Annotated in this window: 64 protein-coding genes and 2 riboswitches (2 of these 66 only partly in view); of the genes, 15 read left to right on the top strand and 49 right to left on the bottom strand. The window is 48.1% G+C overall.

From position 1 onward, the window contains the following. A protein-coding gene (locus tag FB479_RS21630) for a cobalamin-binding protein (RefSeq protein ID WP_142066660.1) crosses the window boundary here: on the top strand, window positions 1–324 show its final stretch. 447 nt of this gene lie to the left of the window's left edge; only the last 324 of its 771 coding nucleotides appear in the window; its start codon lies beyond the left edge, outside the window; it ends in the stop codon at window positions 322–324. A gap of 89 nt (window positions 325–413) precedes the next feature. On the opposite strand, the gene FB479_RS21625 is transcribed toward FB479_RS21630, so the two are convergent. The 6 genes from FB479_RS21625 to FB479_RS21605 form a co-directional block, all read right to left on the bottom strand. After that, window positions 414–1,049 (bottom strand): 3D domain-containing protein, encoded by a 636-nt coding sequence (locus tag FB479_RS21625; RefSeq protein WP_106653609.1) that lies wholly within the window; start codon window positions 1,047–1,049, stop codon window positions 414–416. Window positions 1,050–1,209: 160 nt separating this feature from the next. Further along, complete coding sequence (locus FB479_RS21620) at window positions 1,210–1,470, bottom strand: YuiB family protein (protein ID WP_106653608.1); 261 nt, start codon at window positions 1,468–1,470, stop codon at window positions 1,210–1,212. A gap of 212 nt (window positions 1,471–1,682) precedes the next feature. Further along, window positions 1,683–1,826: a YuiA family protein gene (locus FB479_RS30585; protein WP_173616474.1), complete on the bottom strand. Its 144-nt coding sequence runs from the start codon at window positions 1,824–1,826 to the stop codon at window positions 1,683–1,685. 181 nt (window positions 1,827–2,007) lie between these two features. Next, a complete protein-coding gene (locus tag FB479_RS21615) occupies window positions 2,008–2,484 on the bottom strand; it encodes an NUDIX domain-containing protein (RefSeq protein ID WP_106653607.1) in 477 nt (158 codons plus the stop codon). Window positions 2,485–2,549: 65 nt separating this feature from the next. Next, window positions 2,550–2,801 (bottom strand): hypothetical protein, encoded by a 252-nt coding sequence (locus FB479_RS21610; RefSeq protein ID WP_007716742.1) that lies wholly within the window; start codon window positions 2,799–2,801, stop codon window positions 2,550–2,552. Between the two features lie 4 nt (window positions 2,802–2,805). Further along, window positions 2,806–3,996 (bottom strand): NAD(P)/FAD-dependent oxidoreductase, encoded by a 1,191-nt coding sequence (locus FB479_RS21605; RefSeq protein WP_106653606.1) that lies wholly within the window; start codon window positions 3,994–3,996, stop codon window positions 2,806–2,808. Window positions 3,997–4,345: 349 nt separating this feature from the next. Between FB479_RS21605 and FB479_RS21600 the strand changes: the two genes are divergently transcribed. Beyond that, the gene (locus FB479_RS21600) at window positions 4,346–5,356 is read left to right on the top strand and encodes an NAD(P)/FAD-dependent oxidoreductase (RefSeq protein ID WP_106653605.1); all 1,011 of its coding nucleotides are present in this window, start codon (window positions 4,346–4,348) and stop codon (window positions 5,354–5,356) included. Window positions 5,357–5,468: 112 nt separating this feature from the next. Then, window positions 5,469–5,759: a hypothetical protein gene (locus FB479_RS21595; protein ID WP_106653604.1), complete on the top strand. Its 291-nt coding sequence runs from the start codon at window positions 5,469–5,471 to the stop codon at window positions 5,757–5,759. Window positions 5,760–5,789: 30 nt separating this feature from the next. Here FB479_RS21595 and FB479_RS21590 read toward each other — a convergent pair whose 3' ends face one another. From FB479_RS21590 to FB479_RS21540, 10 genes are all read right to left on the bottom strand, one after another. Continuing rightward, a complete protein-coding gene (locus FB479_RS21590; protein ID WP_142066659.1) occupies window positions 5,790–6,410 on the bottom strand; it encodes a hypothetical protein in 621 nt (206 codons plus the stop codon). A 42-nt stretch (window positions 6,411–6,452) separates the two neighbouring features. Beyond that, window positions 6,453–6,812 (bottom strand): hypothetical protein, encoded by a 360-nt coding sequence (locus tag FB479_RS21585; protein WP_142066658.1) that lies wholly within the window; start codon window positions 6,810–6,812, stop codon window positions 6,453–6,455. Window positions 6,813–6,979: 167 nt separating this feature from the next. After that, complete coding sequence (locus tag FB479_RS21580; RefSeq protein ID WP_106653602.1) at window positions 6,980–7,363, bottom strand: cupredoxin domain-containing protein; 384 nt, start codon at window positions 7,361–7,363, stop codon at window positions 6,980–6,982. A 119-nt stretch (window positions 7,364–7,482) separates the two neighbouring features. Beyond that, window positions 7,483–8,277 carry a metallophosphoesterase gene (locus FB479_RS21575; protein WP_142066657.1) on the bottom strand — a complete coding sequence of 265 codons (795 nt, stop codon included), beginning with the start codon at window positions 8,275–8,277 and terminating at the stop codon, window positions 7,483–7,485. 458 nt (window positions 8,278–8,735) lie between these two features. After that, window positions 8,736–10,226 (bottom strand): DUF4153 domain-containing protein, encoded by a 1,491-nt coding sequence (locus FB479_RS21565; protein WP_255438495.1) that lies wholly within the window; start codon window positions 10,224–10,226, stop codon window positions 8,736–8,738. A gap of 109 nt (window positions 10,227–10,335) precedes the next feature. Then, window positions 10,336–11,124, bottom strand: coding sequence for a hypothetical protein (locus FB479_RS21560; RefSeq protein WP_232030272.1), 789 nt, complete (start codon window positions 11,122–11,124; stop codon window positions 10,336–10,338). 100 nt (window positions 11,125–11,224) lie between these two features. Then, on the bottom strand, window positions 11,225–11,809 hold the full coding sequence (locus tag FB479_RS21555) for an RNA polymerase sigma factor (RefSeq protein ID WP_106653598.1): 585 nt from the start codon (window positions 11,807–11,809) through the stop codon (window positions 11,225–11,227). Between the two features lie 130 nt (window positions 11,810–11,939). Next, complete coding sequence (locus tag FB479_RS21550) at window positions 11,940–13,166, bottom strand: DUF5050 domain-containing protein (RefSeq protein ID WP_142066655.1); 1,227 nt, start codon at window positions 13,164–13,166, stop codon at window positions 11,940–11,942. Between the two features lie 160 nt (window positions 13,167–13,326). Continuing rightward, a complete protein-coding gene (gene erpA / locus FB479_RS21545) occupies window positions 13,327–13,686 on the bottom strand; it encodes an iron-sulfur cluster insertion protein ErpA (protein WP_007716763.1) in 360 nt (119 codons plus the stop codon). A gap of 150 nt (window positions 13,687–13,836) precedes the next feature. Next, the gene (locus tag FB479_RS21540) at window positions 13,837–14,058 is read right to left on the bottom strand and encodes an aspartyl-phosphate phosphatase Spo0E family protein (protein ID WP_056491752.1); all 222 of its coding nucleotides are present in this window, start codon (window positions 14,056–14,058) and stop codon (window positions 13,837–13,839) included. Between the two features lie 337 nt (window positions 14,059–14,395). Between FB479_RS21540 and mqnE the strand changes: the two genes are divergently transcribed. Further along, the gene (gene mqnE, locus FB479_RS21535; RefSeq protein ID WP_047072973.1) at window positions 14,396–15,499 is read left to right on the top strand and encodes an aminofutalosine synthase MqnE; all 1,104 of its coding nucleotides are present in this window, start codon (window positions 14,396–14,398) and stop codon (window positions 15,497–15,499) included. Window positions 15,500–15,603: 104 nt separating this feature from the next. On the opposite strand, the gene FB479_RS21530 is transcribed toward mqnE, so the two are convergent. Further along, window positions 15,604–15,867 (bottom strand): DUF1450 domain-containing protein, encoded by a 264-nt coding sequence (locus FB479_RS21530; protein WP_047072975.1) that lies wholly within the window; start codon window positions 15,865–15,867, stop codon window positions 15,604–15,606. Window positions 15,868–16,040: 173 nt separating this feature from the next. On the opposite strand from FB479_RS21530, the gene FB479_RS21525 reads away from it, so the two are divergent. From FB479_RS21525 to FB479_RS21515, 3 genes are all read left to right on the top strand, one after another. Then, window positions 16,041–17,108, top strand: coding sequence for an NAD(P)/FAD-dependent oxidoreductase (locus tag FB479_RS21525; RefSeq protein ID WP_047072977.1), 1,068 nt, complete (start codon window positions 16,041–16,043; stop codon window positions 17,106–17,108). Window positions 17,109–17,186: 78 nt separating this feature from the next. Further along, window positions 17,187–17,657, top strand: coding sequence for an NUDIX hydrolase (locus FB479_RS21520; RefSeq protein WP_106653596.1), 471 nt, complete (start codon window positions 17,187–17,189; stop codon window positions 17,655–17,657). A gap of 82 nt (window positions 17,658–17,739) precedes the next feature. After that, the gene (locus FB479_RS21515; RefSeq protein ID WP_142066654.1) at window positions 17,740–18,600 is read left to right on the top strand and encodes an MBL fold metallo-hydrolase; all 861 of its coding nucleotides are present in this window, start codon (window positions 17,740–17,742) and stop codon (window positions 18,598–18,600) included. 113 nt (window positions 18,601–18,713) lie between these two features. On the opposite strand, the gene FB479_RS21510 is transcribed toward FB479_RS21515, so the two are convergent. The 7 genes from FB479_RS21510 to FB479_RS21480 form a co-directional block, all read right to left on the bottom strand. Beyond that, window positions 18,714–19,472, bottom strand: a complete 759-nt coding sequence (locus FB479_RS21510) for a carbon-nitrogen hydrolase family protein (protein WP_106653594.1) — start codon at window positions 19,470–19,472, stop codon at window positions 18,714–18,716. Window positions 19,473–19,488: 16 nt separating this feature from the next. Next, a complete protein-coding gene (locus FB479_RS21505; RefSeq protein WP_142066653.1) occupies window positions 19,489–20,394 on the bottom strand; it encodes an ATP-grasp domain-containing protein in 906 nt (301 codons plus the stop codon). A gap of 140 nt (window positions 20,395–20,534) precedes the next feature. Beyond that, entirely contained in the window at window positions 20,535–20,876 is a 342-nt protein-coding gene (locus FB479_RS21500; protein WP_106653592.1) for a hypothetical protein, read from the bottom strand. Between the two features lie 145 nt (window positions 20,877–21,021). Then, window positions 21,022–21,915, bottom strand: coding sequence for a hypothetical protein (locus tag FB479_RS21495; RefSeq protein ID WP_142066652.1), 894 nt, complete (start codon window positions 21,913–21,915; stop codon window positions 21,022–21,024). A gap of 226 nt (window positions 21,916–22,141) precedes the next feature. Then, window positions 22,142–22,477 (bottom strand): YuzD family protein, encoded by a 336-nt coding sequence (locus tag FB479_RS21490; protein WP_047072988.1) that lies wholly within the window; start codon window positions 22,475–22,477, stop codon window positions 22,142–22,144. Between the two features lie 29 nt (window positions 22,478–22,506). After that, the gene (locus FB479_RS21485) at window positions 22,507–23,640 is read right to left on the bottom strand and encodes a bifunctional cystathionine gamma-lyase/homocysteine desulfhydrase (RefSeq protein ID WP_106653590.1); all 1,134 of its coding nucleotides are present in this window, start codon (window positions 23,638–23,640) and stop codon (window positions 22,507–22,509) included. A 1-nt stretch (window position 23,641) separates the two neighbouring features. Next, complete coding sequence (locus tag FB479_RS21480) at window positions 23,642–24,565, bottom strand: PLP-dependent cysteine synthase family protein (protein ID WP_047072992.1); 924 nt, start codon at window positions 24,563–24,565, stop codon at window positions 23,642–23,644. Window positions 24,566–24,760: 195 nt separating this feature from the next. On the opposite strand from FB479_RS21480, the gene FB479_RS21475 reads away from it, so the two are divergent. Further along, the gene (locus FB479_RS21475; protein ID WP_007715787.1) at window positions 24,761–24,988 is read left to right on the top strand and encodes a NifU family protein; all 228 of its coding nucleotides are present in this window, start codon (window positions 24,761–24,763) and stop codon (window positions 24,986–24,988) included. A 51-nt stretch (window positions 24,989–25,039) separates the two neighbouring features. Here the strand turns inward: FB479_RS21475 and FB479_RS21470 are convergent, their stop codons facing one another. The 3 genes from FB479_RS21470 to FB479_RS21460 are packed head-to-tail and all read right to left on the bottom strand — an operon-like array spanning window position 25,040 to window position 27,958. Further along, on the bottom strand, window positions 25,040–25,960 hold the full coding sequence (locus FB479_RS21470; protein WP_106653589.1) for an alpha/beta hydrolase: 921 nt from the start codon (window positions 25,958–25,960) through the stop codon (window positions 25,040–25,042). Next, entirely contained in the window at window positions 25,957–26,916 is a 960-nt protein-coding gene (locus tag FB479_RS21465; protein ID WP_142066651.1) for a 2-hydroxyacid dehydrogenase, read from the bottom strand. Before FB479_RS21465 ends, FB479_RS21470 begins: the two co-directional genes overlap by 4 nt. Then, complete coding sequence (locus FB479_RS21460; protein ID WP_142066650.1) at window positions 26,873–27,958, bottom strand: protein kinase family protein; 1,086 nt, start codon at window positions 27,956–27,958, stop codon at window positions 26,873–26,875. Before FB479_RS21460 ends, FB479_RS21465 begins: the two co-directional genes overlap by 44 nt. Before the next feature lie 164 nt (window positions 27,959–28,122). Between FB479_RS21460 and FB479_RS21455 the strand changes: the two genes are divergently transcribed. Then, window positions 28,123–28,638, top strand: a complete 516-nt coding sequence (locus FB479_RS21455; protein ID WP_106653586.1) for a phosphatidylglycerophosphatase A family protein — start codon at window positions 28,123–28,125, stop codon at window positions 28,636–28,638. On the opposite strand, the gene FB479_RS21450 is transcribed toward FB479_RS21455, so the two are convergent. From FB479_RS21450 to FB479_RS21430, 5 genes are all read right to left on the bottom strand, one after another. Beyond that, window positions 28,633–29,412 carry a TIGR01457 family HAD-type hydrolase gene (locus FB479_RS21450; RefSeq protein ID WP_142066649.1) on the bottom strand — a complete coding sequence of 260 codons (780 nt, stop codon included), beginning with the start codon at window positions 29,410–29,412 and terminating at the stop codon, window positions 28,633–28,635. The two genes, FB479_RS21455 and FB479_RS21450, sit on opposite strands and share 6 nt — an antisense overlap. A gap of 171 nt (window positions 29,413–29,583) precedes the next feature. Further along, window positions 29,584–30,825: a DUF4073 domain-containing protein gene (locus FB479_RS21445; RefSeq protein WP_142066648.1), complete on the bottom strand. Its 1,242-nt coding sequence runs from the start codon at window positions 30,823–30,825 to the stop codon at window positions 29,584–29,586. A 318-nt stretch (window positions 30,826–31,143) separates the two neighbouring features. Further along, window positions 31,144–31,773 (bottom strand): helix-turn-helix transcriptional regulator, encoded by a 630-nt coding sequence (locus tag FB479_RS21440; RefSeq protein WP_047073393.1) that lies wholly within the window; start codon window positions 31,771–31,773, stop codon window positions 31,144–31,146. 112 nt (window positions 31,774–31,885) lie between these two features. Next, on the bottom strand, window positions 31,886–32,320 hold the full coding sequence (locus tag FB479_RS21435; protein ID WP_048034536.1) for a DUF86 domain-containing protein: 435 nt from the start codon (window positions 32,318–32,320) through the stop codon (window positions 31,886–31,888). Window positions 32,321–32,330: 10 nt separating this feature from the next. After that, window positions 32,331–32,438: an amino acid ABC transporter permease gene (locus tag FB479_RS21430; protein ID WP_106653583.1), complete on the bottom strand. Its 108-nt coding sequence runs from the start codon at window positions 32,436–32,438 to the stop codon at window positions 32,331–32,333. Between the two features lie 278 nt (window positions 32,439–32,716). On the opposite strand from FB479_RS21430, the gene glpX reads away from it, so the two are divergent. Further along, window positions 32,717–33,691 (top strand): class II fructose-bisphosphatase, encoded by a 975-nt coding sequence (gene glpX / locus FB479_RS21425; protein WP_106653582.1) that lies wholly within the window; start codon window positions 32,717–32,719, stop codon window positions 33,689–33,691. A gap of 12 nt (window positions 33,692–33,703) precedes the next feature. Then, window positions 33,704–33,973, top strand: a complete 270-nt coding sequence (locus FB479_RS21420) for a DUF3055 domain-containing protein (protein WP_142066647.1) — start codon at window positions 33,704–33,706, stop codon at window positions 33,971–33,973. 79 nt (window positions 33,974–34,052) lie between these two features. On the opposite strand, the gene FB479_RS30580 is transcribed toward FB479_RS21420, so the two are convergent. Next, complete coding sequence (locus FB479_RS30580; RefSeq protein WP_185746397.1) at window positions 34,053–34,331, bottom strand: hypothetical protein; 279 nt, start codon at window positions 34,329–34,331, stop codon at window positions 34,053–34,055. Window positions 34,332–34,580: 249 nt separating this feature from the next. Then, on the bottom strand, window positions 34,581–35,246 hold the full coding sequence (locus FB479_RS21410; protein ID WP_106653580.1) for a YutD family protein: 666 nt from the start codon (window positions 35,244–35,246) through the stop codon (window positions 34,581–34,583). A 79-nt stretch (window positions 35,247–35,325) separates the two neighbouring features. On the opposite strand from FB479_RS21410, the gene FB479_RS21405 reads away from it, so the two are divergent. Then, window positions 35,326–36,300 (top strand): YhcN/YlaJ family sporulation lipoprotein, encoded by a 975-nt coding sequence (locus FB479_RS21405; protein ID WP_255438492.1) that lies wholly within the window; start codon window positions 35,326–35,328, stop codon window positions 36,298–36,300. A 73-nt stretch (window positions 36,301–36,373) separates the two neighbouring features. On the opposite strand, the gene lipA is transcribed toward FB479_RS21405, so the two are convergent. The 4 genes from lipA to FB479_RS21385 all read right to left on the bottom strand — a co-directional run bounded on the left by lipA (window position 36,374) and on the right by FB479_RS21385 (window position 41,385). Beyond that, window positions 36,374–37,276 (bottom strand): lipoyl synthase, encoded by a 903-nt coding sequence (gene lipA / locus FB479_RS21400; RefSeq protein WP_142066645.1) that lies wholly within the window; start codon window positions 37,274–37,276, stop codon window positions 36,374–36,376. Window positions 37,277–37,377: 101 nt separating this feature from the next. After that, window positions 37,378–39,573, bottom strand: a complete 2,196-nt coding sequence (locus FB479_RS21395; protein ID WP_142066644.1) for an ATP-binding protein — start codon at window positions 39,571–39,573, stop codon at window positions 37,378–37,380. Further along, the gene (locus FB479_RS21390; protein WP_142066643.1) at window positions 39,570–40,697 is read right to left on the bottom strand and encodes a metallophosphoesterase family protein; all 1,128 of its coding nucleotides are present in this window, start codon (window positions 40,695–40,697) and stop codon (window positions 39,570–39,572) included. Before FB479_RS21390 ends, FB479_RS21395 begins: the two co-directional genes overlap by 4 nt. A 136-nt stretch (window positions 40,698–40,833) precedes the next feature. After that, window positions 40,834–41,385 (bottom strand): DJ-1/PfpI family protein, encoded by a 552-nt coding sequence (locus tag FB479_RS21385; protein WP_106653575.1) that lies wholly within the window; start codon window positions 41,383–41,385, stop codon window positions 40,834–40,836. Window positions 41,386–41,591: 206 nt separating this feature from the next. On the opposite strand from FB479_RS21385, the gene FB479_RS21380 reads away from it, so the two are divergent. The 3 genes from FB479_RS21380 (at window position 41,592) to FB479_RS21370 (ending at window position 44,867) form a co-directional block, all read left to right on the top strand. Continuing rightward, window positions 41,592–42,599: a M23 family metallopeptidase gene (locus tag FB479_RS21380; RefSeq protein ID WP_106653574.1), complete on the top strand. Its 1,008-nt coding sequence runs from the start codon at window positions 41,592–41,594 to the stop codon at window positions 42,597–42,599. Between the two features lie 105 nt (window positions 42,600–42,704). Further along, window positions 42,705–43,313 carry a TetR/AcrR family transcriptional regulator gene (locus FB479_RS21375; protein WP_142066642.1) on the top strand — a complete coding sequence of 203 codons (609 nt, stop codon included), beginning with the start codon at window positions 42,705–42,707 and terminating at the stop codon, window positions 43,311–43,313. Window positions 43,314–43,334: 21 nt separating this feature from the next. Then, entirely contained in the window at window positions 43,335–44,867 is a 1,533-nt protein-coding gene (locus FB479_RS21370; protein WP_142066641.1) for an aldehyde dehydrogenase family protein, read from the top strand. Between the two features lie 23 nt (window positions 44,868–44,890). On the opposite strand, the gene FB479_RS21365 is transcribed toward FB479_RS21370, so the two are convergent. The 11 genes from FB479_RS21365 to FB479_RS21315 form a co-directional block, all read right to left on the bottom strand. After that, on the bottom strand, window positions 44,891–46,009 hold the full coding sequence (locus FB479_RS21365) for a Ger(x)C family spore germination protein (protein ID WP_106653571.1): 1,119 nt from the start codon (window positions 46,007–46,009) through the stop codon (window positions 44,891–44,893). Further along, the gene (locus tag FB479_RS21360) at window positions 46,006–47,094 is read right to left on the bottom strand and encodes a GerAB/ArcD/ProY family transporter (RefSeq protein WP_142066640.1); all 1,089 of its coding nucleotides are present in this window, start codon (window positions 47,092–47,094) and stop codon (window positions 46,006–46,008) included. Before FB479_RS21360 ends, FB479_RS21365 begins: the two co-directional genes overlap by 4 nt. A gap of 4 nt (window positions 47,095–47,098) precedes the next feature. Beyond that, a complete protein-coding gene (locus FB479_RS21355) occupies window positions 47,099–48,601 on the bottom strand; it encodes a spore germination protein (protein ID WP_142066639.1) in 1,503 nt (500 codons plus the stop codon). A 127-nt stretch (window positions 48,602–48,728) separates the two neighbouring features. Then, window positions 48,729–49,193 (bottom strand): 6,7-dimethyl-8-ribityllumazine synthase, encoded by a 465-nt coding sequence (gene ribH / locus FB479_RS21350; RefSeq protein ID WP_106653568.1) that lies wholly within the window; start codon window positions 49,191–49,193, stop codon window positions 48,729–48,731. Between the two features lie 16 nt (window positions 49,194–49,209). Continuing rightward, on the bottom strand, window positions 49,210–50,409 hold the full coding sequence (locus FB479_RS21345) for a bifunctional 3,4-dihydroxy-2-butanone-4-phosphate synthase/GTP cyclohydrolase II (RefSeq protein WP_142066638.1): 1,200 nt from the start codon (window positions 50,407–50,409) through the stop codon (window positions 49,210–49,212). 16 nt (window positions 50,410–50,425) lie between these two features. After that, on the bottom strand, window positions 50,426–51,082 hold the full coding sequence (locus FB479_RS21340; protein WP_142066637.1) for a riboflavin synthase: 657 nt from the start codon (window positions 51,080–51,082) through the stop codon (window positions 50,426–50,428). Between the two features lie 19 nt (window positions 51,083–51,101). After that, entirely contained in the window at window positions 51,102–52,208 is a 1,107-nt protein-coding gene (gene ribD, locus FB479_RS21335) for a bifunctional diaminohydroxyphosphoribosylaminopyrimidine deaminase/5-amino-6-(5-phosphoribosylamino)uracil reductase RibD (RefSeq protein ID WP_142066636.1), read from the bottom strand. A 134-nt stretch (window positions 52,209–52,342) separates the two neighbouring features. Next, window positions 52,343–52,487, bottom strand: a riboswitch (FMN riboswitch). Between the two features lie 112 nt (window positions 52,488–52,599). Next, window positions 52,600–52,748: riboswitch (FMN riboswitch) on the bottom strand. Between the two features lie 67 nt (window positions 52,749–52,815). Next, window positions 52,816–53,484 (bottom strand): HAD family hydrolase, encoded by a 669-nt coding sequence (locus FB479_RS21330; protein ID WP_142066635.1) that lies wholly within the window; start codon window positions 53,482–53,484, stop codon window positions 52,816–52,818. Then, window positions 53,481–54,023: a YdbC family protein gene (locus FB479_RS21325; protein ID WP_142066634.1), complete on the bottom strand. Its 543-nt coding sequence runs from the start codon at window positions 54,021–54,023 to the stop codon at window positions 53,481–53,483. The genes FB479_RS21330 and FB479_RS21325 overlap by 4 nt, the downstream gene beginning before the upstream one ends. 115 nt (window positions 54,024–54,138) lie before the next feature. Then, the gene (locus FB479_RS21320; RefSeq protein WP_142066633.1) at window positions 54,139–55,047 is read right to left on the bottom strand and encodes a c-type cytochrome; all 909 of its coding nucleotides are present in this window, start codon (window positions 55,045–55,047) and stop codon (window positions 54,139–54,141) included. Window positions 55,048–55,205: 158 nt separating this feature from the next. Further along, window positions 55,206–56,392, bottom strand: the 3' portion of a protein-coding gene (locus FB479_RS21315; RefSeq protein WP_142066671.1) for a sigma-54-dependent transcriptional regulator. The gene runs 193 nt beyond the window's last position; 1,187 of the gene's 1,380 nt are visible here — the last part of the coding sequence; its start codon lies beyond the right edge, outside the window; the stop codon is at window positions 55,206–55,208.

Genomic DNA, 56,392 nt, shown 5'->3' with positions numbered 1-56,392 from the left:
ACACCTGGTCAGGAAAATTGGCTGACCGATGTAAGTGAGATTGCGGGTGCCACCAATATTTTTGCAGACTATCCTGTCGCGAACGTCAAGGCCACGCGGGAAATGGTCATGGAACGCAATCCGGATCATATTTGCATCGTCTGGTGCGGAATTGAACTGAAGCGAATCAAGCCTGACATGATTACAAGCCGACCAGAATGGGTGAACATGACTGCGATTCGAAACAATCAGGTCCACTTGTTGGAAGAAGGCCTCTATTGCCGCCCTTCTCCTCGCATTTTGGAAGGACTGGAGAAGCTGGTTGATTTGATTCATACAAAATGACACAAAAAACGTTCAAAGCCTGTGCCTTGAACGTTTTTTCTTTTTTCTTTCATGCCACCGATGTGGCATCCATTCGTTTTCGTTAGTTGCTATTCAGTTTGTTGTTTGCCGCTGACGGGTTCCGCCATCGCTGCGATTCCTTTTTCGTTCAAGCTATTCAGAAAAGCTTCCGTTACTTTGCCTTCGCCTTTTTTTACGATATACACGTCCACTGATTTTTTCCCCCATTGCGAGAATACGTCCTGCTTAGTCTCGAAATACAGGTCAATCTTATGGCCGCGAATCGCTCCACCCTTGTCAGCTACGACGCCATATCCATAACCGGGAATGTACAAAATAGTCCCCAGCGGGAAAACGCGCAGATCAGCTGCAATCGTGGAATAGTCGTCTCTACGTACTTTTACCCCTGAATATGTAATGCCATAGGACGGGTGAGATGGATTTTTGCCCGTCGACTCGTATCCGGCATAGTAGCCTGTCGCTACTACACGTACTTTTGGATATTGATCGTGAAATACATCCGCTTTATCAATCACTTGAGTAAGAGAACTGGCAGATACCGTCCGTTTTTTGACGACATGTTGCCCCTCTTTCGTTTCCTTGATTCCAAAAGTGGATGAGACACCGTGGTCTCCCACAACATTATAGCTGTATCCATCGCTTGCGAAGGCCGTCAAGACCAGGATGAACAGCGCGACGATACTTACGAACTGCTTCCCATTCATTTCTTGTTAAACCTCCTCTCGTTTCTAGTCATGTCCCGACGAGGAGGAAAGTATACACAAATTTTGGTTGATTACAGAAATATTCAGTCAGTTGCACGTTTTTCCAATAAAATGCCAAAAGAAAAACAGGCCTGAAACAAAGGCCTGCTTGTACTTGTTGTTAAAACATCCGATATCCTTTTTTGCGAAGCGTTTGAATGGTCCAGCCACTCGCTACTGTACCTGCCATGCCGCAGCCCAGAATGAGCGCATCCCAAATTCCCGGAACGATTTGTTGATAGACAAGTGCACCTACAACTACACCGACGCCGATCACAACAGGAAACCATGTCGTTTTCAAAATCATGTTTAAAATAAACCCAATGCCAAACCCTAGCACGGAGAACAGAACAATGGATACCATAAATTGCATCAAGTTCATCGACGAAAAAGACCTCCTGCCACCTTGTCCACCTTTTGCCACTTCTTTATGCAAATACAGGAAAGACGGGCTATTTTCGGTATTAAGTGTAGCAAAAAGGCGAGGGATCGGTCAATAAGAGAAGCCTATTGTATGTGTATGCATGCATGCCTGACAGAAAAAACCGCCGATGCATTCGCTTCGACGGTTTTCTATGCGAGGTTCCCTAATCATTATTGATGAGAAGAAACAGCTTCCTTCTGAGCTTCCTGTGTACCTGCTCCATCACAGTTAGGGCAATTCTCCGAGCCCCCCAGGAGCAGTTGGAAATACCCTTGGCCATGGCAGTACGGGCACTGTTCTTGTTTTTGTCTCATGTTGAGCTCCCCTTTCGGCATACATGCGCGAGAATTAATTGCATGTATTTTCAGATTATTTTGATGTATCTAACTATATCAGAAACTTCCCTTGGTTCACAATGTATTTCATCGCGAAAAATCAATAAAAAAACCGCAATGTAAGCGGAAACATTGCAGTTTATCTAGCTTATTCGCAGGATTACTTAAAGATTTTATAGGAAGTGTATTGAAAAACGGGGTCGATATCAAACGATTGACCTGTCATTCCCTGCTCCCGCCTGATATAGTCCGGCAATATGATTTTCAAATATGTCGAAGACAACGGGTCATGAAGCAACTCTTGTATCGGCATAAATCTCGCCTCCGCGATCTCACCTTCCTGTGGACGCGGTTCTCCCCCTATGTAATCCATCCAAAAAACGACCATATTGTCGCTAATGGACTCTCGGATGACTCCTGAACGGATTCCCGCTACTTGTCGTACGACTGCCTCGACACCCGTTTCTTCCAGTACCTCACGCACTGCTGCTTCATCTACAGTCTCACCCTCCTGCACGAATCCCGCAGGAAACGACCATTGCCCTTTTAATCCGCTGTACGTTTTTTTGACAACCAATGCTTCTTGCCCGCGAATGACGATCCCGCAGGCGCCTAGCCAAACCTTCCCTTCGCGCATCCAGCTCGCTCCTTCCATGTCCTAGCTAAACGAAACCCCCGGCTCTTCTTCGCCGGGGGTACCTATCAATCATCCTCGTCATCCAGCAGCCCATTATCAATCATGTATCGCAGATTTTCCCGATCCCTTTCGCGGCCCTTTTCTTTGAGCCGTTCGATGGCAGGCAGGATGAGAATATCTACTTCACGCTGTACATGCCATGCTAAATCGTGTCGCCCCTGTTCCTCCAGGTAAAGGCCCACTTCCATCATAGCGTTGTACCGATCCATCTCTTCGCGGACCATGAGCCCCCGGACTTGAATGCTCGCGTGACGCATCGTTTTACAACTTTACTTTCTTCAAGGCGAGACCGACGCCGCCGATTTTGTACAAGTAGCGCAGGTCGCTCGCTTTTTTCATCATGGCTGCTGTGCTGCCGAACAGCTTTTTCGAACCAACTTGCCCGATCCCCTCGCCTTTTCCAAGAGAGGCCAGTGTTCCTTGCAGATGCGGGATGAATTTTTGAGGCAGATCGCCACGGATTAAGGCAGCCAGATTCTCCCCCAGCGTCTCGCCTTCCTGTACCGCGATTTGCGCAGTTGGCGGGTACGGACGTCCTTCTTCGTTGAAAATCAAGGCACAATCTCCTACGACAAAAACATTCTCATGACCAGGCGCGCGCAAGTATTCATCTACCTTGACCCGACCGCGCATGACTTCGAAGCCTGCTTTTTCCACGATGCTGTTGCCGCGGACACCTGCTGCCCAGATAACCGTCTTCGATTTGATTTCTTCCCCGGTAGCCAACAGCACTCCATCCGGGGTGCACTGCTTGATCGGTGTTCCAATCTTGAACTCGATGCCTTTTCTCTCCAATACATCGATTGCATATTGGATCAGTTCAGGATCAAAGCCAGGCAATGCAGTTGGTGCTGCCTCAATGCAGTAGACTTTCACCAGCTCTGGATCGACATCAAATTCTCGGCACAGCTCTGGCAGACGATCGCCGAGCTCTCCACAAAACTCAATGCCTGTAAAGCCAGCTCCACCCACAACAAATGTGAGGTAGTCCGTACGATCCGGCTCATTTTTAAATTTGGAGAACATGTACTCAATGTGCTCACGAATATTGCGGACCGCATTGATGCTGCGAATGCTAAAGGCATGCTCCTTGAGTCCCTCAATTCCGAACGTTTCTGGCTCGCTGCCCAATCCGATGACGAGATAGTCATACGACAGCACCTCGCCACTTTCGAGCGTGACGGTCTGCTCCTCTGGCTGAATGGCTTGCACCGTTCCTTTGACAAAGTTGACTTTGTCCTTGTTCAAAATGCCATCCAGACTAACGCGGGCGTGATCCGCTGGTGCTGTACCTGCAGCCGGCTCATGCAGCCAGGTCGTGATGTAGTGATAGTTGTGCTTGTTGACCAAGGTGATTTCTGCCTCATTGTAGTTGAGCTTTTTCTGAAGCTGCAACGTTGTGAGCAAACCACCGTATCCAGCGCCAAGAATCAGGATTTTGGGTGTACCCATCAGTATCCCTTCCAATCATATATGATGTCATTATTCATGGTAACGTAAGGAAGATTGTGCGATTTTTCACGTGGTCTGGTACAAATTAAGATGCCCCATTTCATGATCCGTGTAGTATCGGAATTATTGCCCTGTGATGCCATCCGAACCACTCTGTGAAAAAATGCACAAAGTCAGACAAAGAAAAATGTGACAATTTCTTTACAGTCATCCTCATCTTATCGGCTACCGATTGGATTTGCAAGGTTTTTTTGCCTATCATCTTTCGAATTTTCTCTCCTGTTTTTCCACTTGTATGGGTTATAATGGTTGAGGAGTTCGCTTACGATTAATTCGGAGGTGCTTTGGATTGAATTTTCTGCAAAAGGACGAGCAAATCTACGACATTACGATCATTGGTGGAGGCCCTGCCGGGTTATTTACCGCTTTTTACGGCGGGATGAGGCAGGCCAGTGTAAAAATCATTGAGAGCATGCCCCAGCTAGGCGGGCAGTTATCCGCTCTTTATCCGGAGAAGTACATATATGATGTAGCCGGATTTCCAAAGGTTTTAGCACAAGATTTGATCAATAATCTGAAAGATCAGATTTCACGCTTTCAGCAAACCGTTTGCCTGGAAGAGAAAGTGGAAAATGTCGTAAAAAAAGTAGACGATGTGTTTGAAATCACAACGGACAAAGGCACTCACTACTCCAAATCCGTAATCATCACTGCTGGGGTAGGAGCGTTCGAACCTCGCAGGCTGGAACATCCAGATGCCGTCAAATATGAAAAATCCAATCTGCACTATTTTGTTACCGATCTGAACTCCTTCAAGGGACAGCGCGTAGCTGTTATTGGCGGCGGTGATTCCGCTCTGGACTGGTCCCTCATGCTAGAACCTATCGCAAAAGAAGTACACCTCATCCATCGCAGAGATAAGTTCCGCGCACATGAGCACAGCGTAGAAATGCTCATGTCCTCCAAAGTAAACGTCACGACACCTTACGAAATTGCAGCTTTGCACGGCGAGGAACGCATCGAAAAACTCACGCTATCACATTGCACGACAAAAGAAGAAATCGATCTGGAAGTCGATGCAGTCATTGTCAACTTCGGCTTCATCTCCTCTCTCGGTCCGATCAAGAACTGGGGGCTGGAGCTCGAAAAAGGCTCCATCGTGGTCGATACCCGCATGGAATCAAACATTCCAGGCATTTTCGCAGCAGGCGATATCGCAACCTACCCCGGTAAGGTCAAGCTGATCGCTGTCGGATTTGGTGAGGCCCCTACCGCTGTAAACAACGCGGTTTCCTACTTTAATCCGGATGCCAAATTGCAGCCTGGTCATTCTTCCAGCATGGACAACTTCAAATCGTAAAAATGTTTCGTCCCTGTTGTTGCCTCCTATGGCTGCCACAGGGATTTTTTATTCCTTTGCATAACCGCTTTTGTTCGCGCGCAAAGTAGGAGGAGCGAGGAGGCGATACGCTTTGATTCATCTCTGTCCAGTTTGCAATGGCTTTACTGCCCTCCAACAAGCGTGCACAACGTGCGGTCAAGCTCTGCAAGACGCAGGCCGTCTATATGACTTTTATGGCGACTACAGTCCTTACCGGGAGATAGACGATTCCAAGATGGACAATGGTTACATGGATCGTACGCGCCACCAATGCATCCATACAGGCTGGTGTCCCTCCTGCCAAACCGAAGAGAGGGTCTTCCTGGATGAATGGACCCCTGCTATGCTTGTAACCGATATGGAAAAGGACGCGTACCAGTAAGTCGGTCACGTCCTTTTTTTGTTCGAAGCGTTATTTTTTCTTCATAGCCAGCTTTTCCGCCATGCGAGAATTGTTTGCTTGCATTTGTTCCAGCATTTGTTGGAGTGACTCCTTGATCTTGGCAGTATCGCCAGATTCAATCGCAGAGTCAAAAGCTTCGTGTGTTTTTTTCATTTGCTCGATCCGAGCTTTTCGGACGTCACGATCTTCTTTTGGCCCCATGTTTTTGTCTTTCCATTCCTTGAGCTGCTTTTCCATCTGTTCGTTGGTTATTTGGCCCTTTTTAACTTGTTCATTCAGCTTGTTGATCAGTTGCTTTCGTTCTTCCCGCTTCGCCTGCCACTTCGGGTCGTCACTCAGCGCTTCGAACTCACTCATTAAACGATCGCGTTCTTTAAACGCTGCTTGCCATTTCTCTATGCTATCCGGTGCATATTTTTCCGCTAGCAAGAGCATGTACATTTTTTGATGAACGCCTCTGTTTGAGCTATGCCGCACCTTCACGAGCTTCTCTCCATGCTCATCATGGCTGTGAGTCGGCTTGATCACCTGGGCAACTGTTGCAGATACATCTTGGGCCAACGCGACACCTGGCATGGCGAGCCCCATTACCAGCGCTGTTGTCATCATTCCTTGCTTCCACATCTTCATACTATTCACTCCTTCTGGTAGAAATCGTTTATGATTGATCCGTTAAAAAGGACGCAGCTCTTCTTTATCCAGCCCCAATAGCTTTACGAGACCCATTTGCTTCAGATCGCTTTTCGTCTTTTCGGTGCCATACTGATAAATAAGCTGGTAGATGGCTCGCAGGTTGTCATCGTATTCGTCGTTGTCCCGATCCGGCATGTCAGACCATAGCGTATGTCCATGCATCCACATCATGAAATCCCCATGGACACAGTTATTGAACAAATCTCGCATCATGCCTACTTGGACATCGGTCGCTTCGATCTCAAAATCGTACGTGGCCGAACCTTTTTCATCGCGGATTTCTGCCACTGTCGTTCCTGCTTGCAAGGTCACGTAGTAGTGTTTCTTATCCAGTGTCACTCATCTCCTTTTTGGATCGCATCACCGACTTGAAAACTTTTCCTCCTTACCATGTGCAAAAATCGCGAAAACATGTATATAACAAGCAAAAAAGCCCTCCATCATGGGAGGACTTATGCTTGGTGACTTCTCACCTGTATGTCACGATCGATCTTCTTTGAATCGAATTATTTCACGACTAATTTTGCTACCATTTTGGCATGATCTGGTCCACAAATCACGTTGCAAAAGATGGTGTACTCGCCAGCTGTATCGATTTTCATCGTTTTGCTGCCATCTTTTTGGAGGTCTACATCCAGTCCTTGGATGCCAATTCCATGATAGCCTTCTGTCGACTTGAAGTTGATCGTGAATTCTTCGCCAGCTTTTACTTCATAGGTTTCTTGATTGAATTTCCAGTTGCTAGCTTCTATATTCACTTGTGTGCCAGTAGTCGCTGCAGGAGCCGCTGCATCCGTGCTAGCAGCTTGATCCTTGTCTCCGCCGCATGCTGTAATCAACATTGCAGACAATGCAACTGAAGAAACCAATAGACCCCACTTCTTGTTCACAATGACCCCTTCTTTCTTCTTTTTCTACACTTCCATCTTACTCGATGAAATCAATCCAAAATCTGGCATGCTGTGAACGAACAGTGACGAATTAGAGAACGATTATTGAACATGAGCGTTCATGATTGATTGATCGCATATACCGTGATCTCTGGAAAGCAATTCAACCGGATTGGCAGTCTGGAAGTACCTAGTCCGCGACTGATGCCAAATATGCCAACCGAGTGATCCTCTTTTTGCCCTACATGAAAATGCTTGTAGGCACCAACCGTCCGATTGAACAAGCGAACTTGTCCACCGTGGGTATGTCCGGTCAAGAGAAGGTCAGCTTTCAAACCCTCGTTGTGAATCAACGAGATAACGCTGGGAGAGTGAGCTAAAAAGATGGTCAAGCCCGCCTGCTGGATCTCTTGTTCCGGACGCCGTTCATTGCCGTATATCGAATTATCGAAGCCGTATATCCAAATGCGACTGGCGTCCTTTTTTATCACGGTACTCTCGTTTTCCAACACTGTCATCACCTGTTGCCAGGCCTTTTTTTGGGAACGGTAGACCGCATCGGAATAGACCTTTTTGTGAAATCTTCCTGCTTCTCTCTCGTAATTACCTGGAACGAAGAATATCCCATCCTCGCTCTTTATTTTCGCAAGCTCATTCAACACACGCATCAACTGCCCGCTGTGCTGTGTCAAATCTCCCGTCACCATCACCAAATCCGGATCGTGAACATTCACCAGTTTGTGCAGCTCTCCATTCCAATACCGTTTTCGTCCATGAGGATCGGAAAGATGAACCAATGTAAGTGGGGGTACAGAAGGGATCGTCAGCTTCACTGTCGTTGTTTTGACATAAGTCGTATGGTAGGCGAGAAAGATTATTCCCACCAGGATACTTAAAATAATTGATGTCATCATTTTCGGAACAATCCTCCCTTTTCCCCTTCTTATGGTTTAGAGGAGTGGATCAGTGATGATTTTAAGGAACGCTCAAGGTATTCTTACATTTTTCTCGTTTGTCATTCTTTTCACCTTTTTCATCCAGCCTTTTCCTGCGTCGGCCTGTAGTTGTGCCAGACCTCCTGACCCTTTAACAGCAAAGGATCTGTCTGCTGCTGTATTTACAGGCAAGGTGCTAGGAGCTAAATGAGCTAGAAACCAACATCTGTACACGAACAGCCCTAAAAGCAGACACAGGGGAAGACTTGCAAGCATTGGGGTCTGGTACAGTGCCTGTCCGTTCAGCAAATCCCGATTGGAATGATTATTTTTCCACAGGGATTGTCATCATCATAGCAGGAGGAATCTTGTTCTATCTCTTTTTGCTCCAACCAAAACGGAGACGATAGATTACCTCGTCTCCGCCCTTACTATTTTCATGGAAAATAAGCTTTTGCCCGATACTCCGAGAGATTAAAAGACTGCCAGCTATCGTCCTCATACAAAATCTCTTTCCGCTCCTGCAGCATCTCCATAAACCTCTCTTCTACCTTTTTGTTACGTACAAGCTCCATAACCACTGGTATCGCGTCATAAGACAGCTCGCTCAAATACTCGATATCGATGTTTCCGGTCGAATGGTAACGCTGTATATTGTTTTTGGCAATGATGACGTCCATATTGATGTAGTTCAGAAAGACGTAACTCACTAGTGTCACAATCGCATAATACTTGATCAAAGAGAAACCATCTCGCCAAATTTTCAAAAGAGCAATGATAAACAACACAAACAGGAATATCATGAAAGCGTGAGCTAACAGCCTCGTATGCGTATACCCGTAAGCATCCTCATACAGCGAGAGGCGGAAATAGGCGGACACGAGCATGAAACCCGTACAAATCGTCAGCATACTCAGCAAAACTTGAATAATCCGGTAGAGCATTGGTTTTGCCCGTGATGCAAAGTGCATCGTGCATAGGAGAATCAAGAAATTAATAACAGTGACCGTCACCAGCTCATTGAAGCCATTTCTAGCATATTCGGCGTACGTCAATTCATCTGGTAAAATCCGCTTCGCCCCGCTGAACAAATACGATATTTGAATATATGTAAATGCTGTGTACACGATGTTGATGATCGCCAAAATCGTTACAAGGATTACCCCGTCCCAGACGATCTTCTTGTCATCTTCGGGCACAGGCAATTCCGCTACTTCTTCTCGTTTCCCGAAAAGAGAATACATGTAAGCAAACACAAGGATTGTAATGAGCCCGATTAGCATCATTCGGAAGATTGCTTCAAGTGAATCGACATCAATCACCCTTCGCGGTATTTGACCCAGAAAATGGCCAAACACACTATCCGCATTCGAGAGCAAGGAGAGTACAATCACCAGAAGAGGCACCGAGATGCCGATTCCGATAAAAACCTTCTTCATCACCCCATACTTCTCCTGGTCCAACCTGTCCTTAATCCGTTCCTTTGTCAGCCTAAATGGCAGGCGCGTATACTTTGGGGTGTAAAGGAGCAATGTCTCCATCATCTCCATGAAAAAGCCTGCTTCGTACCATTTCGCTTGATGACGCTTGGTGATCAGGATCGTTTGGATCACGAATAATAATGGAATTAGTAACAGGTTGAACAGATGAAAATGCGGATTGGAAAATAGAAAAAAGGTAAAGGCCAATAGCAAAATCGGAAGTGTCCATGTCCAGTCGAGTACTTGCTTTCGAGAAAAGCGTAAATGAATGCGTTGCCTAGCCTGCCAAATAAAAAGACCGTACAAGCCGATTACGAACAATAGATAAGAGATGCCCAATCCTTTCCCGTAAAACATCAAGTCAAACAGTAAGCCGATCCCAAATGCCCCCAGCAATAGCCACTGTAAGCCTTTTTGTTCTTGCGCAACATCAGCCAATCTCTTCACTCCTTACTCATGCTTTTGCCCTAAAAAGTTAAGAGCAGACTCCAATAAGGAGCTGCTCTTGTAATTACGTACATATATGGATAAATGTTACATTTTCGATTAGGTGTATCTACTTTAAATTTTCGGTAATCATCAGTAAATCTTTTTTCGTCAGAGCAGGATTCATGGCAACCACTTCGATGAGTCTATTCTTGTCCTCTTGATAAACCTGTACCTTTTTTTCTTCTTTTCCGTCCAATAACTTCTTGGCCACATACATTCCCTCGTATTTTTGCACTTTTACTTTTTCTACGATTCCATCCTGTCCTGCATCTTCCTCGATCCATTTCATACCTTCAAAGTTCGTGATGGCAATGTAGACGTCCCCTTCCGTCTCTGCCCCTTCACTCCCTTTGTACAACGTATATACTCTATCAAAATTTGGCTTAGGAGATACTTTTCTCACAACGATTTGCTTCTTCTCCTTCTCTGCCTCCTTGTACATTTCTTCGAATAACTCTGGTTGGCTATAATCAAATGTATAGTTTACATGCCCTTTTACAAATTTGTAGCCACCCGTGAGCTCATTTGGTACCTCATAAAAGCTCCCCACTTCTTTCTGAAGCGGTGGTGTGGATTCATGAATAACAGGATTATAGGTAAAGGAGACAAGTTTATCCGGATTGTCCGGTCCAGGCATATAGATTGCTGCGCCTTCTCCTGGCTTTAGCGAATTTCTTGCATCTTCAAAGGTTTTTATTTCCGCACTACTTTGCGGTTGTGGCATTTCAGTCTGCTGTACTTTTACAACTGCTTCCCCTTTCTCATTCTTCAATTCGTATACCTTCATGGCTGCATAAGCGGATGTTCCTCCAAACACAAGAATAGCCGCGACAAGTAATCCCAACCTTTTTTTCATCTGTTTTCCCTCCGACATATTTTTTCGTTCCCTGATTTTTTGAAGGACCTGATTCTTGACATCGAAATCATCGGCGGCTGCTAGTAACTGCTGTTTCCAATCATCGGGTTGCTGAGATCGAGTCATGTCTATCACCGCCTTCACTCACGAGCATGTAAGATTTACATTTTTTCAATGCTCGCTCATACTGTTTTCGCAGCGTAGCTGGCTTCGTATCAAACAACAAGGCCAGCTCGTCGTAGCTGCGTTCTTCCACCACACGCAAGATCAGGAGATTCCGCTCCTTTACGGATAGCTTTGATATCGCTACATGAAGAGGGTTGTTCAAGTACTCGGTATCTTCAATCTTCTTTTCTCCCTCATGGCGACTGAAGGTCTGAATCCCCGCTCGCAAAAAAGTGACCACGCGATTCAGCTTCGCCCTGTTCAACAGGTTCAGGCAATGATGATACGCGATCTTATACATCCATGCCGAAAAAGAAACGGTGTGACGATAGCTATCCAACTGCTCGAATGCTTTCAAGAAAACCTCCTGGACAGCATCCTCCGCTTCCTGTCGATGCCCCAGCATGTGGTAGCAGTATACGAACAACGGCTTTTGCATCGCATCGATGATCAAACCAAATTGGTCGATATCCCCCGCTCTGACCTCCTTTAGCACTTGCTCCATTTCGTTATGATCCAAGCCCTCTCACCTCCGATTCGCACGTATAACAAATAAAGGCGTCATTTTGTGACACGATTTGAAAATTTTTCTTTCATTAAGGAAAATCCGCACAAAAAAATCCATACCTTCGTATGGATTTCAAGTGTTATTACCATTTCACCTTATATAGCTCCTTGTTCTTTTTCATGTAGAGGACATATTGTTTCGCTACGTTAATCTCTACAATGGCATCTTTCTCGAAATCGACGATTTTTTCTTTTTCGTCCGAATCGATCTCTGCACGGTACAACGCATTGTCATGAGTACTATAGTAGATGCTTCCATCCACTACTTCTACGATATATCCGTTGAGAGCTTTCATCTCCTTTAAGATCTTTCCATCCTTGGTCATGAGGACATGTTTAAAATTGCTATCCCGAAAAGAGATCGCATCAGTATAGACACCAATCGGGCTCTGGTTTATATATATTTTTGTGTCATCATCGGTCAGTTTTGTTTCGTCCGTTCCGTCCAGCCTCATTTTATATAGTCCCTGATCCACACTGTCGTGAAAATAATACCAATCATCTGATACGGTTGCGAAATCTACGTTTTCTCGTACTATCTCTTTCTTGTCAGATTTTCGTTTTGACTTGTACAATACGAATTTGTTATCACTTGTATACGCCGTAAAGTGTATATAGCCATCTACAACGGATAGGGACGTAATTTTTTTCCCTGCAAACTCGAGTGCTTCTGGCGTATTCCGTCCATGTTTGATCGTGTAAAGCGTGCTTTTGAATATCCCTCCAAGCTCTCTTGGATCCGTGACACGCAAGTAATAAATCCCATCCTCATCCTGATGAATTTCACCCGTTAAATGATTGGCCTTGCTTATTTTCAGCGCTTCCTGTTTTCCCAATCTATCCTTGTAGATTGTTCCTCTCGAATGGTTGCCATTCTCAGGAACATAGTAGTAAATCCACTTCGAGTTGATACGGATACTGCCATCAACCAATGCCTCTATCTCTTGTCCATCTTCATCTTCCATGAACAGACTTAACTTAATAGTATATTTCCCTGGCTCCTCAGGGATAAATGTTCCCGTAACCTCATATTTTTTGCTTTTTTCTTTTATTATCACTTCGTCCATCTCAAGCTCTTCGTCGGGGCCTTCGATACTGAATCTCGCTTCTTCTTTTATCTCCCCTCTCTTGGCAATCGTTGCTGTTATCGTGACCTTCTGACCAACTTCTACTTGCCCACGGGGAGAGAACGCAAGACTACCTCCCACTACCGCTTTTGACTCGGGAGCCCCATGAATCGTCGGAGGGACTGCACCATATAAAAAAATAAGCGAAAAAAAGATCGTCAAAATCCGTCTTATCGTCTGCATGCTGAAGACATCCTACCTTCCTTTTGTATGTACATTCCATTTATTTCTAACTATATGAAGAGAACCATATTTTGTAAAACACTTTGTCCTTTTCAATAAAAAAACCTCTTGCATTCGTGTCAGTTATCTGCACGAATACAAGAGGTCTCTGTATGCAATTTTAGTCGTCACATTTCTCCGCTTTGCCTTCAGCGAGTGCCGTCTTAAACGAAGATCCACAGCCGCAGGAAGCGACTGCATTGGGATTCTCGATGGAGAAGCCTCCGCCCATCATCGATTCCTTGAAATCGATCTCTGTACCTTTAATGTATGGATAGCTGTCCTTATCGACAACAATTTTCACACCGTTTTGCTCGAAGGTCTCGTCGCCTTCCTTCATCTCTTCGTCCCAGCCCATCCCGTAGGTAAAGCCGCTGCAACCACCTGTTCTGACACCTACCCGCAAAAACACATCGGGCTTGCCTTCTGCTGCCAGCATTTCTTTTACTTTCAGACTGGCGCGCTCTGTCAATGTAATCATGCTTCTTTCCCTCCTTCACAGGCTCATCATTCCTGCACTTGTTATAACCATTGTATTCAGTTTACAAAGAAACGCTTCTTCTCACAAGGTTCCCCTGCACTTTACGCGCTCATTCTCTCTTTCCAAATAAAAAAGAAGGGTTTCCCCTTCCTATGCAAAGTGTGCATTGTTTTCCATTAAATAAAATCTATACGCTTTCTTCCGGTTCTCTGCCTTAGACAGACTATGATCGATCTGGTTCAGTTCGTTGTGTAGTTGATCAATTTGTATACTGTATTCTAGGACATCTGGATGATCTAACCCAAACTCTAACCCCATATTTACCATACGCTGTCGAAGGAGTTCGATTTTCTCGAGCAAAACGTCCCGCATTTGAAGCTCCTCCTAGTGAATAGATCAGGCTTTCTTACTATATTTTACAAGAACAGCTAGAATTTCGCAAACAAAAATTCCTTTATTTCCGAAAATATACCAAAAATACGACGGTAATTGTTATGTTTTTACATTCATGACTTCCTACAAGAGAGTTGGTGAACTTATGATATTGTTCGTACTTACCAAGAGGTTTATAATATAGGTGCTCTTGTTGCCCGAGATTTACTCTATTCCTAAGAGCCTTTCCACTCCCATGGAACGAATATCGATTGGGTATGACTGGATTAAAGCTCTTTCATCTAAGAACCATTGACTTTGAAAGGACGTGTTTGGAATGGCGCTTGAAACGATTGCCATACAAGACAAATCTCTCGCCGGAATCGCAGAAAAAGTTATGCATGGCGAAAGACTTACCTTGGAAGACGGTGTCACCCTTTTTAATTCCAACGATCTTTTGACGATTGGACAATTGGCTAACGTTGTTAACTATCGCAAGAATCAGGATAACGTTTACTTTTTGCAAAATCTGTACATCAACCCAACCAACGTGTGTGAAGCTCATTGCAAATTCTGTGGCTTCCGCCGCGATGAAGGGGATGAGGGTGCCTACACGATGAGCATGGAAGAGTTGCTTCATTATGTAGAAACTCGCTTCCATCCGGGTATCCGCGAATTCCATATCGTTGGCGGACATAACCAGCACAAGCCATTCGAATACTACCTCGACACCCTTCGTACCTTGAGAAAGGCGTACCCGGATGTGACGATTAAATCGTACACAGGTGCAGAGATTGAGTTCTTCTCCCGCATTTCCGGTCTATCCATCCGCGAGGTTTTGCAAGAGCTGATGAAAGCTGGTCTCCAAAGCCTTACTGGCGGTGGCGCCGAGATTTTGACTGAGCGCTATCGTATGAAAATGAGCCCGGAAAAAGCAAGCACAGATATGTACCTGCAAGTACACCGCACCGCTCATGAGCTGGGCTTGAAAACACATACCACCATGCTGTACGGCTCCATCGAGACATTGGAAGAGCGAGTGATCCATATGCTCCGCCTGCGCGAGCTGCAAGATGACACAAACGGCTTCATGGTGTTCATTCCATTGGCTGTTCAACCGATCAAAGCAACAGCTGGCATCAAGCGCCGCAACTCTGCGATTGATGATTTGAAAACAATGGCGATCAGCCGTCTGATGCTCGATAACTTCCAGCATATCAAAGCATACTTCATCAACATCGGTACCCAGCTCACACAGCTTTCTCTGCAAATGGGAATTTCCGATGCTCACGGAACCTTGATCGAGGAGCGCATCAGTCACTCAGCCGGTGCACTTACCCAACAAGCTCTGACTGTAGATGAGTTGGTTTGGTTGATCAAAGGCGCAGGAAAACGCGCACTGGAACGCGATACCTTCTACAACGTGATCAAAGAACATTAATCCATAAAAAAAGCTGATGCTCCCTATCACGTGGGCATCAGCTTTACTATTTTGGTACGTGCGCGGTTGATCATGCTCCCCAATGAACATCCTAAGAGAACAACTTACAGAGGAAAATCTGCATCCAGCAGCTCTTCTTCCTCCCGTAATTTATTCTTGATTTTCACCAGTAATTCATCGGCTGTTGGCGCTTGTACCAAAGTACCGTTTACGAGCGCGAATGGCTCCATGTAGCATTCACCGCAATACCCCAGACAGCCGTACTCGAGTACGTCCACATCCAGATCGGGATCATTTTCCAATGCATCCACGACGGATTGCGTATAGGAGGAAACATTGCTCGCGCAAAATTCTACTAGTGGTTTCATCTATTGTCACCTACCGATTATTTCGACATCATCACGTACTATATTGTACCGCGACTTTGATAAAAATCCAGCGAAGAAAACGGGAAAAAGATTCTGCTTGCATTTTTAGTGAAAGAGACTAAAAATAGAGTGGGTGCTGTAAAAAACGGACAGAAGAAAGGACTAGACCTTCTATGAAACGACTTGTGATCCTTGGAGGAGGATACGGGGGTCTTCGTATTATTGAGCGAGTCCTGTCCCCTGATTTACCAGATGACGTGTTTATAACCCTCGTAGACCGTATGCCGTTTCATGGCTTGAAAACAGAGTATTACGCTCTGGCGGCAGGTACTACACCGGAATCTCACCTGCGTGTTACTTTTCCAAACGATCCACGCCTGACCGTCAAATACGGTGAAATTGCTGGCGTGGAATTGGACGAGCAGGTCGTCAATTTTGCTAACGGGGACACCCTCTCCTACGATTGGCTTGTAATCGGATTGGGTTGTGAGGATCGTTACCATGATATCCCTGGTGCTGATCAATTTACATGTTCGATTCAAACCATGGGAGCTACTCGCAACACATACATGGCAATCAATAATGTGAACCCATACGGCACGGTTAGCGTTGTGGGCGGTGGTCTTTCCGGGGTGGAAATGGCTGCTGAGCTGCGCGAGAGCCGTCCCGACCTGAATGTACGCATCATCGACCGCGGTCAAAGCATTTTGAGCCCATTCCCGAAAAAACTTCAGGAATATGCATCTCAATGGTTCATTGAGCACGATGTACAGCTTGTTTCCATGGCAAATGTCACTGGCATCGAGCAAGGGATCGTGTACAACCACAACCAGCCTGTTGAAAGTGATGTTATCGTATGGACAGCAGGTATTCAAGCGAACAAAATCGTGCGCTCTCTGCCGATCGAAACAGACAACATCGGACGCGCCAAACTAAATCAGTATCATCAAATCCCATCCCATACGAACGTGTATGTCGTAGGTGACTGTGCAAGCACGATCATCGCGCCGAGCGCACAAACCGCTGAGATCCAAGGCGATCAAATTGCCCTGATGTTGAAAAAAGACATCAAAGGCGAGGAGTATCCAGCTTCATTGCCTGCTCTCAAGCACAAAGGCTTCCTCGGTTCCCTCGGCAAAAAGGAAGGCTTTGCCAGCATGGGGAAAATGTCTCTGGTCGGTCAGATGGCTCGTGTCATCAAGAGCGGTCAGCTATGGATGTACAAAAAGCATATGGGATAGTGCACAAGCCTGTTGACCGGATGGTCTAACAGGTTTTCTTTTTGTATAATCCAAGAATAGAAAGGGTGATTTTTCCAAATGAATGATTATATTCAAACGATGCGCCGCCTGATCGGGCAAGAACGGCTGATAACCGTAGGCTGCGGCGCGATCATCGAGGACGAGCTTGGACGTATTTTGCTACAGCGGCGTAAAGACCAGAACAACTGGTGTCTGCCTGGAGGTCTCATGGAAATCGGGGAAACCTTTATAGAAACTCTCTTTCGTGAAGTAGAAGAAGAAACCAATCTGATCATTGAAGCGCCAGAGCTGTTTGGAATATACTCCGGCCCATCGGGTTGCAGAGAATACCCGAACGGCGACAAGGTGTTCAGCGTGCAAATCATCTTTCGAGTAACCTCGTATCATGGGGATCTAAAGCAGGAAGGTCCTGAGAGCTCTGAACATGCGTTTTTTACAAGGGACAGCCTTCCACAAACTCTCAATCCCGGACAAGCGGCATTTATATTAGATTGGGCGGAAGGACTTGCGGGACCTATCGTCAAATAATTCGAAAAACATCAGGATGATAATCTCCAAGCTGAATCGGCATAATATCGTAGACCGAAAAAACCAGCTTGGAGGTTTTTTAGTGGAGCCAAACACTTATGAGGATATGAAAGATACGCTAGCTGACAATTACATGCCGATGACGTCCTTTCGAAGTGGAGTCGAAGAGACAGTCAGACCAGATGTAGAGTGCTACACCGTTCAAATTGTGAACATCGCGCTGGTCGGGGATTCAAAATCATGGGTTCTGGTTGATGCAGGGATGCCACAATCGGCGGAACAAATCATCGAGATTGCCCGGGAGCGCTTTGGTGAGGAAGCCAAGCCGAGAGCCATCATGCTCACTCACGGTCATTTCGATCATGTCGGGGCAGTCGTCGAGCTCGTAAAAGCGTGGAAGGTTCCCGTCTATGCCCATGCGCTTGAAATCCCTTATTTGACCGGACAACAATACTATCCAGAGCCAGATGCAACTGTTGAGGGCGGGCTGCTTGCGAAGCTGTCGCCGTTGTTTCCAAATGAACCAATCGATTTGGGCAGCCATGTTCATCCATTGCCCGAAGACGGGAGTGTTCCCGGAATGCCTGGATGGCGCTGGATACATACACCTGGACATTCGCCCGGGCACATTTCCTTCTTTCGTGATGAAGACAGGACTCTCCTCGCAGGGGACGCTTTTGTTACGGTGAAGCAGGACTCGTTGTACCAAGTCGTGACCCAGCAAAAACAATTGACCGGTCCTCCTGTTTATTTGACAACCGATTGGCAGGCAGCTCGGCAATCCGTCGAAAAGCTGGCAGCTCTCGCCCCTGCGTATGCAATCACTGGTCACGGTCCACCTATGTATGGTCAGGAGTTGGCCGATGGTTTAGTCCAATTGGCTGCGGAGTTTGATCGGGTAGCTGTCCCCAAGTATGGACGTTATGTGGAGATGGAGATGTAGACTGATAAAAAGCTGACGTCGGGATCGTATGACGTCAGTTTTTTTGGTTGGTGATGGTTATTTATCGAATTCTATGATTCACTGTCTTTTCTCAAGGTAAGACGATACCTCCCCTATTCAACCAACTCAGGCTGGAAGCGCTGGGCTAATATTCGCGTAGCTTTCACAGGATCAATCTCGTACACAAGCAGTTCCTCGCCCCCTGAAGCTGCCACACATAGCCGTTCTCCCGTAGGTGAGATCAGCGTCGTCGTCACTCGTTGATTCGGAATCGCGTAGTTCACGCTGGCGAAGTAGATGTTGTTTTCCAAGCTTCGGCAAACCATTGCCCCATTGTAAAAATCGGGATTGCTGACTTCCCCTGTAAACATCGGATGGAAAACAATGCTCGCTCCACGGCGTGCCGCCCACCGTACCGTCTCTGGATATCGCCATCCCTCATGGCAAATGACAATGCCAAACGACACACCCTCTATCGTAAACAATTGGCGCCCTTCGCCCGGGACATAGTCAAACTGATCCTCATCAGGATCGATCTGATTTTTGATTTGCAGCCCAAGATCTTCTCCCTGTTTCCCCACCACAAAGGCGACTAGATGATAGCCTCGCTCATCCTTCCATTCCATCGGTAAAATGACGGCGAGCTGGCGTTCCTTCGCCAGAGCACGGATCTCTTCCAAAGCTCTCCGTTGTACCTCATGATCGTATGCTTCTACTTCATAGCCTACACCGCGCAGCCCCGGAATCACCGATTCAGGAAAGCAAATTAGATCGCAATTGTTTTGCGCAGCGTTGATTATCTGCTGCTTGATGATTTCAAGCCCCTCCGACGCTGATTGGGGAAACCTCGTCTGAGCCAAGCCTATTTTCATGGGGAAATCCCTCTTTCTATGGAAGATTTCTTTTTAACCTCGTGAAAAATTCAAATCTATCAGCCTGTTCAGGCAGAGCAGACACCTGTGCATCCCCTAGCTCGAGGATGGTCCACGAGCTATTTTCCAGCTTGGCGATGTCCATAGTAAAAAAGCGGCTCTTGATTTTTTTCGCTACTTCTAAAAATGGCTGGAGGTCTGGCGGCGTATCGTCATATTGTCCTTCCTCCCAGTAATTCGCCATGTACATGGGGTCGCCATCCAAAAAGAAAACGCGATATTCCTGAGATAATGGCATTTTGCTCTGCGAGTGATGGGTCAAAAATTGAAGCTTCACAAATTCTCGAAAGACGATTCCCTCATTCAACTCATCCTGTTGCAACTCCAAAAATCGACTGGTCACTTGCTGTACCTTTTCTTTATCGGAAGCATCGGGAATATAGCAAGCCTCATTCCAATCGTGCTTTCGAGATTTCACATAATCTTTGATCATGATCGGAGCCTGTCCAAATCTATTTACGATCCGATGCACGTTTTCAAATGACGCGTCTATCTCTTCTTTGTGCAGCCAGACCGAGAGCGGGGTGAAATCTTTGATGACTTCATAAGATTTAGGCAGGTAATGGCAATGCACGTACTTTTCGGGTGTATTGATTAATTCTATATTTTTGGCTAGCAGGGCGTCATACAATTTTTGGTACAGGAACGGTTTTAGCATCCATCCCCTGTAGATAGCCATAACTTTTTCAGGAGAGGGTTGGATTTGTTTCACAGCCGCTAATGGATTGTCCTGGTATATCAGTTGTTCCAAGCTGATCAGATGAATGTCCAAGCCGAGTTGTTTTGCGCACATATACTCATATTCGTAGGTTTCATCGACTTTGTTTTCTTGAAATGGCTGGCTGCAAAATAAGACTTTCATCTGCACGATCCTCCTCCAAATGCTAGAGAAAAACAAGGAAAAAACAGGAATTTTTAATATCATTCCATTATACAAAATAATTCTTCCCATGCAAAAAAAACCGTCAAGACTAATCCTGACGGCACTCTCTTTTTGCTGGCTTATCGCTTTTGAACACGTAAAACAGGTACTTTTTTTGGTTCAAAGGTGTCTGCGAGTATCTTCTCTTGGATGACATTCAGCTTGAGCAAGCTCGAAATTTTCCCGGTATCCGCCTTCGACATGAGGCGCCAAAGCGAAGGATCTGGCAAAGCGTTGTAAAGACGCTCATCGTTGTATTCTCGCCGCTCCTGATAGGAGATCAGCAGCTTGTAATCGCCTTCCTCTGCGCTGCCTGCTTCGCTGTAAGCTTCAATCAGTTTACTCCGCAGCTCGTTCAACTCTTCCTCTACCTGTTTTTGAATTTCCTTCAACTCGTAGTAGCGAGCAATCGGTTGGTCCATCCGCTCTTCCTCCTTTGGTTACCCCTGTACCCAAAATCCATATGAGCAAAAGTCGGTTGGTAGAACCATTCGCTGGCAACGAAAAACAGCCTCCTTTTTCATTTCCGTCATGAAAAGAAGGCTGTTTTATCAAGCTCTACAATTTTTACTTTTCAATCATCGTGTTGATCGCTTCACCCGGGTGTTTTTTCAAGAAAGTAGAATACTCTACTTCCCATGGATTCCATTTGCCTTCCCCTTGGTAGCCCCATACGGAGTTGATGCGGGAAACGGTATCAGTGTTGTTCATACCTACAAGTCGTTGCTCCCCTACCAGCTCAAATGTACCGTTCGCATCCGTATCGACTGGAGTCAAAGAACCGAATGGATAGGAGAATACAGAAACAGCATCTTCGGTTGGCTGTACTTTCCCTGCTTTGTCATACAGCTTGGCCGCTACGTATACATCCTGGTTGGCACTAACGTCAAGCGTCAGCGGCTTATCCAGGTGGGAGCCTTTGCCCTCTACTTTAAAGCCATCCACGAATTTCCCCTCGTAACGGATTCCTTCGTTTTCCTTTTCACCAAAAATCACGGCTGGCTTGTTGTTTTCAAAGGTAGCGATTACGTGGCTGTAAACACCACCGCTTCCGCCAGTCGCTGTTTTCACAAACGCATCGGCAACATGATCACCTGTGAAATCTACGAGAGTCAGCTCCCCTTCATAACCGCCCAGCTCTTTGATAGCTGTTTGGCTATACGCGCCGGATTTTCCGTCTTTCACTACGATGTTCATATTGGAAGAATAGATGTCATCCGCTTTTTCTTTTTCGCCAATCAGGTATACGACGTCATCCTTCTTATCGCCATTCACATCAGCCGTTTTTTGATCGATCACATAGGTGTTTTTCGCGAGCTTCAATTCAGCTGCCGCAGAGAACAGCTTTCCTTTTTCAGAGTCTGCGTGTGCTACCTGTGTATTCATTGCAGAAAATCCAGCTACGCCTACAACTCCTGCAAGCAGCAAATATGTAACAGGCTTCATCCATTTTTTATTCATCGTTATGGCCTCCACTAGATGGTAAGTTATTGGTTACATTTACTACTATAGGACGAAGCCTGATCTATTTCGTTACAAAAGGTTTACGAATGATATACAAATAGTAAACAGCACGTTCCTTCACGTTATCCAGCACACTTTGAAGTGCTGATACATGAACGATGTGATTTCAACTGGATTTTAAAATATCAAAAAACGACCAGACGTAAGCATCTGGTCGCTCCTTTTATTCGGCATCTGCTGTCGAAGCAATCGGCTGCACGCCCATGCTCTCCAGCTTTTCATAGATATCCTTTAATTTCGGATTTCCCTCACCGACAATTTCCCCGGAAATTACGACAAGCGGATACCATAAATCTTCCTCGATAATGCGATTCGCCCAGCTTTTGTCATCGTCTGTCTGCGGCTGTTGAAAGTCGCTATAAACGATGCGGATGCTGTCACTCCCATACTTGCGAGAGAGTGCGGCCTCCAGCCACTCGGCTGTTTCCTTTGCAGATGGCAAATTGACGCAGCTTGCGCACAATTGCTCTGTCCCAAAAACCTTGATATCGACAGTCACTATATCCGCCCTCCCCCGGGTCAGCTAGCTTAGGACAATGCTTGGTCCAGATCCTCGATCAAGTCCTGCACATCTTCAATACCAACAGAGATACGCACCAAGCCATCCGTAATGCCCAGCTCAGCACGTCGTTCTGCCGGGATAGAAGCATGTGTCATGCGTGCAGGTACGCTGATCAAGCTCTCCACTGCACCCAGCGATTCTGCCAGCGTGTAGTATTTTACCTTTGCCAACACTTCGTCAGCACGCTCTGCGCTGCCTACGTCGAAGGAAATCATACCGCCAAAGCCACGCGCTTGCTTTTGAATCAGCTCATGACCGGAATGGCTGGACAGACCAGGATAGATCACGCGCTTGATGTCGCTGCGCTCAGACAGCCATTTTGCTATCGTACGTGCATTGTGCTCATGCTCTTCCATTCGAATTCCCAGCGTCTTCATACCGCGGAGCAAGAGCCAAGAATCTTGTGGTCCAAGCACACCGCCAATTGCATTTTGCACAAAATGGAGGTCTTCGCCCACTTGTGCATCTTTTGCTACAACCAGACCTGCTACTACGTCGCTGTGTCCGCCCAAATATTTCGTTGCGCTGTGGAACACGATGTCAGCACCGAGATCCAGCGGATTTTGCCAGTATGGTGTCATGAACGTGTTGTCTACCACGAGCAGTACGCCTTTTGCTTTCGCGATGCCTGCCAACGCGCTGATGTCGCTTACTTTCAGCAGCGGGTTTGTCGGTGTTTCCATAATGATGGCTTTGGTTTCCGGGCGAATTGCCGCCTCAACTGCTGCCAGATCACTCGTATCTACATAGGTTGCTTCCAGACCCATACGGGAGAATACGCGCGTAACGACACGGTAAGTACCACCGTATACATCGTCACCTACCACGAGATGGTCGCCTTTGTTGAACAGCGAAAGGATCGTGGAGAGTGCAGCCATACCAGAACCAAATGCAAAGCCGCGTGCGCCGCCTTCGATTTCTGCGATGTATGTTTCCAATGCGTGACGGGTCGGGTTCCCGGTACGGGAGTATTCGAAACCCTTGTGAACGCCAATTGCTTCCTGTTTATAAGTGCTTACCTGGTAAATTGGAACGGATACGGCTCCAGTATGTGGATCTCCATCGATTCCGCCGTGGATCAGACGAGTTTTGATACGCATCTTAAATTCCCCCCTGGTAAATTTTCTTGCTTAGATAACGTTCGCTGCCGTCAGCAAACAGTGTAACGATGTTTGTCCCTGGAGCTGCTTCTCTTGCTTCGCGCAGTGCCGCTGCCATGGCTGCACCTGAGGAGCTGCCTACGAGCAAGCCTTCCTTGGCAGCCAGCTGCTTGACCAGATCGAATGCTTCCACATCGAGAATCGTGTGAATGGCGTTGAAGTAGCTCGTATCCATGAACGGAGGCAAAAACTCCATGCCGATCCCTTCCGTTTTGTGCGGGCCGGATTCTCCCCCATTCAAGATGGAACCTTCTGGCTCGACAATGACCGTTTTTACGTTTGGATTTTGTTCCTTCAAGTAGCGAGCAGCACCCATGAAAGTACCGCCAGAGCCCGCGCCTGCCACAAATACGTGTACTTGGCCGTCCATTTGACTCCAAATTTCCGGACCTGTTGTTTTGTAGTGTGCGTCTGGATTCGCCGGGTTAGCAAATTGCTGTGGAACAAAAGCACCTGGAATCGATTCTGCGAGTTCTTTTGCCTTGGCAATTGCACCCTTAATCCCCAGCTCTGTCGGTGTATTGACGACTTCTGCTCCGAGGGCACGCATCAGCTCTTGCTTTTCCTCGGAAAACTTCGCTGGTACGCAGAAAATGACTTTATAACCGGTTCCTACAGCGGCCAGCGCTACACCAATGCCTGTATTTCCTGCTGTCGGTTCAATAATGGTACCACCTGGGGCCAATTGGCCGTTCTCTTCTGCGGCACGAATCAACTCCATGCCGAGTCTGTCTTTTACGCTTCCGCCTGGGTTAAAATATTCCAGTTTGGCGAACAAGCGGACACCCTCTGGGAGCTCAAATTGTGTAATTTCGACGATCGGCGTATTACCAATCAGTTCCTTCACATTGCGAAATACGTTCACGAAGATCTGACTCCTTATATTGAAGTACTTGCTTCTTTCTTTTTTATTATAACATGCAAAGATTACAAAAAGTCCATGCTACTAAACTTCGGTGTGTCAGCGGAACTTCAAAGTGTCAACAGGGCATGTAAGCCATGGATTTCTCACCATAGTATGATTATAATAAAGGAGAGGTTGGAAAGGAGTGAATGTAACATGGATATCATGGATCAAGTACAAGAAGTTCTCGATAAACTGCGTCCTTACCTGCAACGTGACGGCGGAGACGTACAACTCGTTGATGTAGAAGATGGCATCGTGAAGCTGCGCCTGATGGGTGCTTGCGGTAGCTGCCCTTCCTCTACCATCACCCTGAAAGCAGGAATCGAGCGTGCACTGGTGGAAGAAATCCCAGGCATCAAAGAAGTTCAACAAGTATTCTAATCCAGTCACATCGACATGAAAGCAGCTACAGCAACCGCGTAGCTGCTTTTTTCATTTCCCCTTTCCCCTTCCTTTTTCCAAAAAGGCAATGACACGCTTCCCGTATTCGTCAGGAACTAACGCATAGCTGCGGACGTGACCCGCTCGCGGTACGATCCAAATCTCGGAATCTTCGTCTTGGGTCAGCTCAAAGAGTCGTTCGCTGTTTACCATGGGGATCGTTGTATCGCCTGTCCCGTGAATAAAAAGAATCGGTTTGTTCGCTTGCTTGACTGCCTGATACGGATTGACGTCTCGCGGGTTGGCTCCAAGCAAAACAGGACACAAGGTAAGGATGAGCCAGTTGAATGGAAAACGGGGCAGGCCCGTCCACTGCGGCAAGTTCTCAGCCAAGTATTCACGCAAGGAATAGAACGGTGAATCTGCCACAATCGCAGTGATGCGCTCATCCACTCCGCCAACCATCAAAGAGGTTGCCGCCCCCATGGAAAAGCCGACAAGACCAAGTCTATGCTCTGGCTTCTTCGCTGCTGCAAAATCGATGGCCCCAAGCAGGTCTTGCTGTTCACGAAGACCAATTGTAGTCAGTGCTTCGCTGGACTCCCCTGCATTCCGAAAGTCGAACAGCAATACATCAAAGCCAGCCTCGACAAGTCTTGCAGCCAGAGACAACGCTGGCAAATGTGGCTCTAATCTATTTTGACTATACCCGTGAGCAAAGATCAGCGTATTTCCATTCGAAACTCGCCCATTTTTTTCTGCCGACAAGTACCATCCAGCCAACGAGATCGTCGTTTCCCTGCTCGAAAAAACAACGGGCTCGACCTGTTCAATTCCAAAATCTCGGGGTTCCATGTGAATCGGCTTTCGTACAGGATGCGTCAAGCGCCAGGTTACGTGAAACGAAACGGCTACTGCTGCAATCAAGAGAAGCACGAAGAGGCCTGTAATGAAAACAAAGAACGTGTTCATACGGCAGTCAGTGGTCCCCTTCCACTTAGCACCTCTACGATGTTAGCAGCAGCCAGCCTCGCCATCTCCGCCCTCGTTTGCACAGTTGCACTACCGATATGCGGCAATGCTACTACATTCGGCAGTTGCAAGAGCGGGTTATCCATCGGGACAGGCTCGACCGCAAAAACATCCAGGCCTGCCGCCCAAATCTTTTTGTCTACCAACGCTTGATACAGTGCGGTCTCATCTACTGTCCCACCACGAGAAACATTGATAAACACTGCGGTTTCTTTCATGAGCGAAAATTGTTTTTCCCCCATCAACATGCGTGTGTCCGCTGTCAGCGGTGTAAGCAGAACGACGTAATCGGACTCTTGCAGTAGCTCCGCCAAATCGGCATACCGCGCTCCTGTCTCTTGCTCAGCCTGCGGTTTGCGATTCCGGTTGTGATACAAAATTCGCATGCCAAATCCTTTGGCGCGTCTCGCCACAGCTTCTCCAATTCGCCCCATGCCAATAATCCCTAGAGTCGAACCATATACATTTTGTCCAGCCATGAGGGTCGGACTCCACGATGTCCACTCCCCCTGCAATAAAAATCGATTGGCTTCCGTCAATCGGCGGCCTGTTGCCATCAATAAAGCGAAAGCCAAATCGGCTGTAGACTCCGTCAGCACATCGGGCGTGTTGGTTACGATGACCTCGTGTCGTCTGCACGCTTCCAAATCAATATTGTCGTAACCGACCGCCATGTTCGCCACGATTCGGAGTCGTTTTGTACTCGCCAAAAATTCTTCGTCCACTCGTTCTGTCAGCATGGTCAAGACGGCATCTACATGTTCAATCTTTTCCAGCAACAATTCGCGCGGGATCGGCGCATTTTTTGTCCATTGCTCGACCACGGCTACTTTTTCAAGCATCGCGATCACTTCAGGATTGAGTTTCCTCGTAACGAAAACTTGTTGCTTGATCATCTTTTTTCCTCCACAACCAATCAATTTGTGGAATGGATACGTCATAACGCTGTGCAATGAATAGTGGGAACTTTCGAAGTCCGTCTTCCATTTTGGTTAGCTCGTCTTCCAGCTGCGTTTGCCATGCCTGGATGTTGACTTCCTGTCGCTCTTCTATCGGCAACTCCATGTAAGTCTCGACGAGCTTCAAAAACCTGCCTGGATAGAGCATGAGCGCATAAATCACGGCATATTCAGCTGGCAGCAGAGCAGAGACGCTGTTGTAGCCGTCGAGAAAGCTGGACACAGCCTCTTCATTCCAGCCGTTTCGCTTTGTCTCGGCTTTAATCCACTGCCCCACATCGCGAGTACGCATATCAAGAACCCAGTTCCATTCACCTGCCATTAGACGTACATCCTTCTCTTTCCATAGCATATACCCTTGATCAAAATTTTGGTAGGCTACTTTCCCGAGACTCGCTGTTTCCTTCACGACTTTATCGTATCCGGCATCCAACAAATATTGAACGGACAATTCACCGAGCTGAGTAATGTACGTGAAGCAGGTCAACAAATATTCATCCATTGGCGCCAGCTCTACATTTTCCTCATCCATTTCATCCCGGTATTCATTAAAATTCCGCAGCTTTTTGCGCCACATGCTCGGCCAGTTGCCAAGAGAGCTGTAGGGGATAAACATCTTGTCAGATGAAAAATCACTCGTGGCCTGATGGAACTTTGCGAGTGACTGACCACTGGCATAATATGGATTCTCGGGCACTGCCTCTCGCACGCCTCTGTATAAATAGTAAAGCTGCTCATCATCGACGATGTGAGCCTGCCCGCTTGTTGTGTTCACCAGCTTTAACAAGCGAATGTTTTGCTGTTGACTCAAATGTTTTTTTACTTTCTCAATAAACTTGCTTTTGTATTTATATCCGGCTGGCGCCTCGAACATGTAGTAAAGGCCTCGATCCGTTTCCAGTACCTTGCTTGCCCCCGTCGTCCGATATCCCTGGAGTTCAAAACCATACTTCTCCTGAAGAAGCTCTTTTTCTTCCATACAGTTGTTCACCCTCCTTGCATACTGCTCTTCTGGCATTGTATGTCGTTAGATCGGGATAGGTGCCTATCTGTATGCAGATACTAGATGCATTCATGCCGACTTTCTGGGTGCTGAAAAGTCGACTTTTTGAACACGCACGTGAAAAAGGAGGAACCACAAGCATGAGTGAGCATCCACTAAATAGCGAGAGTTGTCTGGACTTCGTTATTGAGCTTTTGGAAAAACGAGGGGTCAGTCTGAACGACATTGCTGAAATTGTCATGTTCCTGCAGTCGAAATACATCCCGGACATCTCCTTGGACCTGTGTCTCGACAGTGTGGCGTCCGTCTTGAAAAAACGCGAGGTCCAAAATGCGTTGCTGACCGGGATTCAGCTCGACATCCTCGCAGAACAAAAGCAGCTGCTGCCCCCGCTTCAGGCGATTATTGAAACAGACGAGCCGCTATACGGCATAGACGAGGTACTCGCCCTCGCCATCGTCAACCTGTACGGGAGCATCGGATTCACCAACTTCGGTTATGTAGACAAGCTGAAGCACGGCAAACTCGCCGAACTCAACGACAAGCGTTTTGGTGTCCATACTTTTTTGGACGATCTCGTCGGAGCGGTCGCAGCCGCCGCCTCCAGCCGCATTGCCCACCGCCAGAAGCAGCAGGAAGAATGCGCAGAATCATAGTGAGATTCGTCGCTGCCATTCAGGCAAGTCTACTGCAATATGGGTAGGCGCAGCATGATGCTTGTCTGCTTCTTCGCGCGTGGAATAGCCGGTCAAAACGAGCAAGCTGTCCAAGCCGCTGTTGGCACCTGCCTCAATGTCCGTATACAAATTGTCCCCGACGATCAGCGTGTCAGCCGCAGCAGTACCAAGCTGATTCAGAGCGTAACGGACGATAATGGACTCCGGTTTGCCAATCACGATAGGTTTGGTCGCGGAGGCAACAGAGACGGCTGCCACCAGTGAACCATTGCCGGGGAACAGACCAGCATCTGTCGGCAGGGCAGCATCTGCATTTGTAGCGATAAAAGTTGCTCCTGCACGGATAGCACGTGCGGCGATCGCCAGTTTTTCATACGTAAACGCACGATCGATCCCGACAATGACATAAGCCGGATCTTCTTCTGTCATCACATAGCCTGCATCCGTCAGCTGATCATGCAAGCCTGCCTCTCCAATCACGTAGACGCGTGTACCCGCTGGTGCCTGCTCTCGTAAATAAGTAGCGGTCGCCATGCTCGTGGTATACACGTCCCGAGCTTGGGCTTCTATGCCCATTGCTACCAGCCGTTCTGCGACGTTCTGTGCAGAGGCTGAAGAATTGTTGGTCAGGAACAAATACGGAATCTGATGAGTTTTTAAGTGGGTGATGAATGCTGCTGCTCCCGGAATCGCTTCTTTTCCCCGATAAATCGTCCCATCCAGATCAAGCAAGTAGCCTTTATATTGTTTCACGTTGTTCCATCTCCCATCTGTTGTAGTAAGCCGGTTGTACAAGCTCTCCCCTCTTAGTGTAAACCTTCGTCCTACCTATCGCAAAAAAACAGGAAACGGCCTTCAGCCGCTTCCTGCTTTTTGTCTAGTCTCTTCCACTTAAAGCCACGATTTCAATGGTTTAAGACCTTGTTATTTCTTGAATTTGACCATCATTGGCGTGCCGTCTTCCAGGGTCATTTCCCCTTTATGACGGACATACACGACCTGGTTTCCTGGAAATGTCGGAGGATTTTCGGGGTCAAAATCCCGCCAGTTTTTTTGCTTGCCAACTGCGTACTCCATGTATTGCGTCGCGTTGACAAGCACATTATCATCATCATCTGCCTGTACATCCGGCGCCAACTGCTCGATTTTTCCATTACGGATGCCGAGCTTCTTAATTACTTTGTCGTGTTGATAGTCATACGCTTGGATGACGACATCATCACCGTACACTTGCAAGCGCAGCCCTTGCTTGAAAGCCCCTCCATCCGGCGTGACTTTTTCGCCGCCGTCTGGACCAGCTGACATCCATCCCGTTTCAATGCCGCCCGTGTTTACGACGGTAAAACCGCGTTTGTCTCCGCCTTTGACTTTCTTATTGCCTGCCCAGTCCGGAAGGTTCAGATCCCAATGGGTGTGGCTCGTGAAGAAAACGACTTGCGGGTAGTCTTTCAAGATGTCAAGAAGCTCGTCCACATTCAGGTAATCGTTCAAGTATGGATTTTGTCTGGAGCCGGAGACACTGTCCGGAAGCACATGGTGGGAGAATACGAAAATGGGCCTATTCTTATCCTGCTTGCTGTAATGCTTCAGATTTTCTTTCAGCCAATCCAGTTGCTCGTCGCTCATGTATACTTCATCCCACAATTTTGGATCGTGGTATTTCATGTATTTTTCTGTGCCGAGGAAGAGAAAGGGATATCCATTGATTTCTTTCTGGTGATAGACCTTGTCTTCTCCGCTGAATTGGTAGAAGTTATCGAACAACTCTTCTTCCGTTGTGCCGTTTGGCCAGGTACTTTGTGCAAGCGTTTGGGGATTCTTCCACTTCGGCACATAAAACTCATGATTACCGATGCTGTACCACACGTTGTCAGGGTGAGGATTTTTATCGAGCACATCTTGCACGGCTTGATATTCAAAATCGTAGCCGCGAGGAGTAATATCACCGTTAATGATCAGCGCTTCGGACTTTGGATTTTCCTCATTAATGTCTCGCAAAACGTGACCAAAATCTCGGAGGTCACCTTGGATGTCACTGATCACGTCAAATGTCATCGTCATCTTTTTCTCAGAAAATTTGTCATTTGCATGAGCGGAATCAACGACTGGCAGGATTCCACCCAACAAGATGGCAGAAGCGGCTATACTTGATACCATTTTTTTCATTACGGATCTCTCCTCATCTGTTTTTCGTCACGACGGCTATCCGGTTAACCAGTATTATCCTGATATCATTCCGCCTTTCTGTTGTTTTTCTGTGTGTTTTGTTGTTTTTTACACTATAAATAGTAAATGTCCAACATAAAGAAAACGTTAAAACAACATTAAGATTGCTAGAATGGAGCAAAAAGGTACTTAATGCCTGCTTGATTATAGAAAAAAAGGCACAGGGCCTTAACCGCATCCTGTGCCTGCTCATCAGGGAAATCTTGTAAACAAAAGAAAAAATCCACCCGATTCGAGTGGACTTTCGTTATGGACCGTTTATTTCGCTTCCTTGATGTGAAACACGCATTTGTCTCCGCCTTTTGCCATGCACGTGGTTTGCTCGACATTGGCTTTCAAAACCCGACGGAACAAGGACAGCTCACAGCTACACGCTTGGTTGAATTCACGAGCTACTTGCGAGATTGGACAATTGAACTCCTGAATCCGATAGCCGTCTCCATTTTCGTCCTTTTCCCATTCCACCATATAGCCTTTATCGTTTTGCAGCTCGGCCAGCTTGGCTACACGATTTTCCAAGTCGCCTTGCATGTGGGAGCGATAAGTCTCCTCCAAGCGATTCTCACGGCGTCTAAATAGCATCTCTATTTTGGACAAACCGTCGATTTCCTTTATGTCTTGTAAAAAATCTAATGTCAAATGAGAATAATTGCGCGGGAACAGTTCGTCTGCTTCCTGCGACAATGAATAAACATTCGTTGGGCGTCCCATCGCTTGGCGAACAAGCGTAGACTTGATCAAATTATCTCTCTCCAGAGTGTTCAAATGACGTCGTACCGCCATTTCCGTAATCCCTAGCTCGACGGCCATGTCGCTGACAGGGAGTGAACCTTTGACTTTGAGCATGTGCAGGATTTGATCACGAGTGGACGTTCCTTCGTTTGTCATACGTATCACCGTCCTTTCTCCCTATTGTAGTGGATGAAGACGTTTTAGTAAACAAACGAAAGTCTTTTGTATAAAATATCCGCTACGATTGGTGATGGATTGAAAACACTTTTTAAAACAGTTCTTTTTTCAGGAAGGCTCTCACCTGTGGCTCAAACTGACGAATGGTACCGGCAGCTTCTTCTACCAGGCTGTACATCTCATTGACCGGCACACTTGTATAATCATTAACCAGATGCTTGCGGAAATCAGTTACACGTGTCAGGATCAAAGCCTGTTCATCCGTGATAACTTGCTCATCCCGCAAAATTTCCACGATGTCGCTGTAGCTTCCTGGATCTCGCATAATGAATCCGTCGATCAGCGCGTTTCCGACATCCACTATTCCTTCGATAGACAAGTGCAGGGCTCGCTCCATCGCTGCAACAGCTACTTCATCTGCCAAAACCGCTTTGGCTCCTCGTTCGCTGAGCTTGTCCAACAGATCAAGCATACGAGACATATGTTCCAATACTTGGTCGATTCGTTTTGTATTCACGTCGTACATATATTTCTCCTTACTTTCGCTTTTTTGCTTTGCGTTTTGAGTAGTAAACGGTAAACACAAATGTTAGCACCAGGACGAGAAGCACCAATTCCCCTTCCTGCAAATAGGAATTGCTCACCGGTTTCACCTCTTTTCATCCCTCAGTATACCAAATTTGTACGACCTGTCACGAATCACGTTCGTCTTTTGATCACGTAGTTGTACCGGGGGATTATTCGACATCGAAAGTGGCGTTCACCTTTCAAAGTCCGGTGCTCATGTAGATCCCCTACACTCCGCCCCTCCTTTTCAGGTTCTCGCCACTTTCTCGGTGCTGAAAAGACGAATCGGTGATAACTTTATGTTACAATGATTGGGGTGAATTTTTGCCGGCAAGCATAAGGGGAGGAACACACTGTGGAACGCGAATTGGCTCTGGAAATTGTGCGGGTAACGGAAATGGCTGCACTCGCCTCTTCTCATTGGATGGGACGCGGGAAAAAGAATGAAGCAGATGGAGCAGCGACCAGCGCCATGCGCGCCATGTTTGATACGATCAACATGAGGGGTACCGTCGTCATTGGCGAAGGTGAACTGGATGAAGCCCCCATGCTCTATATCGGTGAAAAGCTCGGCAACCCGGAAGCAGGCGGGCCTGAGGTAGATGTGGCGGTTGATCCGCTAGAAGGAACGACGATTGTCGCCAAAGGTCACAACAATGCCATGTCTGTTATCGCGATCGGCGACCGTGGAACACTCTTGCATGCACCAGACATGTACATGATGAAAATGGCCGTCGGCAAACGTGCTGCCGGACAAATCAACCTTTACGATCCCGTGGATAAAATGATAGAGGTTGTAGCAAAAGCAAACAACAAGCGCGTACAAGATGTGACTGTCATTATTCAGGAACGCGACCGCCACCAGGCGATTATTGACGCCATTCGTGAAAAGGGTGCGCGAGTGAAGCTTTTTGGAGATGGCGATGTAGGTGCTGCGATTGCTGCTTGTCTGCCGCATACAGGGATTGACCTGTTCTTGGGTATCGGTGGTGCGCCAGAGGGCGTGATCAGTGCCGCGGCGATCAAGTGCCTAGGTGGCGACATGCAAGCCCAGCTCAAGCCGCAAAACGACACCGAGCGCGAGCGCTGCATCAAAATGGGGCTCGATAATCCGGAGCAGCTCTTGACGCTGAACGATCTGGTCAAAGGGGACGATGCCATTTTTGCGGCAACAGGTGTCTCTGATGGAGAGCTGTTGCAAGGCGTGCGCTATCTCGGTGATGATATGGTGGAAACGCATTCAATCGTCATGCGTGCCAAAACCAAAACCATTCGCTTTGTCCGCGCTGTACACAATACCGAACACAAACCAAATCTTTTATGGAAGTAGAGGGATACCTATATGGCAAATGATTTGTTCTACTTGTACGACGAAGCTGAGGATACTCGAACGCGCTTTGTCAGCTTCACGGGCGAAACTACGCGTTTTGACCTCGCGATTACGACGACCAACCGTTTTTATGGGAAGGCGATTGTCATCAACATTCAAAATGGGCGCTCCGCTATTATCGGACATGATGATCTGGAAGAAGAAGGCTATCTGGAATTCGCGTTCAACTTGAACGAGCGTGAAGCAGAAGAATTGAAAGCATTTTTGGAAGCAGCCATTTAATTCACCAAAGGAAGAGCGATTGCGGGCTCTTCCTTTTTTTATTTGTAGGCTCCGCCCATTTCCTGTTGGACAATGCTCCTTACAGGCGAATGCCTCGTATACTGCTACTGCACAGATGCACAGACAGATAACGAGAGGAGTGCCAATCGCAACATGCAACCTTATCCATATGACCAAAACCAATACGATCAAACTCAATACGATTCAAACGAATACGATCAAAGCCAATTTGTTCCTGCACAATATGACCAGTCACCTTATTACTCAGCAGAACAGGATTTCCAATACATTCCAGAAGATCAGGCTCATCCAGTTTTTTTCCGGAGAAGACGGGGTCCTGAAGTCGTTGTCGTCCCACAGCCATATCCTTGGTGGGGATGCAATACATGCTGGCCTGGTTATTGGCCCACATGGGGAGGCTGGCCTGGTTACCCTGGATGGGGCGGATCTCCAGGTGGCTGGGGTGGAACACCCGGTGGCTGGGGTGGATCTCCTGGTGGTTGGGGCGGATCCCCTGGTGGTTGGGGCGGCGGTTATTAGATCGAAAAACGAAAAGAGCCCTAACATACAGGGCTCTTTTTTATGCTTCTGTTATTCTGATTCGTTTTTAGGAATCGCGCTTCGGCGTATTTGGTCCTGTTGGGACTTTATCGCGTTCACGATTGGGTTTCAATTGATTGGGACGGCGCTCTCGTGAGTTGGAATCCTTGCCGTTTTTATCGGGGCGATCCTTTTGAAACTTTGGCTTCTCCCCACGTTCGTTTCTCCCCGCCCCATTGCGTTCAGCACCAGCATTATTCTGGCGATCCTGCTTATTTTGACGCGGGTGATAGCGTCTGCGTTCTTTTCGTTCTACATAGGGCGAAGAGCCACCCTCTTCACGCGGAATATCCTGACGAATATCAATGATGACATCAAAGGTAGCTTCGTCTTGTCCGCTTTGGTCGTCACTGTTGCCAACGTTTGCTTTTACCTTGCGCAAAACGAAGTACGGACAACCAAAATTGCAAAACTCATGTAGGTACTCATCCAAAGCGGCGATCCGCTGCTCGAACGGTACTTTGCGATTGGCGTCAGTATAAAACCCACGAAGACGAAGCTGACCATAGCCCCAGTCCCCTACAATATAATCGTACTTGTCGAGGATATCGCTATAGCGCTCCTTGAACGCTTCAAGGTTCCAGCCGTCTCGATTTACTTCCATGACTTCATAAGTACCGGCTTGCGTGCGAATCAAACTCGCTTCCTCCTTACGCATGTATACTATGTCCATCTTATCATATTTCACGCAACATGAGCTAAATTTCCCACGATAACTGCCATGTGCCTTTGGACATTCTATCGTGTAGGGGGTGTTACCATTGAAAAAGACATGGTTGTATTCTGCAATTGCAGGTATTGTGCTCTTGGCTTCTGGTTGTAACAACAACGCTGCGCCTAATTACACACAACCAAACAGGACAATGACAAATCAAGCCGCGCCTTACACCAGAAACGTTGATGGAATGCACGTCCGTAACTACGACGGTATGGGTTTGAACAACTTTGACTGGTTCAACGGTGACAACAACAACAACAACGGAGTACGTTCCAACAATTTTGGTGGTGGTCACGTCCGTAATGGAATGGGGCTCACCAACAACAACAATGGAACCAACAACGGCATGTTCCCAAATGGTACCTATCCACGGGCAAATGTCAACAACTACAACGCTTTCACGAGCGGTATGAGACCGTATAATGCCTTTACGGATCATAATGCAGGGATGGGTACGACAGGAATGGGTACGATGGGTATTAACAACGGGCCAGCCGGTATGAACCAGTCTATTTATCAAAATCGTGCCTGGAACCGTGGCGGTGCAGGTGTCATGCAAACCGGAATGCCACGAATGGGCTATGCACAGACTGACCGTCAGCATATGCGTACCGCTGGCGTAACCAACGTCTATGTAGATCGTAACACATTGGCACAGGCTGTTGGGAATGTTACTGCGAGCTGTCCTGGCGTTCAACGATCTACCGTCTTGGTAACGGATCGAGAAATTTTTGTGGGGCTGAACACACAAGGAGCAGATGCACGTACAGCGAAAAAACAGGCCAAAATGAATGCAGAATCGGTATCACCACGCTATTACAGAGTGTATGTAACCGACAATCCAAATGATATCCAGGAAATCGCTCGTGTCGCCAGCCGCTCCAGTAATGTGAGTACAGCGCGTACAGAAGATGCGAATAGCATTGATACGCTAGTCAAGCGTATGGGTGGAACACCCCAGCCTACGAAGACTACTCACAAAGCTCATACAGGTACAACCAGTCGCTAAAGTACTTTTCTCCCCCATGAATTGAAAAACCCCCTCTTTTCCGCTCGTATAGGGCGGCTGAGGGGGTTGCTTATTATTGTGCTTTCGGCATGGATTCTTTCGCAATCGTTTCCTTCGCTGCGCTTGCCTGTTCGTGAGCGTGATACGAGCTGCGCACTAATGGCCCTGACTCTACGTGACTAAAGCCACGCTTCATGCCTTCTTCCTTCAAGCGAGCGAATTCATCTGGATGGTAAAACTTTTCTACCTTCAAATGCTTCTTGGTCGGTTGCAAATACTGACCAATCGTCATGATGTTGACGTCGACAGAACGCAGGTCATCCATCGTTTCGATAATTTCCTCCATCGTCTCGCCTACACCAATCATCAGACTGGACTTCGTTGGAATGCTCGGCTGGAATTCCTTCGCCTTTTTCAACAGTTCCAGCGTCCGATCGTACTTGGCTCTTGCCCGTACGCGATCTGACATCCGGCGAACCGCCTCAATATTGTGGTTTAGTACGTCAGGCTTTGCGTCCATGACCACTTTTAACGCATCCCAGTTCCCCATAAAATCGGGAATCAATACTTCTACGGAGGCAAACGGCAGTCGACGACGAATCGCACGAATCGTATCGGCAAAAATTTGTGCGCCTCCATCTGCCAAATCATCACGAGCAACGGAAGTAACAACGACGTGCTTCAAACGCATTTGTTCGGCTGCTTCTGCTACACGTTCTGGTTCGGCCGTATCCAGCTCTGTTGGCAGTCCAGTTTTTACTGCACAAAACCGACAGGCTCGGGTACATATATCACCCAAAATCATGAAAGTTGCTGTACCGCTTGCCCAGCATTCATGAATGTTGGGGCATTTCGCTTCTTCACAAACGGTATGTAGCGTCTTCGTGCGCATGGTTTGCTTAAGCTCTTTAAAGCTGGCTAGTTCTGATCCTGAAACAAGGTTGATCTTGAGCCACTCCGGCTTGCGTTGCGTCATAGGGCTCACTCCTCATGTGACATCATGATACAAGACAATAACAATCTCCATTATAGAGGTTGGATTTCGGAGGGGCAACCTCTTTCCTGCCCCGGAAACAATTACCCGATCCGATGCACAGCATGGCGGTTCTCTTGACGAAGCAATGGCGCAAGCATACGCAGCTCTCGCTCATGACAGGTGAAAAGAAACACTTGATGCTCTTGTGCCAGCATCGCTACATAGTCAAGCGTTCGGCGCAAACGCTCTTCATCATAATGGACAAAATGATCATCGAAAAAGAGTGGCAATGGCTCCGACTGCTTGGCATGATGAACCAATGCCAAACGCTGGGCAAGGTACAGCTGATCGATGGTCCCAGTGGAACATTGATCCTGTTCGAGCACCATTTGTTTGGTCGGCGCAAGCAAACGGACGGCAAATCCGTCACGGGGATCGAGTCTGACATCTCGATACACTCCCCCTGAAATATGCTCGATGATCTCCGAAGCCTGCTGATTCACAGCGGGTGTGCTATCCCGTCGCCATTCCCCCACTGCCTCCTGCAGCATTTCCCGAGCCAACTGAAGGGCATCCCGCTTTTTTTGCAGCTGACGAAGTACTGCCTGCGCTTCCTCAAGCTCATCCGTCGCGCGAGATAATGACAGGCTCTCATGAACCGCCATCTCACCATTTCCTCTGGCCATTTGTTCCCGCAGCTCCTGCAGTCTCTCCTCAATCTCCACCATCTCGACGCGCAATTTGCCTTGCTCGGTCTCAAGCGCATTTTTTTCCTGATCAAGCAAGGTCCGTAGTGCCTCACCCCAGCTTGCAGACAGATTAGCCTCCTGCTTTGTTTTCGCCATTTCCGATAGAAGCTGCTCAGATTGTTGCTTGCTTGTGCTTTTCAGTAGCTCTTCCCGTCTTTCTAAAAATGTATCCCAATTACTCGCACCCCATCTCTGAACGAGTGTGGCAAGTTCAGCATCGAGTGAAGCGATTTCTTCTTGTACTCTTTGACTTTCCTGTACCGCGTCATTTTCTGCAGTCTGTTTGGGTCCGCCTGTACCCCCTTTTAGCCGCAGCAAGAAAACTCCAAAACCGAACAGCAACAAAGCGGCAGTCGCAGAAATTCCTCCCAGAACGGGATGTCCACTCACGAAGCCGATTAACCCGAGAACAGACAATATCCCTGCACCGCCCCACATAAGTGCAGCTCCCCGCCTCCTTTTTGCCTGATTGCCTTGTCGGGTACTGCGTGATGTTGTACTTCGCGGACTTGAAGCAAGGGTTGACACAGCCAATGTCGCCAAACGAATATGCAATGTTTCTCGTTGTTTGAGCAATTGTGCCCCTTTTTCGTAATCGTGCTGTAAGGGTATGAGCTGGTCATCAACCTGTTGTACGGCAACCGTCGGCATATTTACCTGAGTGAGACCACGTCTTGCCTCTTCGTGTATCGCCAACTCGACCTCAGAACGAGCTGTTTGCTCCCACCACGCCCAGTCTTGTTGACTGATGGGAGCATGGCTTCGTTGCCAGCGTTCCTGCAATGCTTTCGCTTGTCCGGTTGAGCGATCCAGCCGCTGCTGCAATCGGCTACGCCGCAGTTCTAATTGCTGACATTCTTCTGTGGCTTCCGCTATTTGCAGCGTCAGTTGGCTGATCGTTCGCCACGCTGCTTTTGCGTTTTCCTTCTCCTGCTCTTTTTGCGCCACCTTCGTAGCGGCTTTTCCCAAAAGTGTATTTTCGGCTCGTTCTTTTTTGCCGATGACCGCAACCTCCCGATCCAGCTCCGCCAAAATTTGTTGGACAGCCGGATTGGCTTCTTCCGCAGTCGTAAAAGTCGGAATCAAATGCTCAGCTGCTTGAAGCGGTTCCCTCCTGATCCACGTCAAATCCGTAAATAGACTGCGTGTAAGGCCCGTATGCTTTTCGATAAAATTCCGTTCCTTGCGTCTGTCTTCCAAATAAAGCTCAGTCAGTTCTGTCCATTCCGGGTCCAAAAAGAGGCGAGCCTCCTCCCGTTCCTTGGTCAACTGACGATGCAGGCGATAGGTTTCGCCCGCTAATTTGTACGTAATGATCGTTTCGTACGCGCCACTCTGCCACGGACGGTACTTTTCATATTCAGGCAAGTATCGCGCCGATTTGACGTAATCGCGCTTCATTCCATACAAGGCAGCGAATATACCTTGAAGGATGGTTGATTTTCCTGACTCATTGGGGGCATAAAACAGATTAAGGCCTGGAGCAAAACGGAAGGTAGCATCCTGCCATTTTCCGAAGCCCCCAAGCACCAGCTCCTCTATTTTCATCGAATGGTCCCTCCAATCCGCGCCAAAGCCTCTTGCTTGGCTAACCTGACGATTTCTCGCTCGTCCTCATTTTGCGCACGGGACTCCGCCTCTGCCAGCTTGGAAAGCCATCTCCCCCAGACGCCACCATCTGCGATCAGCTTTTCCTCATCCACATCAGGCCAGGTCCGGTCTGTCAGCTGCAGCACAAAAAAACGGGAAAATCGCTGCTGAATGACGGACAATGGAGGCTGAAAATGCGCAGCACGTTCCCCTGTCAGCGTGATGTACAGCATATCGGAATCCTTTTCCTCCGCGAGTTGCTGCTCCATCTGATCAATGAGCTGCTCAGTCGTTTCGACTCCATTCCCTTCGATTGTAAGCCTTCGAATTTTGCGTGACTGGACAGGAATCGCCGTGAGCTTCAGTCTGTCATCATGATCCAGCTCTCCATACAAAACATTTCGTTCCCCCGCTTCCTTGCTCGTCAATCCTTCTGGAGAGCCTGGGTAAGCTGCGAAAGGCTGTTTTTTGACGGGATGCATGAATTGCTCCGGCTTGTGAATATGTCCCAGCGCAACATAGTCCATGCCAGTCTGTACGAGCTGCTGCAAGGTGACAGGTGCATACGGATGATGCTCTTCGTCTCCTGAATTAGAAAGCACACTGGCATGCAAAACCATCAGATGATGGGCATACCCCTCTAATTTGCCTGGAAACGTATCGAGTGGCGACTCGTATACATGTGGCTGCCCGAAGCCCCAGCCGTATATTACGCATGACTTTTCGGGAAATTCATACACGCCCCACTCAGGTGTAAACCAGTAAACGTTCCCTGGCCATTCCAATGTTTGATAAAACGAATCCGCTCGCCACGGATCGTGATTGCCAGGTGCGATCACGACAGGGATTGGTGCGATGCTGGCAAAAAGATCACGTAAAAACATCGCAGTGGATCTTCTTCCCCCGTGGTATTCCAGCAAATCTCCGGCAATGAGCCAGAAGTCCGCTCCCTTGTCGCGGACGAGGTCACAGATTCTTTTCATCGTCTGACGAAAATCATCCTGACGCAGCTCGTAACGCTCCCCCAGCATTTGAAGCGGCGCATCCAGATGGACATCCGCTGTATGAATAAATGACAGCACGATCAATTTCACTCCTCACATGAAACAGACGAACATACTTTCCCTTAATGATACAGAGGAAAAGGCTGGATGAAAAGCATCTGTCAGTACGAAAAAACTTCCGCCAGCAGTGACGGAAGTTTGGAGGACTAGTTGTTTACTTGAGCAAATGGAGGAATTCACGCATGAAGCCTGGCAAGTCTGGCCATGCATGTCCGGAAACAAGATTGCGATCGACATGGAGCGTTTCCGTTTGGTAGATCGCACCGCACGCTTCTACATCCGGTCTGCAAGCCTGGTAAGCTGTGATTTCACGGCCTGCCAAGTGCTCGCGAACGATAGTCAATACTTGGGAGCCGTGGCAGATGGCTGCAACCGGCTTGTTCGTCTCGAAAAAGTGCGCCACAATTGGCTTCAGATGCTCATTGAGCCTGATATGCTCAGGTGCTCGTCCACCCGGAATAATCAAGGCGTCAAACGCCTCAGGGTTAATGTCTGAAAATGCAACATGGGCGGGAAGCTGATAAGCTGGCTTTTCTGTGTACGTCGCACTGTGCGCTTCGAAATCATGGCAAACGGTGTGCAGGGTTTTCACGCTGGGTGCTGCAATGACCGTTTCATACCCTTCTTCCAGGCAGCGGTAATACGGATAGAAAACCTCCAGTGCCTCCACGGCATCCCCTGTTACAATCAACACTTTTTTGCTCATCACACAGCCTCCTCATGACGATTTTTAAGGAATACACTCCTCCTGATTTCAATTCTTTGACCATATGGTGTGCTCCTGCCTCTTTTCCCGCAAATTTACAAAACTTTCCTCGATAACAGCCAAAAGCTCTTCCAAAAGTATCTTGGATAATCCACTCCAACTGGCAGAAACTACAACAAAAGACTACAAGGCTGGAGGGAGACGGCATGCGAGTTTTCCGCCTAATCATTCAGATCAGCTTGTGTGTGGTTGCAGCTATTTCGCCACTAGAATCCGTCGCCGGAATCGCTCCGTCCGCCAAAGAGCAAGACCCAGTTCTTCAAGAGCGCTTGCAGCTTTTTTTGCGCTTGGAATCGATGCACGGCATTCCGTGGAATTATCTGGCAGCCATTGATCAATACGAGCGAACCATGAAAATACGCAGAAAGAAGCAGGAGCAAGAAAATCTCTCGCGGCTAACAGCCGTGGACATTCCAAGCGATCGTTGGGCAGGTACGTTCAATCCTGATACGGAGGATACTAATCCGGTATCCATTCAGTTTTTTGACGGGATCGGAATGGACGGGGATGGCGATGGGCTTGCGGATCGTCATAACGATCTCGATGCACTCACTACTTTCATTCGCTACCTATCCCAATACGGCTTCTCTCATGAAGATTGGCAAATTGGTCTTTGGTCGTACTACCAGCGCGATCGGTCCGTGAAGACGATTAGGCAGTTCGCACAGGTGTATGCCAAGTATCAACATTTGGACCTGGATGAGCGGCATTTTCCTATCCCCGCCCGGTACGATTACAGCTACCGCAGTACTTGGGGGGCGCCGCGCGGCTGGGGTGGACGGCGTATCCATGAGGGGACTGATATTTTTGCGAGTCACGGCACCCCTGTCCTCAGCACAGCATACGGAGTCATTGAGGTACTCGGCTGGAACAGGTATGGCGGATGGCGAATCGGGATGCGTGACATGGGCAATGTATACCATTACTTTGCACATCTGTCCTCGTTTAAAAAGGGCTTGAAGCCGGGTGACATCGTGGAGCCAGGAGAAGTGATCGGATATGTCGGCAGCTCAGGATACGGGAAGCCCGGCACCTCAGGCAAATTCCCTCCTCATCTGCACTACGGTATGTACCGGGAAACAGGTGACGCAGATTGGTCATTTGATCCTTATCCGTATTTACGACGTTGGGAGCGGCAAAAGAAGCGGCATTGAAGCCGCTTCTTTTTTATGGGCAGCTCTTTTCATTGACAACTATCATCCGTAAAAATACAATAAAAGCAGAAAAACTGGACAGTCGTCCAAAAAAGAGGTGAAAAAGTGACTACCCAGAAAAAAGCCGAAGCAAAACGTGCTTTTTTGATTGAGCAAGCGACTGCTTGTCTGGCTGAAAAAGGGTATGCACATGTTTCCTTGCGCGACATTGCCAAGGAATCTGGCGTCTCACTCGGCATTCTGCATTATTACTTTGCAAGCAAAGAAGAGCTTTTGCTCGCTGTAATCTCTAGTTACAAGGGACGTTTCATGGAGGAGTTGGAACGCGAAGTAATCGCAGCTCCATCTGGCGAATGGTCAGCGGCTCTCGCTCGTGTCTTGTGCCGGAGTCTGCAAGAGGATCGGAAGCTGCATCGGCTCTGGTATGACTTGCAGGTACAGGCCATGTACGTTCCTGCGTTTGGTGAACAGGTAAAAGTCATTCGGTCCCGTCTGCATCAGCTCATCTCTCGTATGCTCGTACGATTGCAGCGCGAAGAACAATCCTCATTGACCATCGACGAAGACTCCGCCATCTCACTCATTTACTCTGCAATCGACGGATTCCTTTTTCAATTTTTGCTCGACGAGTTACAGAGACCGGAAGAAACGATTGCCCGTTTTGAACAGGCCTTTGCCCATTTAATGCATACACTCTTCTCTTCTGAATCTTAATCTCCTGAATCGAGGTGAATCATGATGGCAGTCATGTCCATGCAAAATCCCGCTACTGGAGAGCTTCTTGGCTCTTTACAGGAAGCGACTCCAGAACAAGTTGAAGACGCGATGGCACGTGCGCGTCTTGCCTTTCCAGCTTGGTCCGCTACATCGTTAGCCGAGCGCCTGGACTATTTGACGCGGTTGCGGCACTATTTAGTCGATCACGGCGCAGAAATCGCCCGAAAAATTAGTGAGGCTACCGGAAAAGTTACATTGGAAGCGTACATGACTGAAATTTTCGTCACTGTCGACACCATCCGTTTTTATGAAAAACATGCCTATCAGATGCTGGCCGATCAGCCAGTACCAACCTCCCTCGTGCTGTGGCCGAAGAAATCGTATATCCACTACAAGCCGATGGGTGTCGTCGCGGTCATCTCTCCGTGGAATTATCCGTTTCAGCTTGCCGTCATTCCCGTATTATCTGCCCTCGTAGCAGGCAATACTGTTATTTTAAAACCTTCCGAGGTGACTGCTTCTACCGGACTGCTCATTGAAGAGGTGTTTTCCGCTGTTTCTATGCCGTATGGAGTCGTAACCGTCCTGCATGGGGGACGAGAAGCTGGACAGGCGCTGGTAGCTGCTCGCCCAGATAAAGTATTTTTCACAGGCTCTGTCGCGACAGGCAAAAAAATTATGGCGGCAGCGTCGGAGCATTTGATTCCAGTAGAACTGGAGCTTGGCGGCAAAGACCCGATGATCGTGTTTGAAGACGCTCATCTGGAACGGGCAGCAAATGGCGCGGTGTGGGGGGCTTTTACGAACTCCGGACAGGTATGTATGTCTGTCGAACGGCTTTTTGTCCATGAAAAGGTATACCCTGAATTTCTCAAGCTGGTCACCGAAAAGACAAAAGCATTACGCCAAAGCTATCCGGATCAGGCCGAGGTTGGGTCGATGACGTCTTCTCAACAAATCGGAATTGTCCGTGAGCATGTGCACGAAGCACTGACTGCGGGCGCGACCGCTGTCACCGGAGGACTTCCTTCCTCTGACAGTATGTATATCGCCCCGACCATTCTCACAAACGTGACATCAGACATGAAAATCATGCGGGAAGAAACCTTTGGTCCGGTGTTGCCCATTATGACTTTTGCCACCGAAGAGGAGGCTGTCCGCCTGGCTAACAGCTCACCGTACGGGCTGAATGCCTCGGTATGGTCAGCCGATAAAACAAAAGCGGATCGCGTAGCTCGTCAGCTCGACAGCGGAAATGTGTGCATCAATGACGTCATTATCAGCTACGCCAATCCCCATCTTCCTTTTGGCGGGGTCAAACAGAGCGGTATCGGCCGCTATCGCGGGCCTTCAGGACTACAAGCCTTTACACACAGCATCTCTGTCATCCATGATCCGGGCAAACGCAAGCGTGAGTTTAATTGGTATCCGTATACGAGGGATCAGGAGCTCACCTTCATCGGTTTGACGAACCTGTTGTACGGCAAGCTCCAAAATGTAAATCGTCGGACTTTGGGTGCGATCTGGCGCGAATTCAAGCGCCTGTTCTAACTGCGCCGGAATGCTATCGCTCCTTATTTCAGTGTGCCAAAACCGACTATATCCACATGAACCTTGACGTTGAATCTAGCTTTTTTATAAAGGGCGAGACCCGTTTCCCGTGTCCATTTCCCATAGTATTTTTGGCGAATGCTCTCCTCTAGCTGCGCCGGGTCAACCCCTTGCTTTTGAAAACGTACCAGCATATCCATGCTCTCCTTTTTGATCCGTGTCTCAAGCTCTCGAACCAAGGCCCGATATTGAGGCCGCTTCTCCAAATCCTTGTTGCCTGAATAGCCTACCAGCATCCCTCTTACCCGAAGATCGATGTCGATGACAGGCTTTTTCAGGCTGCCTTTGCTTCTTACCTTTGTTTTTGCCCGCACAAAATCGAAGACGACCCTTTCCGTTTGTTTTTTACCTGTCTTCGTCACGTGTTGGAACTCGAAGCTCATACGTGGCAAACGTTCTCTTCCCAGAAACCCCTGAACCATCTTCCCCTCTCGCTGTGAATAAAATCCGATCATCCTGTCTACTCGAAAAAGGGCCGCCTTGATGATCTGAATCTCTCCATTAATGTGGATGAGATAAGGAAGATTAGGGTCCATTGTGTTGCTGGTCATCATAAAAACAAAATCGTGAATGGTCGCAAAAGACGAAAAGGCCGTCTCCACTCGCGGACGGAGCAAGTTGTTCAAATACGTGTTGATTTCCGGCCTGTGGTTATAGGTTCCTTTGATGACATCTTTCGCTTTTCCTTGTACGACAGCAATGTATACATTTTCTCCTACAATCGGATTGCGATAGAGATCGAGGATGACTTTTCCGATCCCTACTTTGCGGGCGTATTCTTCACTGAACAAAATCACACGCAATTGCGAGAGGGACATGGTTCTCTCTGCTTTTGTCGCGAGATTCAGCATGGCCTCACTGGTCATCGAGGCATGAGTCGAGTACACCTGTGTCGTTTCTTTATTCTTGGATGGTACCGGTACCGACACGGTGACATCTATCTTTTCACGATCCACATAATCAAAACCCATAACCCCAATCATAGCCATGTCTTCCAGTGCCGGCCGTTCGAGTTCGCGCCCACAACCGCAAAGGCTGAGCAAGAGGATAACTGTAGCAATGAACCAGCTCGCCCTCTTCATGATACCCGCTCTCCTCTACCGAACTTCAAGGAATGAATCAATAACAAAAAAATCGGCCACAAGATCAATCCATAGGCTATATATACCGTCACCTTGTCATAAATGTAGCGTTGTTTTTCTACAGATAATGGCCCCACAATGAATAAAAACGAAATGATTGTCGGTAAAAGCAGATGCCACAGTCGAGTCTTTTCTGCCATTTCTTCAAGACCTTTACGCGCAACCCACAAATATCCTGTACTCGTGCTGAGAATGAGGAAGACCCAGAGACCAATCCCGAGATTTTCGATCCGCTCCAAAAAAGACAGCTCTACTGCCTTAAATAAATTCAAAATGGGATAAATGAGATTGTCCATTTGCCATTCGGAAAAATAAGATACGCTCGTGATCAGGATCATGACGTACAACAAAACAACGATCCATATCCCAATCAGCACATGCTTGTGTGCCTTGTTCTTCTCCTGGATATATGGGTAGAAAAACAGGACCAATTCATACCCAAGCATACTCGCGTACGAATTGTGCACGGTTTCGGCTATACTGCGCCAATCTGTATGAAAAAGAGGAAAAATATGCGTGATTCCTCCCTTTTGAAATCCGTACTGCAAAAGAAAAACCATCCAGCCCGTAAAAAAGAAGGTCAGCAGGCAAAAACGCGCGATCAATTTGATTCCGCCATTTGCGATGTAGACCATAACCAATGTCAATCCGAGCAATGGCAATGTGGCTGTCTGATTGCTCATCATGGAGGTTTGAACCAGCCTGATGTATCCTTCATTGGCGGTAGATACATTCAGAATGGCGTAGACGATAATCAGGATATTGAAACATCGTCCCAGCCATTTTCCCAACAGCTTTTCGTGAATCCGAAAAAGATTATCCTCTGGATAGCGTCGGCACAAGGCCATCATCGGAATTAGCGTTAAGCTGACAATGCACCCCAGCAAAATTGGAGACCACCACAGGTTGTAGCCCATTTTGCTTGCATGATGAGCCAGTCCAAGTAAATTAACCCCCACCATCGTATTCATAATCAATCCGATTACCAGGATCGGATTCAGGCTGTGAATTCTCCCTCTATCCATCTCCCTAGTCCTCCCCAACTGGCCGGACATGCTTTTGCTTTGCCCGGGACATGCGGTTGCGATTGACGATAAACTTCAATGGTGCACGTACGAGACTATTCATCAAATCGGTCCATTGACGCGGAACTCCCGGGGCCATGTACGGCGTCCCGAGTGAAGTCAAATTGAGCAAGTGCGCGAATAAAAACGCCAGTGCCAGTATCTGGCCGTACATGCCCAATAAGCCTGCCATCAAGATGAAACCATAGCGAACGAGCCGAATCGCATTACTCATCAAAAAATTGGGTGGCACAAAAGAAAGCAGTGCCGATACCGAAACAAGGACGATCAGGATATTACTGGCTAACCCCGCTTGTACAGAGGCAGTCCCGATCACGATACCGCCAACGATACCGATTGTCTGGCCAATTTTAGTCGGCATGCGTATCCCCGCTTCCCGCAGGATCTCGATGACAAGCTCAATAATGAGTACCTCGATCACGGGCGGAAAAGGCACCCGACTGCGTGATTCAGACAAAATCGTCAGCAAAGCGGGGGGAAGCATTTCCGGATGATACGTCAAGACAGAGACGTAGCTGGAGGTGAGCATAATGGTGATAAACAATCCGAAAAAGCGAATCATCCGCAGCAGGCTCGCCGTTGACCATCGGTTGTAGAAGTCTTCGGGGCTGCTAAACATCTCCAGAAAGGAAGTCGGACAGATGGCGGCATCCGGACTGCCATTCAGCATGATTACGATCCTGCCGTCCAACAAGGCCGCTGTCGCATTGTCAGGCCGACCCGTCAACCCAAACTGCGGGAACGGAGAGTACGGCTTGTCCTCCAGCATTTGCTTTAAGACTGGCATCCCGACAAATCCAGGGTAAATGACATTGTCGATCCTTTTTTTCACGCGCTCCACATTTTCCGCGTTCGCGATATTGTCCAAATAAATCACGGCTACCTTGTTCTGCGCCTCGGTGCCAATCGTGTAGCTCGATATTTTCAGATGAGGCGTAGCCAGTCTTCTCCGAATCAAGGACAAATTGATCTCCAGCATTTCAACAAAGGAGTCTTGCGGTCCAAGGACGGTCGCCTCCGTCTCGGATTTCGTAATGGAACGATGCGGGACCTGAAATGTATTCACATGCAGAATGAGATTCCTATCCAGGAAAAACAGGATGGTATGACCGCGTAGCAAGTTGCTCATCAACGTCTCCATATCGTCAAGAAGACATTCCTGTGAGAAAGGGAGCGCCTGCATCGGGTCTCTGCCATCGGAACGCTGCAATGGAAGAAAGACATCCTCATAAATCTGGGACACATCTACCAGCGTATCGAGAAAAAAAACGTGTACCTCTTCGTCATTCATCTTCAATGACAAGCTACTGAGGTCATCCACGTTTTGCATGCATTGTTTGACCATCTCCGGTGTAATTTGTTCGCTGCGCCGTGCATGAACTGAACCGCTGCGCCGCTTTGCTTGTATGGCCTCTACTTGCGCTTTCCACCAATCGGTCGGCTTCAGGCTAGATCCCCCCTTTTTTCAGGAAAATCTTTCTTACTTTGACCTGTCCGTGGTGATTTTATCCAAAAAAATAGAAAACGGGAGCCGAAGCCCCCGTTTTTACTATCTCGTTATCCATATGAAATGATTAGGCGAACTGCCTGGATAAATTAGCCATTTCGATCGCTGCCGCTGCTGCTTCCCAGCCTTTGTTGCCTGCTTTTGTTCCCGCTCGCTCGATGGCTTGCTCAATATTGTCTGTCGTCAAGACACCAAAAATGACGGGTATCCCAGTCGATAGCGATAGGGACGCCACACCTTTTGCCGTCTCATTGCATACGTAGTCGAAGTGCGGAGTGGAGCCACGAATGACAGCTCCCAATGTAACAACCGCGTCATAGCGACCGGATTCCGCCATTTTTTTGGCGATCAACGGAATTTCAAATGCCCCCGGTACCCAAGCCACGTCGACGTGCTCATCTTCTACGCCATGGCGCTTCAGGGCATCGAGAGCCCCTCCGACCAGCTTGCTCACAATCAATTCGTTAAAGCGTCCTGCCACAATCCCTACACGCAAACCTGTTCCAACCAAATGTCCTTCGAATGTTCTCATCGCTTATTCCCTCTCCTTATCCGTGCAGATGAAGCAGGTGCCCCAGCTTCTCTTGTTTTGTTGATAGATACTGTTTGTTGTGCAGATGCTCCGGCATTTGAAGCGGCACCCGCTCTTCTACTGTTAATCCATAACCGGTAAGCCCGCGGATTTTTCGTGGGTTGTTGGTCAACAGCCGCATGCGCTGCACTCCTAAATCTCGCAAAATTTGTGCCCCGATACCGTAATCCCGCAGATCAGCGGCGAACCCTAGCTTTTCATTGGCCTCAACCGTATCCAAGCCTTCCTCCTGCAGCTTGTAGGCACGCAGCTTATTGATCAAACCAATGCCTCTGCCCTCCTGGCGCATGTACAGTAAAATGCCGCGTCCGTTCGCTTCGATCTGTTCCAATGCAGCGTGCAGCTGTGGACCGCAGTCGCAGCGATGAGAGCCGAAAATATCGCCTGTCAGGCACTCCGAGTGCACGCGGACGAGAATGGGCTCATCCGGTCCGATCTCTCCCTTGATGAGAGCTACATGCTCTTTGCCATCCAGCTCGTTCGTGTAGGCCGCTATCCGAAAATCACCGTAGGCAGTCGGAAGCTGCACTTCGATCTCCCTTTTCACCATGGATTCCGTCCGCATCCGATACGCGATCAAGTCTGCAATCGTAATCAGCTTGAGATCAAAGCGGCGTGCGATCTCTACCAATTGCGGCAGACGCGCCATGGAGCCATCTTCGTTCATAATTTCGCAAATAACTCCCGCCGGAATCCCCCCCGCCAAGCGAGCCAAATCAACTGCCGCCTCCGTATGTCCCGCTCTGCGCAATACACCGCCAGATTTCGCGATTAACGGAAAAATGTGGCCCGGTCTGCGGAAGTCTTCTGCGGTCTTCAGATCATCGAGCATGGCCAAGACAGTCTGAGAGCGCTCATGAGCGGATATCCCTGTGTGTGTACTTCCTTCATCGATGGACACGGTAAAAGCCGTTCCTTGCTTGTCTGTATTGGCATTCACCATCGGATGAAGCTGCAAGCGCGTCGCGTGCTCTTCTGTCACCGGTACGCAAACGAGTCCTCTCCCATGAGTAACCATGAAGTTGATCATTTCAGGAGTAGCCGCTTCGGCCATGCAGACAAAATCTCCTTCGTTTTCCCGATCCTCATCATCTACCACGATGACCGCCTTGCCCTGACGCAAATCTTCCAATGCTTCTTCTATGCGATGAAACATGCTTTCTCCCTCCTACTCACGCGAAGCCGTTTTCCTGCAAAAAGGCTAGACTGAGCCCGCCAGATTTTTCTGTACCGCCATGGTTTTGATAACCTAACAAACGCTCCACATATTTACCGATGACATCTGTTTCGAGATTCACCAAGTCCCCAGGTCGTCTGTCTGCAAGGCTCGTATTCGCCAGCGTATGCGGAATGATCGAAACGGTAAAACCGCTATCGTTTACGTCCACCACGGTGAGACTGATGCCATCTATACAAATCGATCCACGGGTAATAACGTACTTCAATAGCAGCGGTTTGGCCTCAATCCGAAACACGACAGCATTCGCATTTACCTCTCGTGAAACAACCGTTCCGGTCCCATCCACATGTCCGGAGACGATATGCCCGCCAAAACGATCCCCCAGCCGCATCGCTCTCTCCAAATTGACCCGTTGTCCGCTGCGTAATTGGCTCAAGCTCGTCTTGTTCATCGTCTCCGGCATCACATCGACGCTAAACTGACGATTGGTATAAGAAGTAACCGTAAGGCAAATGCCATTGACCGAAATACTGTCGCCGAGCTTCACCCCTTCGAGTACCTGCTGTGCGCGGATAACCAGTCGACTCGCCTGTTCGTTCCCTTGAATCGATTCCAACACGCCCACTTCTTCGACCAGTCCCGTGAACATGCTCTCTCCTCCTCACTTGCTACGTCTGATCCTCCCATTGTGGGTACCCGATAATCTGTACATCGTCTTTCCCGATCGATGTGATCGTGACATTCGTCAGTTGTACTGCTTCTCCCATCGTCGCAAAGCCTTGACCACCGAATGGCGAGGGCGCGCCGCTTCCTCCGATCAGCTTTAGCGCGATATGGCTCACGACCTTTTGAATCGCTCTCGCCTGCAAAAAGGAGCCGTTTACTTCCTGCCCGCCTTCCACAAGCAACGAGGTGATCCCCAGCTCTCCCAACGTATCCAGTACCTTTTCCACGCGAATTGGCTCTGCCGTTGTGATGACATTTACTCCGTTTGCCGTGAGCAGCTCCTGTTTTTCCCTTGGGGCGGCACCTGTCGTAAAGATCCATGTCTTCGCATCTGCATTCTGGACAACACGGGCATCCAGCGGCGTCCGTAAATAGCTGTCCAAAATCACGCGAACTGGCTGGCTTCCAAAACGCTGCTCTTCCTTGCGCGCCGTCAACAGTGGGTCGTCAGCGAGAATCGTTCCTACCCCAACCAGGATTGCATCGTGCTGCCTGCGCAGTTCATGCACCTCTGCCCGAGCCTCTGCTCCAGTAATCCACCGACTGTGTCCGGTGAACGAAGCGATTTTCCCGTCCAATGTACTGGCCGTCTTTACCGTCACAAATGGACGTCTGGTTTGGATGTAATGAAAAAAGACTTCATTGAGCGCCTTCGCTTCCTCTTCTCTCACGCCCACCGCCACTTCCAGCCCTGCTGCCCGCAGCATCTCGATTCCTCGTCCCGCCACTAGTGGATTCGGGTCGAGCGTAGCTACAACGACACGACTTACATCAGCTGCGATCAATGCCTCTGCACACGGCGGTGTTTTCCCGTAGTGACTGCAAGGCTCAAGCGTCACGTACGCCGTCGCGCCTTGCGCTTTTTCCCCAGCCATCCGCAGAGCATGCACCTCGGCATGCGGTTCGCCAGCGCGCAGATGCGCTCCCATCCCCACGATGGTTCCATCCTTCACAATCACAGCTCCGACCATGGGATTCGGGCTGGTTTGGCCTCGTACCGATCGTGCCAGCTCCAGCGCCAGATCCATGTACCTGCTGTCCTGTTCCATACCGCACTCCTTTCTGTTCCATCATTCCAGCCAACCACAACGCAAAAAGCCCTTGAAACTTCAAAGCGTTTCAGGGCATAGGGAAAGAAGCCTTACCTCATCCGTTTTTTGAAAAAAATAAATGAAGAAAGCACAAAAATCTTCTTCCATCCGGACTGTACCGTCGGCTCTGGTTTTTCACCAGATCAGTCGCTGCAAGCGTGGTCAGCGAGTCGCGGGCTCAGACGTCCGTACGTCATTACCGCCGGTCAGGAATTTCACCTTGCCCTGAAGATTGTCGCTATGAAGTTTTTACGAAAAACAAAAACACCCGTGATTAGTATGCTCAGGGCGTTGAGAAAGAAGCCTGACTTCAACCGTTTTTTGAAAAAACAGCGAAATAGGCCATTCCAAATACCTTCTCCCATCCGGACTGTACCGTCGGCCTTGGATTTGCACCAAGTCAGTCGCTATCAACTGCTTACGATAGCGAGTCGCGGGCTCAGACGTGCGTTCGTCATTACCGCCGGTCGGGAATTGCACCCTACCCTGAAGGCTGGTATTCAGTTATGCAAAGTATAGCACATTTTTCGTTATTGTCTGTAATCATTTATTGGGGAAGTGCACTTTACCCTTGCTCGCACTTTTCAAGAACGGTCAGGAGTTCTTTCAAATCATTTATGTACGCCTTTGGCACTACACCATTTTGCTCCATGTCCTGCTCGTTCCCTTGATAGGCAATAAAAGCAACTTGTCCGTCGCAGGCTGCCTTACCATCGATCCACGAATCCCCGATCATCGTCCAAGACGAAACAGGCCAATCTGGCTTGCGGCTGCGAATATAGTGAATGCCGGAGGGAGATGGCTTCAAGGTCGCCATCTGCTCGCGGGCGACGATTTCATCAAAATAAGAGGCGATTCCTGTCTCGTTCAAAGCCTCCTCTGCGGCGGCATAAGCGTTATTCGTCAGGATATACAGCTGATAGCGGTTCTTCAACTCCTCTAGCACTTCTACCGCGTGCTGCTCCAAAACAGCGCCATGCATCCCTTCCTTCTCGATCGCGGTTACCGCATCCCACATTGCTTGCTCCAGATCTCTCGTCATCTGCTCCGTTTTTCGCCCGATCTCAATGAGCTGCGATGCGGTATGCTTTTCCCACTCAAATGTAGAAGAAACGATCCCATTGTCCACCCATAGCTGAAAAATGGCCCACTTCATATCGGCAAAATTGATCCTGGATTGCAACAAGGTGTTGTCCATATCGAAAATAATGCCTTTTTGAAAGGTTCTGCTCATTTTGTGCCTCCTTTTTTGATAATACGCCATGCTGGTTCAAGTATGACGGAATAATCTGGTGTCTGCTCTTTCTCATTGATCTGGCTACTATCCTTTTTCCACAGTGACGCGGTCAAATACTCAATGCTGTTCTTTTGGCTTTGAGCAACGACTCCTCCCAGCATGGCCTCAGTCGCTGACATCCCGTCTTTGGCACAGACTACGCCAAGAATTTCCCCGTTCTCTAGAGCACCTAGGATATTTCGTTCACCCATATCCACGATCTTTGAGAAAAGCTTTACTGATATGGCTTCGTACGTCTGACTCTGCCCTGACTGATGAAAAATCGGATCGTGGTCCTTCTCCATGAAGGATTGATAATGATGCATGTCCTCCCAAAAAGCAAGGATACAAGCCTCCAACGGCTGATCCTGATTCCATCCGCCTATTTGTCCAAGAAAGCCTTCGATCCCTTCTAATGGTCGCCATTTTTCCTGCGCGTGGGAAAACGATTGCTTTTGACTCTCCGATACTTTACATGTAATCCATTTGATCAGCATTTCCAAGCCCCCTACAGCCCAATGCAAGATACTTCCATCTTATCAAAAAGAGGACTATCCCTCAGTCATTTTATAACTTTTGGGACAGCCCCTTCTTGGGTTAGGTATTGAGTTCCTATTGCTTCTTCTTGGCGCTGTCTACTTCATACGGCACGTCCTTTGGAACACCACCAGCTGGCCAGTCTTGTGCCTTTTTGGCAAAGTCTGGACGCGGCTTGGACAAAATATAGGCAGCTAGGTCCGCTGCTTCTTGATCCGTTAGCGACCCTTGCTTGATACCGCCCATTTCCCCTAGAGGCATGTTGCGCTGAATGTAGCCAGCAGCTTTGGAAATTCGGGCCATACCTGCACCAATATTGAAGGAGTTATCCCCCCATAGAGCTGGTCCAGAGTTTGGGCCTGTTCCTGAACCATCAGCTGCATGGCATTGTATACACGATTTTTGAAAGAGGGCTTCTCCATTTGCCACATTCGGTTGAGGTACGCTCTTCATATCATTTTTCTCTATCCACGGGCGCTCTTTAATTCCTACTGGTACATCTGTTGAGATATACGTCAGATAGGCAACCATCGCTCTCATTTCATCGCTGTTGTAAGGCAATGGTTTTCCGTTCATACTTCGTTGAAAACAACCATTGATGCGATCCTCAATGGTAAGCACTTTGCCAGACCTTGGAATGTACTGAGGATAGACTGCGGTGACACCCGTTAAAGGAGAGGTCGCATCCATTCCGGCATTGCCGTGACAGCTGGAGCAGGAGAGCTTATTCCCTGTGTACTCAGGGATCGCTGTGCTCGTTTCATTCATTAACTTATGTCCATACTTAATCGATTCTCCCAATGGCCCTTCTGGCACCTTGTCCAAACTAGGCGGGGTGTACGTATCTAGACTGATCGCTCCGGTTGCCCCACTCGCTGTTGAGGTGGGTTGAGCGGTCGGCTGTGTAGCGCAGCCTGCAAAGACCAGCAGCGCCACTACTACCATGGACAGCTTCTTCCAGCCTGTCTTCTCTTTTTTGATCATAGGTCTCACTCCTCCATGTTGATCGTGCATTCACTTCATGAGAGTAGCAAGAGACATGCCAAACCATAGAAGCAGGAAAACGAACAACTCGGCGCTTCCGAACAGCAAGAAAAAGAAAAGACCATGCCAAAATGTCATGGTCAGTACGCGACAAAATGTCACGGTCGCAGCTCGTACTCTTCGATTTTTCGATACAGATTACGTACGCTGATCCCCAGCTTCTCAGCTGTCTTGGTCTTGTTCCATTGCAGAACGTGCAGCACATGCTTGATATGTTCTCGCTCTACATTTTTCAGTAAAAATACCTCTTCCTCCCCAGTATCTGCTGATGAAATGAGCTTCCGATCTGACCGGTTGTGAGGTACTGACTGCTCGTGAGGAAAGAGATCCTTAGCGTCAATTTCCTCTCCTTTTGCCAAAACGACAGCACGTTCGATCATATGAGCCAACTCCCGAACATTCCCTGGGAATGAGTAAGCTAAAAGAGCTGTCTGCGCGTTCTCAGAAAGCGGTTTGACTGGATACTTACGCTTGAGCCGATTCAAAAAGAACGCCGACAGTGGCAAAATGTCCTCTCTTCTCTGGCTGAGAGGCGGAATCGTTATATCCATGACATGCAGCCGGAAATAAAGATCGGATCGAAACGTTCCTTCTTCCACTTTCTTCTCCAGATCGGCATTGGTAGCAGCAATGATACGAACATCCACCTTGTGCAGAATCGGGCTCCCTATTCGGCGAAATTCGCCGGTTTCCAGAAAACGGAGCAGCTTGACCTGCAAAGGAAATGGCAAGTCCCCCACTTCATCCAAAAAGAGCGTCCCCAGGTGGGCAATCTCTACCAGTCCTTTTTTCTGAGCAGTTGCGCCTGTAAAAGCTCCCTTTTCGTGCCCAAACAGTTCACTTTCCAGCATCGTTTCAGGTATTGCTCCCAAATTGATCGGTACGAATGCCTCGGATGCTCTCTCACTACATTCATATATGAGTCTCGCGATGACATCCTTCCCTGTCCCACTTTCCCCTTTTAAGAGAACGAGAAAATCCGTACTGGCTACTCGCTTGGCAGTTGCTAGGACCTCTTTTAGCTTCGGGCTTTCCGCAACGATTTGAAACGTCGTTTTCCCGTTTGTCGATAGAGCTTCTCTCAACTGTTGGTTTTCCTCGGTCAACAGCTGTTTTTCGACGGCCTTGGAAATCAAAACCTCCAATTCATTGAGGTTGTAAGGTTTTGTCAAATAATCATAAGCGCCGCGTTTCATCGCTTCGATAGCTGTCTCAATTGTTCCGTGTCCGGTCACAACAATGATTTGAATGGCAGGAGAGCTTTCCTTGCACCATTGCAGGAAGG

This window comes from Brevibacillus sp. AG162 (assembly GCF_006715575.1).
GTDB classification, from domain to species: Bacteria; Bacillota; Bacilli; order Brevibacillales; family Brevibacillaceae; genus Brevibacillus; species Brevibacillus brevis.
This window is presented reverse-complemented; position numbering and strand designations above follow the sequence as displayed.

Excerpts from the sequence above, each read along its gene's own strand:
- FB479_RS21625 (WP_106653609.1), bottom strand. The coding sequence starts at position 1,049 with ATGAATGGGAAGCAGTTCGTAAGTATCGTCGCGCTGTTCATCCTGGTC.
- FB479_RS21620 (WP_106653608.1), bottom strand. The coding sequence starts at position 1,470 with ATGAACTTGATGCAATTTATGGTATCCATTGTTCTGTTCTCCGTGCTA.
- FB479_RS30585 (WP_173616474.1), bottom strand. The coding sequence starts at position 1,826 with ATGAGACAAAAACAAGAACAGTGCCCGTACTGCCATGGCCAAGGGTAT.
- FB479_RS21615 (WP_106653607.1), bottom strand. The coding sequence starts at position 2,484 with ATGCGCGAAGGGAAGGTTTGGCTAGGCGCCTGCGGGATCGTCATTCGC.
- FB479_RS21610 (WP_007716742.1), bottom strand. The coding sequence starts at position 2,801 with ATGCGTCACGCGAGCATTCAAGTCCGGGGGCTCATGGTCCGCGAAGAG.
- FB479_RS21605 (WP_106653606.1), bottom strand. The coding sequence starts at position 3,996 with ATGGGTACACCCAAAATCCTGATTCTTGGCGCTGGATACGGTGGTTTG.
- FB479_RS21590 (WP_142066659.1), bottom strand. The coding sequence starts at position 6,410 with ATGAAGATGTGGAAGCAAGGAATGATGACAACAGCGCTGGTAATGGGG.
- FB479_RS21575 (WP_142066657.1), bottom strand. The coding sequence starts at position 8,277 with ATGATGACATCAATTATTTTAAGTATCCTGGTGGGAATAATCTTTCTC.
- FB479_RS21560 (WP_232030272.1), bottom strand. The coding sequence starts at position 11,124 with ATGAAAAAAAGGTTGGGATTACTTGTCGCGGCTATTCTTGTGTTTGGA.
- FB479_RS21550 (WP_142066655.1), bottom strand. The coding sequence starts at position 13,166 with ATGCAGACGATAAGACGGATTTTGACGATCTTTTTTTCGCTTATTTTT.
- erpA (WP_007716763.1), bottom strand. The coding sequence starts at position 13,686 with ATGATTACATTGACAGAGCGCGCCAGTCTGAAAGTAAAAGAAATGCTG.
- FB479_RS21540 (WP_056491752.1), bottom strand. The coding sequence starts at position 14,058 with ATGCGGGACGTTTTGCTCGAGAAAATCGAACTCCTTCGACAGCGTATG.
- mqnE (WP_047072973.1), top strand. The coding sequence starts at position 14,396 with ATGGCGCTTGAAACGATTGCCATACAAGACAAATCTCTCGCCGGAATC.
- FB479_RS21530 (WP_047072975.1), bottom strand. The coding sequence starts at position 15,867 with ATGAAACCACTAGTAGAATTTTGCGCGAGCAATGTTTCCTCCTATACG.
- FB479_RS21525 (WP_047072977.1), top strand. The coding sequence starts at position 16,041 with ATGAAACGACTTGTGATCCTTGGAGGAGGATACGGGGGTCTTCGTATT.
- FB479_RS21520 (WP_106653596.1), top strand. The coding sequence starts at position 17,187 with ATGAATGATTATATTCAAACGATGCGCCGCCTGATCGGGCAAGAACGG.
- FB479_RS21510 (WP_106653594.1), bottom strand. The coding sequence starts at position 19,472 with ATGAAAATAGGCTTGGCTCAGACGAGGTTTCCCCAATCAGCGTCGGAG.
- FB479_RS21505 (WP_142066653.1), bottom strand. The coding sequence starts at position 20,394 with ATGAAAGTCTTATTTTGCAGCCAGCCATTTCAAGAAAACAAAGTCGAT.
- FB479_RS21500 (WP_106653592.1), bottom strand. The coding sequence starts at position 20,876 with ATGGACCAACCGATTGCTCGCTACTACGAGTTGAAGGAAATTCAAAAA.
- FB479_RS21495 (WP_142066652.1), bottom strand. The coding sequence starts at position 21,915 with ATGAATAAAAAATGGATGAAGCCTGTTACATATTTGCTGCTTGCAGGA.
- FB479_RS21485 (WP_106653590.1), bottom strand. The coding sequence starts at position 23,640 with ATGCGTATCAAAACTCGTCTGATCCACGGCGGAATCGATGGAGATCCA.
- FB479_RS21475 (WP_007715787.1), top strand. The coding sequence starts at position 24,761 with ATGGATATCATGGATCAAGTACAAGAAGTTCTCGATAAACTGCGTCCT.
- FB479_RS21470 (WP_106653589.1), bottom strand. The coding sequence starts at position 25,960 with ATGAACACGTTCTTTGTTTTCATTACAGGCCTCTTCGTGCTTCTCTTG.
- FB479_RS21465 (WP_142066651.1), bottom strand. The coding sequence starts at position 26,916 with ATGATCAAGCAACAAGTTTTCGTTACGAGGAAACTCAATCCTGAAGTG.
- FB479_RS21460 (WP_142066650.1), bottom strand. The coding sequence starts at position 27,958 with ATGGAAGAAAAAGAGCTTCTTCAGGAGAAGTATGGTTTTGAACTCCAG.
- FB479_RS21455 (WP_106653586.1), top strand. The coding sequence starts at position 28,123 with ATGAGTGAGCATCCACTAAATAGCGAGAGTTGTCTGGACTTCGTTATT.
- FB479_RS21445 (WP_142066648.1), bottom strand. The coding sequence starts at position 30,825 with ATGAAAAAAATGGTATCAAGTATAGCCGCTTCTGCCATCTTGTTGGGT.
- FB479_RS21440 (WP_047073393.1), bottom strand. The coding sequence starts at position 31,773 with ATGACAAACGAAGGAACGTCCACTCGTGATCAAATCCTGCACATGCTC.
- FB479_RS21435 (WP_048034536.1), bottom strand. The coding sequence starts at position 32,320 with ATGTACGACGTGAATACAAAACGAATCGACCAAGTATTGGAACATATG.
- FB479_RS21420 (WP_142066647.1), top strand. The coding sequence starts at position 33,704 with ATGGCAAATGATTTGTTCTACTTGTACGACGAAGCTGAGGATACTCGA.
- FB479_RS21410 (WP_106653580.1), bottom strand. The coding sequence starts at position 35,246 with ATGGACATAGTATACATGCGTAAGGAGGAAGCGAGTTTGATTCGCACG.
- lipA (WP_142066645.1), bottom strand. The coding sequence starts at position 37,276 with ATGACGCAACGCAAGCCGGAGTGGCTCAAGATCAACCTTGTTTCAGGA.
- FB479_RS21395 (WP_142066644.1), bottom strand. The coding sequence starts at position 39,573 with ATGAAAATAGAGGAGCTGGTGCTTGGGGGCTTCGGAAAATGGCAGGAT.
- FB479_RS21385 (WP_106653575.1), bottom strand. The coding sequence starts at position 41,385 with ATGAGCAAAAAAGTGTTGATTGTAACAGGGGATGCCGTGGAGGCACTG.
- FB479_RS21380 (WP_106653574.1), top strand. The coding sequence starts at position 41,592 with ATGCGAGTTTTCCGCCTAATCATTCAGATCAGCTTGTGTGTGGTTGCA.
- FB479_RS21370 (WP_142066641.1), top strand. The coding sequence starts at position 43,335 with ATGATGGCAGTCATGTCCATGCAAAATCCCGCTACTGGAGAGCTTCTT.
- FB479_RS21365 (WP_106653571.1), bottom strand. The coding sequence starts at position 46,009 with ATGAAGAGGGCGAGCTGGTTCATTGCTACAGTTATCCTCTTGCTCAGC.
- FB479_RS21360 (WP_142066640.1), bottom strand. The coding sequence starts at position 47,094 with ATGGATAGAGGGAGAATTCACAGCCTGAATCCGATCCTGGTAATCGGA.
- ribH (WP_106653568.1), bottom strand. The coding sequence starts at position 49,193 with ATGAGAACATTCGAAGGACATTTGGTTGGAACAGGTTTGCGTGTAGGG.
- FB479_RS21345 (WP_142066638.1), bottom strand. The coding sequence starts at position 50,409 with ATGTTTCATCGCATAGAAGAAGCATTGGAAGATTTGCGTCAGGGCAAG.
- FB479_RS21340 (WP_142066637.1), bottom strand. The coding sequence starts at position 51,082 with ATGTTCACGGGACTGGTCGAAGAAGTGGGCGTGTTGGAATCGATTCAA.
- ribD (WP_142066636.1), bottom strand. The coding sequence starts at position 52,208 with ATGGAACAGGACAGCAGGTACATGGATCTGGCGCTGGAGCTGGCACGA.
- FB479_RS21330 (WP_142066635.1), bottom strand. The coding sequence starts at position 53,484 with ATGAGCAGAACCTTTCAAAAAGGCATTATTTTCGATATGGACAACACC.
- FB479_RS21325 (WP_142066634.1), bottom strand. The coding sequence starts at position 54,023 with ATGCTGATCAAATGGATTACATGTAAAGTATCGGAGAGTCAAAAGCAA.
- FB479_RS21320 (WP_142066633.1), bottom strand. The coding sequence starts at position 55,047 with ATGATCAAAAAAGAGAAGACAGGCTGGAAGAAGCTGTCCATGGTAGTA.